56 protein-coding genes (1 of these 56 running past the window's edge) are annotated in these 57,671 nt (G+C 35.1%); 21 read left to right on the top strand and 35 right to left on the bottom strand.

What is annotated here, in order from left to right; genetic code table 11:
• Positions 1–122 precede the first annotated feature (122 nt).
• Positions 123–1,025 (top strand): IS3 family transposase, encoded by a 903-nt coding sequence (locus AC23MC_RS00005; protein ID WP_487566601.1) that lies wholly within the window; start codon positions 123–125, stop codon positions 1,023–1,025.
• Positions 1,026–1,402: 377 nt separating this feature from the next.
• Here the strand turns inward: AC23MC_RS00005 and AC23MC_RS00010 are convergent, their stop codons facing one another.
• From AC23MC_RS00010 to AC23MC_RS00090, 17 genes are all read right to left on the bottom strand, one after another.
• Positions 1,403–3,448 (bottom strand): alpha-ketoacid dehydrogenase subunit alpha/beta, encoded by a 2,046-nt coding sequence (locus tag AC23MC_RS00010; protein WP_487566600.1) that lies wholly within the window; start codon positions 3,446–3,448, stop codon positions 1,403–1,405.
• Between the two features lie 35 nt (positions 3,449–3,483).
• Positions 3,484–4,548 carry a branched-chain amino acid aminotransferase gene (locus tag AC23MC_RS00015; protein WP_487566599.1) on the bottom strand — a complete coding sequence of 355 codons (1,065 nt, stop codon included), beginning with the start codon at positions 4,546–4,548 and terminating at the stop codon, positions 3,484–3,486.
• Between the two features lie 18 nt (positions 4,549–4,566).
• The gene (locus AC23MC_RS00020; RefSeq protein ID WP_487566598.1) at positions 4,567–5,229 is read right to left on the bottom strand and encodes an endonuclease/exonuclease/phosphatase family protein; all 663 of its coding nucleotides are present in this window, start codon (positions 5,227–5,229) and stop codon (positions 4,567–4,569) included.
• Positions 5,230–6,507: a dihydrolipoamide acetyltransferase family protein gene (locus AC23MC_RS00025; protein WP_487566597.1), complete on the bottom strand. Its 1,278-nt coding sequence runs from the start codon at positions 6,505–6,507 to the stop codon at positions 5,230–5,232.
• A gap of 72 nt (positions 6,508–6,579) precedes the next feature.
• Entirely contained in the window at positions 6,580–7,176 is a 597-nt protein-coding gene (locus tag AC23MC_RS00030) for an acyltransferase (RefSeq protein ID WP_487566596.1), read from the bottom strand.
• 33 nt (positions 7,177–7,209) lie between these two features.
• Entirely contained in the window at positions 7,210–7,962 is a 753-nt protein-coding gene (locus tag AC23MC_RS00035) for an enoyl-CoA hydratase/isomerase family protein (protein ID WP_487566595.1), read from the bottom strand.
• A 66-nt stretch (positions 7,963–8,028) separates the two neighbouring features.
• Positions 8,029–10,524: a phenylacetic acid degradation bifunctional protein PaaZ gene (gene paaZ / locus AC23MC_RS00040; RefSeq protein ID WP_487566594.1), complete on the bottom strand. Its 2,496-nt coding sequence runs from the start codon at positions 10,522–10,524 to the stop codon at positions 8,029–8,031.
• A gap of 62 nt (positions 10,525–10,586) precedes the next feature.
• Positions 10,587–11,789 (bottom strand): 3-oxoadipyl-CoA thiolase, encoded by a 1,203-nt coding sequence (gene pcaF, locus AC23MC_RS00045; RefSeq protein WP_487566593.1) that lies wholly within the window; start codon positions 11,787–11,789, stop codon positions 10,587–10,589.
• Positions 11,790–11,991: 202 nt separating this feature from the next.
• A complete protein-coding gene (locus AC23MC_RS00050; RefSeq protein ID WP_487566592.1) occupies positions 11,992–12,396 on the bottom strand; it encodes a PaaI family thioesterase in 405 nt (134 codons plus the stop codon).
• A gap of 57 nt (positions 12,397–12,453) precedes the next feature.
• Positions 12,454–13,614 (bottom strand): 3-hydroxyacyl-CoA dehydrogenase NAD-binding domain-containing protein, encoded by a 1,161-nt coding sequence (locus AC23MC_RS00055; protein WP_487566591.1) that lies wholly within the window; start codon positions 13,612–13,614, stop codon positions 12,454–12,456.
• Positions 13,604–14,386, bottom strand: a complete 783-nt coding sequence (locus AC23MC_RS00060) for an enoyl-CoA hydratase-related protein (protein ID WP_487566590.1) — start codon at positions 14,384–14,386, stop codon at positions 13,604–13,606. Before AC23MC_RS00060 ends, AC23MC_RS00055 begins: the two co-directional genes overlap by 11 nt.
• A gap of 69 nt (positions 14,387–14,455) precedes the next feature.
• A complete protein-coding gene (gene paaD / locus AC23MC_RS00065; RefSeq protein ID WP_487566589.1) occupies positions 14,456–14,956 on the bottom strand; it encodes a 1,2-phenylacetyl-CoA epoxidase subunit PaaD in 501 nt (166 codons plus the stop codon).
• 51 nt (positions 14,957–15,007) lie between these two features.
• Positions 15,008–15,760, bottom strand: a complete 753-nt coding sequence (paaC, locus tag AC23MC_RS00070) for a 1,2-phenylacetyl-CoA epoxidase subunit PaaC (RefSeq protein WP_487566588.1) — start codon at positions 15,758–15,760, stop codon at positions 15,008–15,010.
• An 83-nt stretch (positions 15,761–15,843) separates the two neighbouring features.
• The gene (gene paaB, locus AC23MC_RS00075) at positions 15,844–16,125 is read right to left on the bottom strand and encodes a 1,2-phenylacetyl-CoA epoxidase subunit PaaB (RefSeq protein WP_112086245.1); all 282 of its coding nucleotides are present in this window, start codon (positions 16,123–16,125) and stop codon (positions 15,844–15,846) included.
• A 72-nt stretch (positions 16,126–16,197) separates the two neighbouring features.
• The gene (gene paaA, locus AC23MC_RS00080) at positions 16,198–17,154 is read right to left on the bottom strand and encodes a 1,2-phenylacetyl-CoA epoxidase subunit PaaA (protein ID WP_487566587.1); all 957 of its coding nucleotides are present in this window, start codon (positions 17,152–17,154) and stop codon (positions 16,198–16,200) included.
• 737 nt (positions 17,155–17,891) lie between these two features.
• The gene (paaE, locus tag AC23MC_RS00085) at positions 17,892–18,965 is read right to left on the bottom strand and encodes a 1,2-phenylacetyl-CoA epoxidase subunit PaaE (protein WP_487566586.1); all 1,074 of its coding nucleotides are present in this window, start codon (positions 18,963–18,965) and stop codon (positions 17,892–17,894) included.
• A 131-nt stretch (positions 18,966–19,096) separates the two neighbouring features.
• Positions 19,097–19,666, bottom strand: coding sequence for a TetR/AcrR family transcriptional regulator (locus AC23MC_RS00090; protein ID WP_487566585.1), 570 nt, complete (start codon positions 19,664–19,666; stop codon positions 19,097–19,099).
• A gap of 227 nt (positions 19,667–19,893) precedes the next feature.
• On the opposite strand from AC23MC_RS00090, the gene AC23MC_RS00095 reads away from it, so the two are divergent.
• A complete protein-coding gene (locus AC23MC_RS00095) occupies positions 19,894–20,202 on the top strand; it encodes a rhodanese-like domain-containing protein (RefSeq protein WP_487566584.1) in 309 nt (102 codons plus the stop codon).
• Positions 20,203–20,205: 3 nt separating this feature from the next.
• Here AC23MC_RS00095 and AC23MC_RS00100 read toward each other — a convergent pair whose 3' ends face one another.
• From AC23MC_RS00100 to alaS, 10 genes are all read right to left on the bottom strand, one after another.
• Positions 20,206–20,898 (bottom strand): DUF4230 domain-containing protein, encoded by a 693-nt coding sequence (locus AC23MC_RS00100; RefSeq protein WP_487566583.1) that lies wholly within the window; start codon positions 20,896–20,898, stop codon positions 20,206–20,208.
• Positions 20,899–20,927: 29 nt separating this feature from the next.
• On the bottom strand, positions 20,928–21,578 hold the full coding sequence (locus AC23MC_RS00105) for a response regulator transcription factor (protein WP_487566582.1): 651 nt from the start codon (positions 21,576–21,578) through the stop codon (positions 20,928–20,930).
• A 5-nt stretch (positions 21,579–21,583) separates the two neighbouring features.
• Positions 21,584–21,850 (bottom strand): hypothetical protein, encoded by a 267-nt coding sequence (locus AC23MC_RS00110; protein ID WP_487566581.1) that lies wholly within the window; start codon positions 21,848–21,850, stop codon positions 21,584–21,586.
• Between the two features lie 73 nt (positions 21,851–21,923).
• Positions 21,924–23,822, bottom strand: a complete 1,899-nt coding sequence (locus tag AC23MC_RS00115) for a tetratricopeptide repeat-containing sensor histidine kinase (RefSeq protein WP_487566580.1) — start codon at positions 23,820–23,822, stop codon at positions 21,924–21,926.
• Between the two features lie 312 nt (positions 23,823–24,134).
• On the bottom strand, positions 24,135–25,106 hold the full coding sequence (locus tag AC23MC_RS00120) for a hypothetical protein (protein WP_487566579.1): 972 nt from the start codon (positions 25,104–25,106) through the stop codon (positions 24,135–24,137).
• A 94-nt stretch (positions 25,107–25,200) separates the two neighbouring features.
• Positions 25,201–25,731 carry a DUF6252 domain-containing protein gene (locus AC23MC_RS00125; RefSeq protein ID WP_487566578.1) on the bottom strand — a complete coding sequence of 177 codons (531 nt, stop codon included), beginning with the start codon at positions 25,729–25,731 and terminating at the stop codon, positions 25,201–25,203.
• 95 nt (positions 25,732–25,826) lie between these two features.
• The gene (locus AC23MC_RS00130) at positions 25,827–26,876 is read right to left on the bottom strand and encodes a hypothetical protein (RefSeq protein WP_487566577.1); all 1,050 of its coding nucleotides are present in this window, start codon (positions 26,874–26,876) and stop codon (positions 25,827–25,829) included.
• 149 nt (positions 26,877–27,025) lie between these two features.
• On the bottom strand, positions 27,026–27,985 hold the full coding sequence (locus AC23MC_RS00135; protein ID WP_487566576.1) for a GSCFA domain-containing protein: 960 nt from the start codon (positions 27,983–27,985) through the stop codon (positions 27,026–27,028).
• A gap of 22 nt (positions 27,986–28,007) precedes the next feature.
• Complete coding sequence (locus AC23MC_RS00140) at positions 28,008–28,769, bottom strand: hypothetical protein (protein ID WP_487566575.1); 762 nt, start codon at positions 28,767–28,769, stop codon at positions 28,008–28,010.
• Between the two features lie 5 nt (positions 28,770–28,774).
• Complete coding sequence (gene alaS / locus AC23MC_RS00145) at positions 28,775–31,447, bottom strand: alanine--tRNA ligase (RefSeq protein ID WP_487566574.1); 2,673 nt, start codon at positions 31,445–31,447, stop codon at positions 28,775–28,777.
• A gap of 180 nt (positions 31,448–31,627) precedes the next feature.
• On the opposite strand from alaS, the gene AC23MC_RS00150 reads away from it, so the two are divergent.
• From AC23MC_RS00150 to AC23MC_RS00170, 5 genes are all read left to right on the top strand, one after another.
• Entirely contained in the window at positions 31,628–32,608 is a 981-nt protein-coding gene (locus AC23MC_RS00150) for a M23 family metallopeptidase (protein ID WP_487566573.1), read from the top strand.
• Positions 32,608–32,937, top strand: coding sequence for a MerR family transcriptional regulator (locus AC23MC_RS00155; RefSeq protein ID WP_487566572.1), 330 nt, complete (start codon positions 32,608–32,610; stop codon positions 32,935–32,937). The genes AC23MC_RS00150 and AC23MC_RS00155 overlap by 1 nt, the downstream gene beginning before the upstream one ends.
• A gap of 86 nt (positions 32,938–33,023) precedes the next feature.
• Positions 33,024–33,608 (top strand): LemA family protein, encoded by a 585-nt coding sequence (locus tag AC23MC_RS00160; protein ID WP_487566571.1) that lies wholly within the window; start codon positions 33,024–33,026, stop codon positions 33,606–33,608.
• 3 nt (positions 33,609–33,611) lie between these two features.
• Positions 33,612–34,049, top strand: coding sequence for a TPM domain-containing protein (locus tag AC23MC_RS00165; protein ID WP_487566570.1), 438 nt, complete (start codon positions 33,612–33,614; stop codon positions 34,047–34,049).
• Positions 34,050–34,841, top strand: a complete 792-nt coding sequence (locus AC23MC_RS00170) for a TPM domain-containing protein (RefSeq protein ID WP_487566569.1) — start codon at positions 34,050–34,052, stop codon at positions 34,839–34,841.
• A 73-nt stretch (positions 34,842–34,914) separates the two neighbouring features.
• On the opposite strand, the gene AC23MC_RS00175 is transcribed toward AC23MC_RS00170, so the two are convergent.
• Both AC23MC_RS00175 and der read right to left on the bottom strand, forming a co-directional pair.
• Positions 34,915–37,698, bottom strand: coding sequence for an outer membrane beta-barrel protein (locus tag AC23MC_RS00175; protein WP_487566568.1), 2,784 nt, complete (start codon positions 37,696–37,698; stop codon positions 34,915–34,917).
• Between the two features lie 208 nt (positions 37,699–37,906).
• Entirely contained in the window at positions 37,907–39,217 is a 1,311-nt protein-coding gene (der, locus tag AC23MC_RS00180; RefSeq protein WP_248435168.1) for a ribosome biogenesis GTPase Der, read from the bottom strand.
• Between the two features lie 448 nt (positions 39,218–39,665).
• On the opposite strand from der, the gene AC23MC_RS00185 reads away from it, so the two are divergent.
• Complete coding sequence (locus tag AC23MC_RS00185; RefSeq protein WP_487566567.1) at positions 39,666–40,160, top strand: hypothetical protein; 495 nt, start codon at positions 39,666–39,668, stop codon at positions 40,158–40,160.
• A 232-nt stretch (positions 40,161–40,392) separates the two neighbouring features.
• Here the strand turns inward: AC23MC_RS00185 and era are convergent, their stop codons facing one another.
• Together era and AC23MC_RS00195 are read right to left on the bottom strand one after the other, a co-directional pair.
• A complete protein-coding gene (gene era, locus AC23MC_RS00190; protein ID WP_487566566.1) occupies positions 40,393–41,277 on the bottom strand; it encodes a GTPase Era in 885 nt (294 codons plus the stop codon).
• 147 nt (positions 41,278–41,424) lie between these two features.
• On the bottom strand, positions 41,425–44,298 hold the full coding sequence (locus AC23MC_RS00195) for a CHAT domain-containing protein (protein ID WP_487566565.1): 2,874 nt from the start codon (positions 44,296–44,298) through the stop codon (positions 41,425–41,427).
• Positions 44,299–44,448: 150 nt separating this feature from the next.
• On the opposite strand from AC23MC_RS00195, the gene AC23MC_RS00200 reads away from it, so the two are divergent.
• Positions 44,449–45,012, top strand: a complete 564-nt coding sequence (locus AC23MC_RS00200; protein ID WP_487566564.1) for a DUF4256 domain-containing protein — start codon at positions 44,449–44,451, stop codon at positions 45,010–45,012.
• 131 nt (positions 45,013–45,143) lie between these two features.
• A complete protein-coding gene (locus tag AC23MC_RS00205; protein WP_487566563.1) occupies positions 45,144–45,521 on the top strand; it encodes a hypothetical protein in 378 nt (125 codons plus the stop codon).
• 150 nt (positions 45,522–45,671) lie between these two features.
• Here the strand turns inward: AC23MC_RS00205 and AC23MC_RS00210 are convergent, their stop codons facing one another.
• The 4 genes from AC23MC_RS00210 to AC23MC_RS00225 all read right to left on the bottom strand — a co-directional run bounded on the left by AC23MC_RS00210 (position 45,672) and on the right by AC23MC_RS00225 (position 48,407).
• A complete protein-coding gene (locus tag AC23MC_RS00210; protein WP_487566562.1) occupies positions 45,672–46,139 on the bottom strand; it encodes a PA2169 family four-helix-bundle protein in 468 nt (155 codons plus the stop codon).
• A 169-nt stretch (positions 46,140–46,308) separates the two neighbouring features.
• Entirely contained in the window at positions 46,309–46,470 is a 162-nt protein-coding gene (locus AC23MC_RS00215; protein ID WP_487566561.1) for a hypothetical protein, read from the bottom strand.
• Positions 46,471–46,657: 187 nt separating this feature from the next.
• Complete coding sequence (locus AC23MC_RS00220; protein WP_487566560.1) at positions 46,658–47,110, bottom strand: KTSC domain-containing protein; 453 nt, start codon at positions 47,108–47,110, stop codon at positions 46,658–46,660.
• A 433-nt stretch (positions 47,111–47,543) separates the two neighbouring features.
• Positions 47,544–48,407: a hypothetical protein gene (locus tag AC23MC_RS00225; RefSeq protein WP_487566559.1), complete on the bottom strand. Its 864-nt coding sequence runs from the start codon at positions 48,405–48,407 to the stop codon at positions 47,544–47,546.
• Positions 48,408–48,756: 349 nt separating this feature from the next.
• Between AC23MC_RS00225 and AC23MC_RS00230 the strand changes: the two genes are divergently transcribed.
• From AC23MC_RS00230 to AC23MC_RS00280, 11 genes are all read left to right on the top strand, one after another.
• Positions 48,757–48,924 carry a hypothetical protein gene (locus AC23MC_RS00230; protein WP_487570616.1) on the top strand — a complete coding sequence of 56 codons (168 nt, stop codon included), beginning with the start codon at positions 48,757–48,759 and terminating at the stop codon, positions 48,922–48,924.
• Between the two features lie 35 nt (positions 48,925–48,959).
• A complete protein-coding gene (locus AC23MC_RS00235) occupies positions 48,960–50,603 on the top strand; it encodes a sensor histidine kinase (protein WP_487566558.1) in 1,644 nt (547 codons plus the stop codon).
• A gap of 6 nt (positions 50,604–50,609) precedes the next feature.
• Positions 50,610–51,275: a response regulator gene (locus tag AC23MC_RS00240; protein WP_487566557.1), complete on the top strand. Its 666-nt coding sequence runs from the start codon at positions 50,610–50,612 to the stop codon at positions 51,273–51,275.
• 343 nt (positions 51,276–51,618) lie between these two features.
• The gene (locus AC23MC_RS00245) at positions 51,619–51,942 is read left to right on the top strand and encodes a DUF1508 domain-containing protein (RefSeq protein ID WP_487566556.1); all 324 of its coding nucleotides are present in this window, start codon (positions 51,619–51,621) and stop codon (positions 51,940–51,942) included.
• Positions 51,943–52,024: 82 nt separating this feature from the next.
• Entirely contained in the window at positions 52,025–52,462 is a 438-nt protein-coding gene (locus tag AC23MC_RS00250) for a hypothetical protein (RefSeq protein ID WP_487566555.1), read from the top strand.
• A 1-nt stretch (position 52,463) separates the two neighbouring features.
• Positions 52,464–52,895: a hypothetical protein gene (locus tag AC23MC_RS00255; protein ID WP_487566554.1), complete on the top strand. Its 432-nt coding sequence runs from the start codon at positions 52,464–52,466 to the stop codon at positions 52,893–52,895.
• Positions 52,896–52,897: 2 nt separating this feature from the next.
• Positions 52,898–53,236, top strand: a complete 339-nt coding sequence (locus AC23MC_RS00260) for a hypothetical protein (RefSeq protein ID WP_487566553.1) — start codon at positions 52,898–52,900, stop codon at positions 53,234–53,236.
• Between the two features lie 2 nt (positions 53,237–53,238).
• Positions 53,239–53,790, top strand: coding sequence for a hypothetical protein (locus AC23MC_RS00265; RefSeq protein ID WP_487566552.1), 552 nt, complete (start codon positions 53,239–53,241; stop codon positions 53,788–53,790).
• 178 nt (positions 53,791–53,968) lie between these two features.
• Positions 53,969–54,211 (top strand): hypothetical protein, encoded by a 243-nt coding sequence (locus tag AC23MC_RS00270; protein ID WP_487566551.1) that lies wholly within the window; start codon positions 53,969–53,971, stop codon positions 54,209–54,211.
• 468 nt (positions 54,212–54,679) lie between these two features.
• Entirely contained in the window at positions 54,680–55,045 is a 366-nt protein-coding gene (locus AC23MC_RS00275; RefSeq protein WP_487566550.1) for a hypothetical protein, read from the top strand.
• Between the two features lie 144 nt (positions 55,046–55,189).
• Positions 55,190–57,671 carry the 5' portion of a PKD domain-containing protein gene (locus tag AC23MC_RS00280; protein ID WP_487566549.1) on the top strand. The gene runs 4,508 nt beyond the window's last position, so the window shows 2,482 of its 6,990 coding nt (coding positions 1–2,482); the start codon lies at positions 55,190–55,192; the stop codon falls past the right edge of the window.

Here is a 57,671-nt window from a genome sequence, read left to right on the forward strand (position 1 = left end):
TTGCAAAAAGCTTTACAAGAAGCAGAGCTTAAAATAAAAGCCCTGAACACGCTAATTGATGTAGCCGAAGACCAACTAAAAATTGATATTAGAAAAAAGTCTGGTGCCAAGCAGTCTTAAAAATGAAACAGGACTTTCCTAAGATAGGAATAGCTGTTTTATGTCGATTGTTTGGCAAAACAAGGCACGCTTATTACGATAGTTTATGGCGAAAAGAGAGTAGTTTAGTCAAAGAAGATGTTATTCTTCAAGAAGTAATTAACGTCAGAAAAGACTTGCCGCGACTGGGAACTAGAAAGTTACACTATGTAATACAAAATAAGTTGATCTCCCATCAAATATCTTTTGGCAGAGATTATTTATTTGATTTATTGTCAGAACATAAACTGTTGATTCGTCAAAGAAAAAGAAAAGCTATAACCACTGATTCTAGACATTGGATGAGAAAATACAGCAACCTAGTAAAAGGTCTTGAAATAACAAGACCAGAACAAGTATGGGTGAGTGATATAACCTACATCCGACTTACTAATCAATGGGGTTACTTAAGCTTGATAACCGATGCTTATTCGAGAAAAATAATGGGATATAGCTTTCGTCAAGACCTGGCAGCAGAAGGGTGTATTGATGCGTTAAAGATGGCTTTGAATAACAAGTTGTATAATCAATCCATTATCCATCATTCCGACAGAGGTTCTCAATATTGTTCTCACAACTACGTTGATTTATTACTGAAGAATAATATTGCTATAAGTATGACTGAGAACGGAGATCCTTATGAAAATGCATTGGCAGAGAGAGTTAATGGTATTATCAAAACGGAATTTAATCTTTACTCAAGTTCATTAGGTTTTGAACAAACAGGATATCAAATAAACAAAAGTATCAAATCGTATAATGAACTAAGACCTCATGCAAGTTGTGATTATTTAACCCCTAACCAAGCTCATTTGAAATCAGAGAAATTAAACAAACGATGGAAGAATTATAATAGAAGTTTTAATTATGAAAAAACAGTTGTATAGTAGTTGCAGGATTAAGAATTATATTTGTATAACTATAATAGGATTTATTTATTAATTTGTATAGTTATTTTAGGACGGGTCACATTGCCTTTTCCTCTATACCATCGCCCTATCCGAAGTATGGATAGTGTATGAGTAGTGTATGAAAAATAGTATGTCAAATAGGATTAAATTCCGCTTAACTAAACAATATCGTGTATCCTAGTCAAAGGGTGAATTACCTTTCCTTTCACACTAACAAGCATTATAATTAAATTAATAAAAGCCATACAGTATGAGATTCCTCCATCGTCGGAATGACAAGATTATGGGAATCACGCGTTTAATGACTGAGATTTGCAACAGACTGCTGAACACTAAAATCTGAACACTGAACACTAATAATTAAGCAACTCCTCCATTTTAACACGAACCTTATCCACATTTGGAATCATCGTAAATTCTAACGTGCTGTTCAATGGAATCGCAGGCATATTTTCGGACCCGATGACCATCACGGGAGCATCGAGGTGTTTGAAACATTTTTCCTGAATGAGTCCGGCTAGGCTGCGTGCAAACGAATTATTGGTGGGTTCTTCGGTGACAACCAAACACTTTTTGGCTTTTTTAACGGATTTGAAAATGGCTTCTTCATCCAACGGATACAACGTTCGCAAATCGATGATTTCTACTTGGTTTTTGATGTCTGATGAAGCATTTAACGCCCAATGAACGCCCATTCCGTACGTTATAATCGTGATGGTTTCTGCGGTTTCTTGTTCCCAGATTTCTTGAACGATATTGGCTTTTCCGAAGGGTAAAATATAATCCTCGCTTGGCTCGTTTACGCGGGCGAAATCGGTTCCTTTGACTTTGCTCCAATACAAACCTTTGTGCTCTAAAATCACCACCGGATTCGGGTCGTAATAAGCCGCCTTCATCAACCCTTTTAAATCGGCACCGTTGCTTGGATACGCAATTTTGATACCGCGAATATTGGTCAACACACTTTCTACGGATGATGAATGATAAGGGCCACCACTTCCGTAGGCACCAATTGGCACACGGAGAATCATACTCACCGGCCATTTTCCGTTGGATAAATAACAGGAACGGCTGACTTCGGTGAACAACTGATTTAATCCCGGCCAAATGTAATCGGCAAATTGCACCTCAACAATTGGTTTTAAACCAACGGCTGACATTCCAACCGTTGAACCAACGATAAACGCTTCTTGAATTGGGGTGTTAAAAACACGTTCATCGCCAAATTTCTGTGCTAAAGTGGCTGCTTCACGGAAAACGCCGCCTAAACGTCCGCCGACATCTTGTCCGTATAACAAACATTCGGGGTGTTTTTTCATTAATTCTTCTACTGCAAATAAGGCACAATCGACCATCACGACTTTTTCCTCGCGGGATGGATTTCGCTCGCCTACTTCTTCAATGATGGGCGTTGGTGCAAAATCGTGTGTGAATAAATCCTCCGGTTGTGGCTCTTCGGCTTGTTGGGCTTTTTCAAAATCTTGTTGAACAAGGGTTTTAACAGAGTGTTCAATTTCTTGAATTTCATCTTTTGAAAATCCGCCATCGAGTAGTTGTTGAATCAAAACCGGATAAGGATCACGGGATTTTGCTTCTTCCAAATCATCTCGGTACCACTCCATCCGAACGCCGGAAGTATGGTGATTTAACAACGGAACTTTGGCGTGAACCAAAAACGGACGACGTTCTTCACGAATGGTTTTGACCACTTTTTCAAGAGCCAAAAAACTTTCGGTGAAGTTTGCTCCGTCTATCGAAATGGCTTCGATTCCGTGAAAACCTTTGGCGTATTCAAAGGCATTTTGAGCTCGGGTTTCGGCAGCATTGGCAGAAATATCCCAGCCATTATCTTGTACTAAATATAAAATGGGTAATTGCTTTAACGCTGCCATTTGAAAGGCTTCGGCAATTTCGCCTTCAGTTACTGAAGCATCGCCGAGGGAACAAACCACAATTGGTTTAATCTCCTTGTCATCTTGAATTCCTGTATTTTCTTTATACCAAAAACCCATCGCAGCTCCGGTGGCAGGAATGGCTTGCATTCCGGTTGCAGAAGATTGATGTGGAATTTTCGGTTTGTCAACATCTTTTAAACTTGGGTGACAATAGTAGGTTCGACCTCCTGAAAACGGGTCGTCTTTTTTAGCCATTAATTGCAACATTAAATCATACGGTTTCATTCCGATTCCGAGTAACATTGCATCGTCACGGTAATAGGGAAAAGCATAATCTTGTGGCAATAAATGCATCGCCATCGCAATTTGAATGGCTTCGTGACCGCGTGAAGTGGCGTGAACGTATTTGGAAACAATTTTGAAATTATCTTCATACAATTCAGCCATCGTTTTGGCGGTTGCCATTGTTGAAAAGGCTTTTTTCAGGATATTTTTTTCTAACATTTTAATCTTTTTGAAACCTGTCAGGTTTAGGTTTATTACTTCGCTTCAACAATCCAACCAAATTGGTCTTCTTCTTTTTGAAGTTTTATAGCGTTTAGTGTATCATTTACCATTACAGAAACCGGATTGTTTTCAGGGAATTTGATTGTGAAATCGTTGTTGCCGATTTCTTCGATCATCGCAATTCCAACTGCTGTTCCGGTTCCAAAAGCTTCTTCTAATGTTCCATTTTTGGATGCTTCGATGATTTCGGAAATTTTGATTGGTTTTTCGATTACTTCAAAGCCTTTGGAACGCAACAAATCAATTACACTCATTCGAGTAATTCCTGATAAAATAGAACCACTCAAATCCGGGGTGATGAATTTACCATCAATTTTAAAGAAGATATTCATTGTTCCAACTTCTTGGATGTATTCAAAATCGTGAGCATCTAGCCACAATACTTGATCATATGATTTTGCTTTGGCATATTCGGTTGGACGAATGGCTGCTGCATAATTTCCGGCTGCTTTGGCTTCTCCTGTACCGCCATTGACTGCACGAACATATTTTTTCTCCGCATATAATTTAATTTTTCGACTGAAAAATGGTCCGGCCGGAGAGGCAATAACCATAAATTTGAAACTAGTTGCAGCACGCATTCCGATAAACGGTTCATCGGCATACATAAACGGACGAAGATATAATGCACTTCCTTCTTTAGTTGGAATCCATTGTTTTTCTAATGCGGTGAATTGCTTTAAAGCTTCCACAAATAGTTCCTCCGGAAGAGACGGCATTCCCATTCGGTTGGCACTAAAATTTAATCGTTTTGCATTTTCATAAGGACGGAATAATAACGGCGTTCCATCTTTTCCCAACGTGGCTTTCATTCCTTCAAAAATAGCCTGACCATAATGTAAAGCCATTGCTGCAGGGTGAGTTGGAATGAGCTGTAACGGTTCAATTCGCGGATTTTTCCACTCGCCGTCTTGATAATCGCAAACAAACATATGATCGGTGAATTTTTTTCCCATCACGATGTTGTTTAAATCAACTTCTCCGACTGTTGAATGTGCTGCTTTTGTTACTTTAATTTCTATCATTACTTCTTGCATTGTGTTTGTTTTTAATCTTTATTTTATAGTTACACATATACCAATGTGGTCACTTAATTTTTTATCTAAATTCCAAATTTCGATTTCAGTTTTTTTGTCTTTTATAAACTTTTCACTCAAAATTATATGGTCAACATTATTATCAATTTCAGCAGTTAAATTCTTCATTCTTAAATCATCAAAAACCTGATTTAAAACATTTTTTGCTTCATAACTAGGATAAACATACCCAGAAAAACTTGTATTTAAATCTCCAATAATGCAATTAAATTCATTTATATCAAACGCTCTAAAATCTTCTAAATGCTTTTTCAAATCGATTTTAAAACAATCTCCCTTTCCACCAAATACTCCTATAATTGTTGCATAAATGTTTAAAACGCCGAATTCTGTTTTAACTTCTGTACGCAAACTTGTATATGAATCAAACGTTGTATGCTTTTTTATAATTTCATACTTTGTCCAAATTGTTGCTCTATTCTCATTTTCTTCATATTTAATTCCATCATAATTTGGGATTAACTTTTCTGTGGAAATAAAATTATAATTTTTACTTAAATCCAATTTTGAACTTGTTTCAGTTAAAACGATAATATCTGCATCATAAGAATTAATTATTTCTCGGATTAACTGATTATTATTTTTATTAAGTCGTTCAACATTCCAAGTTAAAATTTTCATTTAGATATTTGTATTTAAATCAAACTGCTCTAAATAATCCCCCACTCTTTTTAAGAATGATCCTCCTAAAAATCCATCCACTACTCTATGGTCGAAGGATAAGGATAAAAACATCATACTTCTGATGGCGATTTCATCTCCTTTTTCTGTTGTAATTACTTCCGGTCTTTTTTTGATGATTCCCAACGCTAAAATGGCGACTTCCGGTTGATTGATAATCGGTGTTCCCATTAGGCTTCCAAACGTTCCTACGTTGGAAATAGTGAATGTACTTCCTTGAATGTCTTCGGGTTTCAATTTATTATTTCGGGCACTTTCTGCTAAATAATTGACTTCTTTAGCAATCGAAATCATGTCTTTTTCATTCGCTTTTTTGACAACTGAAACAATTAAATTTCCGGTTGGTAAAGCTGTTGCCATTCCGATATTGATGTCTTTATGTACAATGATTTTATTTTCATCAACGGATACATTGATTAATGGAAAATCCTGAATCGCTTTTGCCACCGCATCAATAAAAATGGGTGTAAATGTTAGTTTTTCGTCGTATTTCTCTTGAAATTTGTCTTTATTTTCATTTCGCCAATTCACCAAATTTGTCACATCAGCTTCCAAATAGGAGGTTACGTGTGGCGAAGTTTGCTTGGAATATACCATATGATCAGCAATCATTTTTCGCATACGATCCATTTCTACAATTCGGTCTTTTCCCTCTACAAAATTGATTTTAGGTTTTGGAAAGGTTGTCGGTTGTCGGTTGTCTAATATCGGTTTTGATTGTAACGGATATTTTCTGTTTTTTAAATAGTTGAACACATCACTTTTTTGAATTCTTCCATCCAAACCTGAGCCGGGAATACTTTGAACTTCTTCTACGGAAAGATTTTCTTTCTGAGCAATACTGATGATTAAAGGTGAAAGAAAAGCATCAGTGTTGCGGATTGCGGGTTGCGGGTTGCGGGTTGTCGTTTGCACCATTTTTTCTGCAACTTTCTTCTCTTCATTCTTAACCACCGAATTCTGAGTTTTGACTTCTGCATTCTGATTTGAATCAATTAATGCCAAAACAGTTCCTACATCTACTACATCATCTTTTTGAAAACGAATTTCTGTAATCACACCAGAAACAGGAGAAGGCACTTCGCTATCTACTTTGTCGGTGGCGACTTCCAACAGGGTTTCTTCGGCTTCAATATAATCACCAACATTTTTTGTCCAATTGATGATGGTGGCTTCTGATATGCTTTCGCCCATTTTGGGCATTTTGAATTCAAACATATTTATTTGTTTCAGGTTTCAAGTTTTAAGTTTCAGGTTGCGGTAACTTGAAACTTTAAACTTGAAACAAAATTATTTCTTCTTAAATTCTTCTAATGTCTTATAAAATGCTTCCTGCGTCGGACGATTTTCCGGTATTTCTCGTAATGGCTCAACTTCTTTCAATGATTCGTAACATTCTGATGGCAATTGCTGATACAAGGCGGTTCCTTTGGTTTTCCATTCAATCATTTCATCGGAAACATCTTTGATAATGACTGCCGGATTTCCAACAACCATTTTGCGATTTGGAATTTGCATTCCTGCTTTTACAAATGCTAATGCTCCAATGATACATTCGTCTCCCACATTCACATCATCCATAATGACCGCATTCATTCCTACCAAACAATTTCTACCAATATTGGCTCCGTGAATGATAGCTCCGTGACCAATGTGTGCTCCTTCTTTCAAAATCATTGACTTCCCGGGAAACATGTGAATAGTACAATTTTCCTGGACATTGCAACCGTCTTCTATGATGATTTCACCCCAATCGCCACGAATGGCTGCTCCGGGACCGACATACACGTTTTTACCGATAATTACATTGCCGGTAACCGCTGCTTGTGGATGAATGAAACTGCTTTCGTGTATGACGGGGATGAACCCTTTGAATTCGTAGATCATAATTGTTGTCGGTTGTCAGTTGTCGGTTGTCAGTTATTTAAATTTTTTCAACGTTTCTTTCGTGAAATCTGATAAAACCAAACGTCCGCTAGTGGCGGCTCTTTCGGCTAATAGATTATCCCAATTGTCGGTGCCTCGCCAGAAAATCTTTTTCATTTCTTGCATGGCTTCCGGATTATAGGTGCAAAGGTGTTCTGCAAATTTTTGAACGGCTTCGTCTAATTCTTCGATGGTTTCAAAAACGGAAGCATACAAACCTTTTTCTCTTGCCCAATTGGCTTCGTAAAAGGTGTTGGCATCAATGGCGATTTGTGACATCGCTGAAACACCCATTTTACGTTCAATGGCTGGTGAAACCACAAATGGTCCGATTCCAACATTGAGTTCGCTTAGTTTGATTGCAGCGAATTTTGTAGCCATACAATAATCGGTTGCGGAAGCGATTCCTACGCCACCACCAACTGTTTTCCCTTGAATTCTTCCGATGATGAATTTTGGACATTTACGCATGGCATTGATGACATTGGCAAATCCGGAGAAGAATTGTTTTCCGGTTTCGGCGTCGTTTATGGCGATTAGTTCTTTAAAACTGGCTCCGGCACAAAAAGTTCGGTCGCCACCACTTTTGAGGATAATGACTTTCACTTCTGCGTTGTTTCCGGCTTCGGTGATGGTGCTGGCTAATTTTTTTAATACATCACTTGGTAGCGAATTTTGTTCGGGATGAAAAAACTCGATGGTGGCGATGTTATTTTGTATACTATGTTTTACGTAGGGTTCTGTCATTACTTATATTTTTTAACCGCGAAGTCCGCAAAGATTTTACGCAAAGTCCGCAAAGTTCATTCTCAATTATAAAATATTAAATTGTTCGAAATGGTGGTTCAAATGTTTTCTTTCCAGTAAATAGGATTCGTATTTATTTAGATTTCCGAAAACCATATTTTTTTGAACGGCTTCGGGATTTTCTTTAAAAAATGTTTTAAAGGCTTCTCTGGCTTCGATGAGTTTTTGTTTGGCGGTGGCAAAATCGGGGTGAATTAGGTCTTCCAATTCTCCTTTTTTCATTGTTGGAAAAGCAGTTCCTTTTGGGAATTTATCGTAATTGTACAATGAATTGTGCACTTTATCCAAAATCTTTTCTGGCGTTGCAATTTCGAAATCTTGAATTTCACCCGACATAATTCTGTAACCGTGTTCCAAATGTTCCAAAAGGTGTTGCGGCGTTAAAATTCCCCATTGTGGTTTGGTGTTTTCGGTTAATTTATTCAGGCATTCAGCAATTCTATCATCGGTCATTTCGACAAAAACTTCTTGCTTTTTCTGAACCATTGTTAAAATAGTGGCGATGGCGACCAATTCGTTTTCAGCATCAAAAACCTCAACAAACCATTTTACAATTCCGCTTGGATGTTCGGCTGAAGCGACATCACGTTCAATTTTTTGTTTGCACGTTAAGCGAACATAAATCGTATCGTTGTGATAAATTGGTCGTAAAAATCGGCATTCTTCGAGCCCGTAATTGGCAGCAACCGGTCCTTTGTTTGGATAAACGAATAATCCTGCGGCGGCGGCTAAAATGAAATAACCGTGAGCGGTTCGTTTTTCAAAAATGCTTCCGTCTAAGGAAGTGATGTCGGTGTGAGCATAAAAATGATCCCACGTTAAATTGGCAAAATTGATGATGTCGGTATCGGTAACCGTTCGTTTGTGCGTTTTGAGCGACATTCCGGGTTGGATATCTTCCCAATGGTATTGAAACGGGTGTTGCGTAATTTCTTTGTAAGCCGAATTGGGTTGATAAATTCCGGTAATTTCCGTTAATGTAGTTGGCGAACCTTGAATGGCACAGCGTTGCATATAATGTTTGATTCCGCGAACACCACCCATTTCTTCTCCGCCTCCGGCACGACCGGGACCGCCGTGAACTAACAAGGGTAATGGCGAACCGTGACCGGTGCTTTGTTTGGCATTTTCTCGGTTTAGGACTAAAATTCTTCCGTGGTGAGAAGCGGCATTTACGACATATTCTTTGGCAATTTCGTCTGAATTTGTCACGATGGATGAAACCAATGAACCTTTACCCATTTGGGCTAATTCGATTGCTTCTTCCAATGTTTTGTATGGCATTATGGTGGAAACGGGTCCGAATGCTTCTGTTTCGTGAACCGATAAATTTTGAAAAGGTTTGTCTTCTCTCAATACAATCGGACTAACGAAAGCTCCTTTTTCATTGGCACCGATGATGTTTATTTTATCGAAATCTCCATACACTATTGAAGCGGTTTGTGCTAATTCGTTTACTCTGTTTTTCAATACATCGGCTTGGGCTTTGCTTACTAAAGCTCCCATTCGAACTTCTTTCAATCTCGGGTCGCCGATGGTTACTTTATCTAATGATTTAGCAAGAGCGATTTGAACGTCATCGATTAATTTTTCAGGGACTATCATACGTCGGATTGCGGTACATTTTTGTCCGCATTTCACGGTAATTTCGCTTCTGGCTTGGTTGATAAATAAGTCAAATTCGGGTGTTCCGGGAACAGCATCTTCGCCTAAAATAGAGGCATTTAAAGAATCTGCTTCCATTGTAAACGGAACGGATTCTTGAATAATTCTCGGATGAGCTTTTAATAATCTTCCTGTTGCGGCTGAACCAGTGAAGGTGATTACATCTTGACTTTCAACGGTGTCGAATATATTTTTGGTTGTTCCGCTGATGAGTTGCAGTGCTCCTTCGGGAAGTATGTTTGAAGCGATGATTTCTTGCACGACTGCTTCAGTTAAATAGGCGGTTACCGGTGCTGGCAAAACTACGGCGGGCATTCCGGCCATCCAGTTGACGGCACATTTTTCTAACATTCCCCAAATTGGGAAATTGAAAGCATTGATGTGAATAGCAACACCTTTTTTAGGTACTAATATGTGATGAGCCATAAATCGACCGCCTTTAGACAAATCGATGGGATCGCCTTCTACGTGATAGGGTTGGTTGGGAAATAATTTTCGTAAGGATGCGTTGGCAAATAAATTTCCGAAACCACCTTCGATATCAATCCACGAATCTACTCGGGTTGCTCCGGTGCGGTAACTGATTTCGTAGAACTGTTCTTTGCGTTTGGTTAAATACATCGCCAAACTTTTTATCATATTTCCACGCTCTTGAAAGGTCATTTTGCGGAGTTTTTCTCCACCTTTTGTTCTTCCATAATGCAAAATGGCAGGAATATCTAGGCCTTCTACTGTTGTGGAAGCAATAAATTCTCCTGTAACAGCATCGAATGAAGGAATTCCTTCGCCTGTTCCGGTGGTCCATTTTCCGAGGACGTAATGTTGTGTTTTGTTCATAATTTATCTTTTTAACCGCAAAGCACGCAAAGGATTTTCGCTAAGTTCGCTAAGTTTATTTTTTAAGCTCGTTCTATAATAGCTGCATAGCCTTGTCCGACACCAATGCACATCGTGATTAAGGCATATCGTTTTGCGGTTAGTTGCAATTCTAGGGCAGCGGAATAGGCAATTCTCGCTCCTGTTACGCCGAGCGGATGTCCGATGGCAATAGAACCTCCGTTGGGATTTAATCGAGGGTCGTTGTCGGCAATTCCCCAAGCTCTGGTGCAGGCTAAAACTTGTGCAGCAAAGGCTTCATTTAGTTCGATAATATCCATATCGGCTAAGGTTAATCCGGCTTTTGCTAATGCTTTATTGGTGGCTTCAACCGGACCGATTCCCATAATTCTAGGTTCTACTCCTACCACTGCTGAGCTGACAATTCGAGCTAATGGTTTGAGGTTATATTTTTTCACTGCTTCTTCAGATGCAATGATGGTTGCGGCTGCTCCGTCGTTTAATCCTGATGCGTTTCCAGCTGTTACGCTTCCTTCTTTTCTGAATGCCGGACGAAGTTTTGACAATCCTTCTAGGGTTGAATTTGGTTTTACAAACTCATCTTTTGAAAATAGGATGGGATCGCCTTTACGTTGTGGTATTTCAACTGCTACAATTTCTTTAGCCAAACGACCTGATTGTTGAGCGGCAGCGGCTTTCATTTGACTATTGTAGGCAAATGCATCTTGATCTTCTCTTGAAATGTTATATTTTTCAACTAGGTTTTCTGCGGTTTCTCCCATAGCATCCGTTCCATATTGTTGATGCATTTTAGAATTGATGAAACGCCATCCAAAACTGGAATCGTACATTTTACTATCGGTTCCAAAAGCGGCTGATGGTTTGGAGACAACTAATGGTCCGCGAGTCATATTTTCGATTCCGCCTGCAATGAAAATGTGTCCGTCTCCGGCTTTTATTGCTCTGTTGGCGTGAATGATAGCTGATAATCCGGAACTGCACAAACGGTTTACGGTTTCACCCGGAACTGAATGCGGTAATCCGGCTAATAATAGCGACATTCTGGCTACATTTCGGTTGTCTTCTCCGGCTTGGTTTGCACAACCCATAATGACATCGTCATAAGCTTCTTTTGGAATGTTTGGATTTTTTTCTACTACGGTTTTGATGACCAAAGCTCCTAGATCATCCGGGCGAACGGCTGATAAGGTTCCTTGATAACTTCCGATTGGAGTGCGAACTCCGTCTATGATGTATGCTTCCATATTGTTTTCTGTTGTCGGTTCTCCGTTGTCTGATGACTGTTGTCGGGTGGAACTGAACTTTGTCTTATATTTTACTCTTTTATGGTTGGCTCTTTAGCCCCGATTGAGCCGGTAGCTCCCGTTTTTTAAACGGGACTAAAGGCGAAAGCGGGAATATGGTTTACTGAAAAAGCCCGAGCCATTCGCTTCTAATTATTTTATATTATTCCCACTCTTTTTCACTTCGGAACACGGTTCCTTTGAAAAGTGCGACTGTTTTTTCTTCTTTTTTTATTTCGATGGTATAAAACCCAAATTTATTTTTTAGAGCATTTTCGGTGGCGATGGCAATGATTTTATCGCCTTCTTTCAATGCTTCAATGTGATTTATCGAGGTGTCGATGCTCACTGATTGACGACCGTGTGAATTGGCGGCAAAAGCCAAAGCACTGTCGGCCAATGAATACGTGATTCCGCCGTGAGCGATGCCGAAACCGTTGGTCATTTCTTTGCGGATTGTCATAGATAAAATACATTTTCCTTCGGAAACTTCTTCTACGGCGATGCCAAGCCATTGACTGAAGGCATCGTTTTGAAACATTTTATTTATGATTTCGGTTGGTTTCATTTTTCCTCTCCCCGACCCTCTCCAAAGGAGAGGGAGACTGGGTGTGACTATATTGGGTTAATAAAATCTTGTATTTTCTTTGTTCATTTTTCTTAAAATCGGACTGCAACGGTAGCGGTCTTCATGGTATTCTTCATAGAGTTCGTCCATTTTTTTAACACACCAATTGATTCCTTTTTCGTCTGCCCAAGCGAGTAATCCTTTTGGGTAATTGACTCCTTTGGTCATTGCATTGTCGATGTCTTTGGCGGAAGCAATGTTTAAAAAATAAGCTTCGGCTGCTTCGTTGATCAGCATCACTAAAATTCTGTCAACGATGTATTGTCCTAATTGATTATCTTCGGTTGGCTGTGGTAATTCTGAATTGTAATTATAGAAACCTCTTCCTGATTTTCTTCCGAAGAAACCAGCTTCAGAAAGTCGCTTTTGTGTGAAAGAAGGTTTGTATCGTGGGTCGAAATAAAAAGCGGTGAAAACAGTTTCTGTTACGGTGTAATTGACATCGTTTCCGATGAAATCCATTAATTCAAATGGTCCCATTCGGAAGCCGCCGATGGTTTTAATTGCCCAGTCGATGGTGGCGAAATCAGCTTTTCCTTCTTCATAAATTCGGAGTGCTTCGCTGTAAAAAGGTCGAGCCACACGATTGACAATAAATCCGGGTGTATCTTTTGCAATGGCAACGACTTTTTTCCAATCGGTGATGGTTTGAACAGTTTGTTTTACTACTTCTTGACTAGTTTGAATTGCGGGAATTACTTCAACCAATTGCATTAACGGAGCAGGATTGAAAAAATGAATTCCGATTACACGTTCCGGTTTTTGACAAGATGCGGCGATGGAAGCGATTGATAATGAGGATGTATTGGATGCCAAAATTGTTTCTGGTGAAACGTAATTTTCTAATTCGGAGAATAGTTTTCTTTTGATGTCTAAATTTTCAACTATGGCTTCGATGACTAAATCGGAATGAGATAATTCAGCAAATGTGGTTGCGTAAGAAATATTGTTGATGATTCTGTTTTTTTCAGTTTCATCAATTTTTGACTTTTCAACTAATTTTGTCAAGGTGTTTTCAAGGTTGATTTTACTCTTTTCCAACACGGTGTGATTGGTGTCGTAAAGGTGGACTTCGCAACCGGCTGTAGCAGCTACTTGTGCGATGCCGCTTCCCATGGTGCCTGAACCGATAACTGCTATTTTCAAATTAGTTTCCATTAAATTCGGGTTTTCTTTTTTCTACAAAAGCGGTAACACCTTCTTTGTAATCGTTGGATGAACTGGCTTCAATTTGCAAATCTGATTCTGATGCTAATTGCTGTTCTAAATTATTTGTCATTGATTGATTTAATAATCTTTTAGTTAAACCGATGGCTTTGGTTGGCATTTCTGCTAGAGTTTCGGCTATTTTTGTTACTTCTTCTAAAAATGATTCAGGAGAAATTACTTTGTAAACCATTCCTAATTTCTCTGCTTCAACGGCGGAAACTTTGTCGGCTAACATCATTAAAGCGGAAGCTTTTTGAAATCCGATTAATCGTGGTAAAAAAAATGTTCCGGCACTATCCGGAATTAATCCTATTTTGCTGAACGCTTGAATGAAGGAAGCATTTTCAGAAGCCAAAACAATATCACAAGCTAAAGCAATGTTTGCTCCGGCTCCGGCAGCAACGCCATTAACCGCAGCAATAATTGGTTTTTCAATCGTTCTGATTTTTTGAATGATTGGGTTATAATGTTCTTCCAGAATTTTTCTGAAACCGGGATTTAAATCCGGATCAGTGACTTCTTTTAAATCTTGTCCGGCACAAAAGGCTTTTCCGTTTCCGGTAATGACGATGGCTCGAACAGAATTATCAGTTGAACAATCCGTTACTATTTTTTGCAATGACAAAGCCATTTCACGGTTGAAACTATTGAACACGTCCGGTCTGTTCAGTGAGATGAAGGCTACTTTGTTGTTTATTTTAAATTCGATTGAATTGGTCATATTTTAATTTTCTTTTTTCGCAATCCCGATAGCTATCGGGAGCAGAGTCGCAAAAACTTTGATGGGTTTCTATTTTAAACATTTGAAATAGTCAAAAGGTTCTAAACAATCTTCGCATTGAAAAAATGCTTTGCAGGCAGTTGAACCGAATTGACTGACTAATTTGGTATTGAATGAACCACATTGTGGACATTTTACTAACTTTTTATTTCCTAATAATGCTTCTTTGTCTGCTGTTTCGTTTAATGGCGAAGCGATTCCGTATTTTTCTAAAGCTAATCTTCCTTTTGGGGTAATCCAATCGGTTGTCCAAGCCGGAGAAAGTACTAGTTCTACTTTGGCTTCTAATCCTTTTTCTTGGAATGCTTTGATAATATCATCTCCAATTACATCCATTGCTGGACAACCGCTGTAGGTTGGTGTAATTTGAACGTTGACGATTCCGTTTTGTAATTTGGCAGAACGAACGACACCCATTTCCATTATCGATAGAACCGGAATTTCCGGATCGGAAACAGTTTCGAGGATTTCGAATAGTTTTTGGTCGATATGCTGGATTTGTTCTGTCATTTTATTTAACCGCAAAGAACACAAAGGTTTTACTAAAAGGTCACTAAGTTTTTACCAAGTCATATTTGGATACGTACGTTGCATATATTGTAATTCGGTTAGAATATAACCCATATGTTCGCTATGAATGCCTTGTTTTCCTCCTTTTTGGAAATATTCAATGGTTGGTGTTTGCAATGTTGATTCTTCTAAAATGGTATTTACTTTTTTATAAAAAGCCTCTTTCAACTGACTCACATCAACTCCAATACCTTCTGAAACCATTGCTTTTTCAGCATCGGTTTGAAGAAATAGTTCATCTGTAAAAACCCATAAATCATTAAGGGCAGTTTGGATTCGGTTGTGACTTTCTTCAGTTCCGTCGCCTAATCTTCTGATCCAGTCGGATGAAAATCTTGTGTGATAGGAAACTTCTTTGATGCTTTTTTTTGCTATTGCCGATAATGTTGCATCAGAACTATTCTGCAATTCTTGCAGCAACAATAAATGATACACATCAAATAAAAATTGTCGGCCGATGGAATAGGCAAAATCACGATTGGGTTGTTCTACCAAAAGGACGTTTTTGTAATCTCGTTCTTTTCGAAGAAAAGCGATTGTGTCTTCCGTTTCATCGTTACCAATTAGTTTAGCGGCATATTGATAGTAACTTCGTACTTGACCGAATAAATCAAGGGAAATGTTGGTCATTGCAATGTCGGTTTCCAGACTTGGTCCGTGACCGCAAAGTTCACCAAGACGTTGACCTAAAATCAATGAATTGTCGGCTATGCTGAAAATATATTGAACTAAATTGTTATTCATATTTTTTTATTTTACAATCTAAAACATTAAAAATTTAAACCATATAAGTCAATTAAGTTCATATAAGTTTAAAAGCTTTGATTTTACATATGTTTTAATTCGTCGGGAAGTTCGTAAAAAGTTGGATGACGATAGGCTTTGTCTTTTGCGGGTTCAAAAAGCTCTGCACTGTCTTCCGGATTGGAAGCGGTGATTTGTGCTGATGGAACGACCCAAATGCTCACGCCTTCCATTCTTCGTGTGTACACATCGCGAGCATTTTCAAGTGCCATTGTTGCATCACTTGCGTGAAGGCTTCCGCAGTGGCGGTGCTCTAATCCGTTTTTACTTCGTATAAATACTTCCCAAAGAGGCCAGTTTTTCATAGTGTTTCAGTTGTCGGTTGTCGGTTGTTGGTTGTCGGTTTAAAACAGATAACGGGTAACAGACAACGGAGTTTATATTGCTTCTTTTACTACTTTATTTTCTTGTTTTTCGGCGTAAGCCATAGCGGCATCACGTACCCATTTTCCGTTTTCCCAAGCGTTTTTTCGGGCGGCGATTCGTTCTTTGTTGCAGGGTCCGTGACCTTTAACTACTTGCCAGAATTCATCCCAATCGAGTTCGCCAAATTCGTAATGTTTGGTTTCTTCGTTGAATTTTAAAGTTGGATCCGGAATGGTTAAACCAATCATATCGGCTTGCGGAACGGTTTGATCTACAAATTGCTGGCGTAGTTCGTCATTCGTTTTGCGTTTTAACTTCCATTTCATGGATTGTTCGGTGTGAACGGAAGCATCGTCGGTTGGCCCTAACATCATTAATGCAGGAAACCACCAGCGATTGAGTGCGTCTTGTGCCATTTCTTTTTGTTCCGGCGTTCCGTTTGCCAACGTCATCATAATTTGAAAACCTTGTCGTTGATGGAAACTTTCTTCTTTACACACTCGCACCATCGCACGGGCATAAGGTCCGAATGATGTTGTGGTTAATGGCACTTGATTGATGATTGCTGCACCATCTACCAACCATCCAATGGCTCCCATATCTGCCCACGTTAGTGTTGGATAGTTGAAGATACTTGAATATTTTGCTTTTCCGGAATGGAGTTGTTCGTATAATTCTTCGCGGGAAATTCCGAGTGTTTCGCAAGCGGAATATAGGTATAAACCGTGTCCGGCTTCGTCTTGAATTTTGGCTAACAAGGCTACTTTTCTTTTTAAAGATGGTGCTCGGGTTATCCAATTTCCTTCGGGTAGCATACCGACAATTTCGGAATGTGCGTGTTGCGAAATTTGACGAATGTGTGTTTGACGGTATTTTTCAGGCATCCAATCTTTGGGCTCGATTTTTTCGTCGCGGGCAATTTTTGCGTCAAATATTGCTTCTAGGTTTTTTACTTCGTGTTCTGACATAGCTTTTAATTTTTTAGTGGTTAGTTTTTGGCTAACAATTAAAATTTATTTTTTTGCTTTTTGAACCATATAAGTCATATAAGTTCAAGTAAGTTTTTTAGTTCATTTAAGTTTTTGTCTTATGTGACTTGACTTTTTATTTTTTAATCTTTACTTTTTTTTGAACCATATAAGTCATATAAGTTCAAGTAAGTTTTTTTAGTTCATTTAAGTTTTTGTCTTATATGACTTGACTTTTTATTTTTTAATCTTTACTTTTTTTAAACCATATAAGTCGTATAAGTTCTAGTAAGTTTTTTAGTTCATTTAAGTTTTTGTCTTATGTGACTTGACTTTTTATTTTTTAATCTTTACTTTTTTTAAACCATATAAGTCGTATAAGTTCTAGTAAGTTTTTTTTAGTTCATTTAAGCTTTTGTCTTATGTGACTTGACTTTAAATTTTTTAATCTTTACTTTTTTTGAACCATATAAGTCATATAAGTTCAAGTAATTTTTTTTAGTTCATTTAAGTTTTTGTCTTATGTGACTTGACTTTTTATTTTTTAATCTTTACTTTTTTTGAACCATATAAGTCATATAAGTTCAAATAAGTTTTTTGTTTTTGGCACTTTCGTTTTTATGGTTTCCTTTTTAGCCCCGATTGGAGTGGAAATCCTCGCCTTTTTTGGCGAGATTGCAACGGAAAGCGGGAATATGGTTTACTGAAAAAGCCCGAACCATTCGCTTCTAAAAATTTTAAACGCCAAAATCGATTACGACTTTTTTGGAAGTTGGAACGGCTTGACAACTGAGTACCAATCCTTTATCAACTTCGTTTTGATCGAGTGCGTAATTGACCTTCATTTCGACGGTTCCTTCAATGACTTTGCACTTACAGGTGCTGCAAACGCCGCCTTTGCAGGCAAACGGAAGATCGGCACCGGCTGCTAAAGCTCCGTCGAGAATGTTGTCGAAATCATCATCCATATCAAAGTGAAATTCTTTTCCGCCATCGATGATGGTGACTTCGGTTCCTTCGACTTTTTTCTCTATAATTTTATTGATTCGCTGTTTATCTTCTTCAGTAATTCCGCTGGTAAACAGTTCGAAATGTATTTTTTCTTTGGGCAAACCGGCTTCGACCAACTCGTCTTTTAACAAATGAATCATATCTTCGGGTCCGCAAATGAAGCATTCGTCGATTGACGGAATATGAATGATTTTGTTAGTAATGATTTTCATTTTTTCTGAAGAAAATCGGCCGTTGAAAAGTTCTGCCGGACGATGTTCTTTGGTTAAAAAATGGAAAATTTCAAATCGGTTGAAATAGGTGTTTTTTAATTGTTCGATTTCTTCTTTAAACACGATGGATTTTACGGTTCGGTTTAAATAAAAAAGTTTGAAAGTAGCGTTGGGTTCGAGTGCCAAATGTGTTTTGATGATGGACAAAATTGGTGTGATACCACTTCCTGCCGCAAAAGCAATGTAATTTTTGGTTTGGGTTGGATTAATTTGGGTAAAAAATGTTCCGCTAGGCGACATAACATCCAAACTATCTCCTTTTTTTAATTTTTCGTTGACATAACTGGAAAACAAACCTTGGCTGATTTTTTTGACAGCAACTCTCCATTTTTTCTCCGTTGGACTGGAACATAATGAATAGGAACGACGCACATCTTGACCGTCAATCAAGGCCCGCAACGTTAAATGTTGGCCTTGTGTGAATTGAAAATCGGTTTGTAATTCTTGTGGAATATCTAACGTAATGACGGAACAATCTTTTGTTTCCTTGTAGATATCGGCCACTTTTATGCTGTGAAATTTTGCCATAAATCGTAAAAATTAAAACTAACAATTGTTAGTTTACTATGCAAATTTAATGATTATTTTTTAAAGTTACGAAAACGTTTGAAAAAAAGATAAAGATTTGAAAATGATTAACAAAGTTAACGATAAATGACTTACACGATACCTTTTAGAAGTACTTGAGTCATATTTTTTCTAAGCGTAGTTTCGTTTAGGTTTTTAGAATTATTGTACCAAAGGTAAAGTGTGCGAAGCGTTGAAAGTGTTGAAAAAACAATAACTTCGGGATTGATGTTTTGTAGTTCTTTGGTTTGAATTCCTTTTTTGACAATTTCGCGGAAATTTTGTTCGTATTCTTCCCTCATTTTGATGAAATAATGCAATTCGTTGTCGGTTAAATGCATCCAATCGTTGTTTAGGCAAGCTAGTGCATCGGAATTTCGCAATGTAATGTCAATGTGTAATTGAATTACTTTTTCGATTTTTTGGATGGAAGAAATGTCGGCCGACACAATTTCGTTCATCACATTCGTGAATTCTTCTGCTATTTCGATAATGATTAAAACCAGGATTTCTTGTTTGGATTTGATGTGATTATACAAGCTTGCTGCCTTGATATTCATCGCCTGAGCAATATCTCGCATCGTCACGGCACTGTATCCTTTTTCTTTGAAAAGTTGTGCAGAAACGGAAATGATTTCGGTTTTTCGATCGGTAATCTTCATAGAATTTCAAATATAAAGATTTTTTTGGATTGGGTAACTTTTGTTACGGAATGGTTTTGGGATTGTTGTTATTTTTGTGGCGTAAATTCGAAAGAACACGGATTTAGGAAATTTGAAAAATTAAAAACATTTTGATTTTTTGAACCATTAAGAAATTAAGGTGCATTAAGTTTTTAGAACAGGGATTTAAGAAATTTGAAAAATTTGAAAATTAAAAAATAGAAAATATGGGATTATTGAGTATGTTGGGTTTGGGTGGAAAACAGGAAAGTGTGGACGATTTTATGGAAAAAGGTGCTGTGATTATTGATGTGCGAACGGTTGGTGAATTTCAGCAAGGAAATATTAAGGGTTCGAAAAATATTCCGTTAAATACAATTTCTACAAAGATTGAAGAAATTAAAAAAATGAATAAACCGGTAATTGTTTGTTGCCAAAGTGGAATGCGAAGCAGTCAAGCCAATTCGATTTTAAAAAACCACGGCATTGAATCGATGAATGGTGGCGGATGGCAAAGTTTGGAACGAAAAATATAACAATTAGGTTTTAATTTTTTTGGATAAACCGGTTTGTGTCAAAACGGTTTCGCCATTGTATTCCAACTTCCAACCCATTGTGTTGGTTAGAATTAATATTTTGGAAAGTTCGCTGATTAATCGATTTTCGGCATTGGTTTTAAGTTTTGATTTCTCCATTTTTTTGGCTATTTCGGCTTTTACTTTTTTGTTGATTTTATTGTAATCGGCTGTTCCAAAAGGGTTAAATGTACTTTCGTCAATACTATAAAAATGAATATCGGGATTGATTTTCATTTCGGCTTCGGGAATATTTGTGATGGAAATGGTTTTGGTCGTTTCGTTGATATCATATTTAATTTTGCTCAAATCGTAAGAAACCGTCACTTCGGCATTGACAACCATTAAGGCTTTCTTTTCAAAAGAAACCATATCCATGAAATATTTCTTTTGATCTTTGTATGTCATTACTTGCGAATACGTTCCTTCGGTAACAACTAATTTGGAGACATTTCGCAGTTGTTTTTCGATTAAAGCGGAATTGTATTCGATGGTAGAAGAATCTTTTTCTTTGGTAAAATATTGATAACCGAGATACAACAAAACACCAATAATGATGATATAAATCAATTTTCCCGATCGTCCAATCGCTTGAATAATGGGAACTAATATGTTTTTAAGTTGGGTTTCTGTGGATTGATTTCTTCGTGTAGCCATCGCATATAAATTTATACGAAGATAAAAATTTAAATCAACTTATTCGATTTGGCTTTTTGAATGGCTTCCAATTTATTGTGAACTTGCAGTTTTGTATAAATATTTTCGATGTGTTTTCGGACGGTTGATGGCGAAAGTATCAAATTATCTGCAATTTGGTTGTAATTTAATCCTTTTGAAAGTTGTTCCAATACTTCGATTTCACGGATAGAAAGTTTGATTTCTTCTTCTTCCGTTTTAGCATCAAAATCGATTGGATTTCGCAGTAATTTTAAGGTTTTTAAAGCAATTGACGGATTCATAGCTGCTCCGCCATTTAACGTTTCAATAATTCCTTGGTGCAAATCGGTTGGATTGACTTCTTTGAGCAAATAACCATCGGCTCCAGCCTTAATAGCGTTGAAAATATTTTCATCATTATCAAAAGCGGTCAGCATAATGACTTTAATTTGAGGATATTTTTGTTTGATGATGGCTGTTGCTTCGATTCCGTTGAGAACCGGCATTTCGATATCCATCAATAAAACATCAAGGTTGTGATTCTCGCCTAATTTGGTTAATAATTCAGCTCCGTTTAGTGCAGAAAATTTGATTTGAATATCTTCGAAAAAAGATAATTTTTCCCGAATGGCTTTGATTAAAAAACTATTGTCATCAATTATGGCGAGTTTGATATTCATTTTTCTTATAAATTAGTTTTACTAAACAGATGTAAAAATTCCAGTTTCAATTGAATGGCGTTTAGTTTTCGTTGCGTAGTTTCTTCTAATTCGGCTAAATTATTGATGGAATCATTCATTTTATCTTTTTTATTTTTTTCTGAATGCAATTGATCCTGAATGCAAAAAACACGGTAAAGATGTTCTTTTTCTTTTTCATTATTCTTCCGTTTGAAAAATAAAATCAAAAACAGATTTATCAAAATAAATAGGATGATAAGTGATTGATTCATAAAATTTCATTTTTTGATTGAACTCAAATTTAGCAAAAAACAAAACTGAATTCCATACGGCAATTGCCTTATTCTACGCAATTTCTTTTTCAATTAAAATAATGGTTCCTTTTTCTTTTTCGGAGATGATTTTTAAATCAGCATTCAATTCTAATGCTCTCTTTTTCATATTATTCAAACCATTTCCGAGTTCAATTTCTGATTCTGAAAAACCAATTCCGTTGTCAGTAATCGAAAAAATCATTTTGTTGTTTTCTTGTTTCAGTAGAATTTTAATTTGTGATGCGTTAGCATATTTTACAGCGTTATTCACTGCTTCTTGAATGATTCTATAAATATTCATTCCTTCGATGGATGAAAATTCGTGTGACGCATTAACGCTTTCTTCGATTGAAAAATCAAATGAAATTCCGTGCGTAGCCAATTGAGCATTATCTATAAAATTGGTGATTCTGATTTGTAAATCTTCCACAGAAATAGCATTTTTGTTCATTGCCCAAATGGTATCACGCAGTTCGGTAATCGTGTTTTTGGTGAAGCCACTGATATTGTCAAATTTGGAAACTAATTTTTCTTTGGCCACATCAAAATACTTCAAATTATCAATCGAAGAAATAATGAATGTGAGTTGCGAACCAATGTTGTCGTGCAAATCTCTGGAAATTTGCAATCGTTGTTCTTGTAGTTTGTTTTGGGTTTCAATTTTAACGAGAGCTTCTTTGAGCTCGGATTCTTTGACAAGTTGATTATTCTTAATTTTTTGTTGATTGTATAAAAGATAACCCAGCAATCCCAGTACGAAAGCAAATCCTAATGAACCAAAAATGATGGTGTTTTTTTGTTTTATTTTTAATTCATTTTCGGCTAATTCTGCTCTGTTTTGAGCTATTTCTGTATCTTTTTTGGCGGTTTGGTATTTAACTTCTAATTCATGCAACGTTTTTAGATTTGAACTTTTCATAATACTATCACTCATGGTAAAGTACTTCTTATTATAAAGATTTGCATTTTTAAAATCATTAATTGTTTCAAAATAATAGGCATAATTCTGAATCGATTCCAATAAACTTTCGGCTACTTTTGACTTTTTGGAATAGGCATAAGAACTATCTATATAACTTTTGGCTAAAAGTGGTTTTCCTTCTTCGAGCATCAATTGGGCAATGTTGTTATAACTGGATGCAACACCAGAAAAATTTTGAATTGATCGTTCTATTTCTGCCGATTTTTTGTAATAATATAAAGCAGAATCAGTTTTGCCTAAATAATGGTATACACCTCCTACATTATTAATTGATTCGGCAATTCCTTTTTTGTCTTTTAATTCTTCTTCTATTTTTAATGAAAATTTGAAATAAAGTAATGATTTTTGTAGGCTATCTTGATTTGCTAAAGCGATAGCAATATTATTATAAACTTCAGATAATCCTTTTTTATAGTTTAGCTTTTTATAAACTGACAATGCTTTGTTTTGGTAAGTTTTTGCTTTCTCATACATTGCTAAAGCACTGTAAATCATTCCAATATTATTGTTTACAATACCTTGTTCTTTTAAATCATTTGTAGCTTCATAAATCTTTAATGCTTCCAAATAGTTTTTTAGACTCTCCTCATACAAACCTAAAGAACGATTACATGCTCCAATATTATTTAAAGTAGAAGCTTTTACCGAATTGCCTTTAACCAAAGAAAGTGCTTCCAGAGAGAGTTGTTTTGATTTAACATATTCACCTTTGGCTCGGTAAACAATTGCTAAATTATTAAAAGTATAGCCTAGCGACTCATCTAGTTTTTCTGCTTTGGCAATTTTTTCAGCTTTGCCTAGTAGCTCCATTGCCTTGTTTGTACTGGAAACATATAGTTCCATTGCTTTTGCATTCAAACTGTCAATTGTTTTATGCTCCTTTACCTGACCAAAAATTTGCATAAAAAATAAGCTGCAAAAAATAACTGCTATTCGTTTTATTGTCATCCTGTTTGAATTTTGGAACTATTCAAATTTAATCTTTTGTTTTTAAGCTAACAAAAAAATGTCTGCTTATTATTGATTTTAAGTAATTAAACTACTTTAAAACAACGATTAAATTGAGCAATAAAACTACAAATATCATAAAATAAAGCAGTAGCACGATTCGTAATGTTTTGATTGTTTTCATCTTTTTACTTTGTTGGGATAGAACAAAATTCGGTTAATTAACATTGTGAAACAATACGACAAATGCCGTATAAAAAAAATTCCCAATCGAGCAGATTACGATTGGGAAATTATAACTTGACATTACTCTTATTTTTTGCTCTTTGCATATTCTGCTAACTGAAAAGCATAAGCATCAAGTGTTTTTTTCATGGCATCTAGAAATAAATCTCTGTCAACTGTAACGGTATAAAGCATGAGTCCTTGTTGCTCTTTATAAGTTATTTCTCCACTCGGAGAACCTTTTTTTATTTCCTTTACATAATCATTTGCCGATTGATACTTTATTTTGCTTTTAGCAATGTAAGCCATCGGATCAAAAGACAAAGCTCCCCAATTTGGCGATACTATATTCATAGGTAAATCATAAGTAAATAGGTTTGAAAAATGACTTACTTGGGCAATAGGATCAAATGAAAAAGTGTGCTTATATTCTTCTGAATCATAGAATTTAGAAACAAATTTCTTATCCCAATTCACTAAAAAAGGTTCTAAAAGCACAGATAGATTAACCATAATAGCATCGTTTTTAGATGCTAATTTTGTATGAGCCCCCATAGCCATTTTAGGATATTTAAAAATAGGTTTTTTTCCCGCTGCAAATGTTACAGCAGCACCCCATTCCTGACCGGCTTCCATTTGACTAAAAAATTCACCTGCATTTACACTTGTTTCTTTTGCAAGTAATTTTTTATACTCATCTTGATTTTCAACTGTTGATGGATCAATAATTGTATAGCCTATCTTTGAAAAATGGTTTTCTAAAGTCGATTTAAAATAATCAGCTAACTCTTGAACGTCATCAGACGTAATTCCGTCAATAATGGATGCAAAACGGTCAATATGGTCTCTACTGTTTTTATTAAGTGAACCCTTACGTTGGTATTCCATTGTTTTTAACGTCACATTTGCACCAATAAAACAAATTTTGTTAGACTTTCCAAAAGGATTTTTACTATCCATTTGAATATAATTTTTAGAAAAGTCTTTGGTTGCGAATTCTTGTCCTTTTACTATTAAAGAGAACACCAAACAGATTATGATACTTACTACTACTTTCATATACATCTAAAATTAATTATAATTTAAAAGAGAATTAAAACTTCCCAAACAAAGCAGATTTCGATTGGGAAGTATAAAAAACCACTAAAAAAATTTATTCAAATTCTACATTAAAAGAACCTTCTGTTACTTCTTTCATACTTCCATCATCCGTGTTTTTTGCCGAATAACTAAAAGTACCTTTGATGTGCGTATCGGTAATTTCAGAAATTTTTATTTCACCCACTTTGTCGCCACCTTCATAAGGAGCAGACCAAATTTTTGATTCAAAAGCAGCTGGGTTAGAGATATCAACTGTAATTTCAGTGTAACTTGCATTTGCTTGTCCTAAACCTAAAGTTCCTCCAATATCATAGGTTCCTACACCGTCAAAAGTTGTAATATTAAAAACAAACGCTTTGCTAGAAGTACCTCCTGTATTTCCTTGAATTGAAAGCATAGATCCTACTTGATAAGCAAACGTTGTCATTTCCATACTTGTTACCCAAGACCCATCAACTTTTGCAGTAATTGTTCCTGCCGCTGCACTACCTCCACCTCCGCCATCATCATCACTACTACATGACGTTAAAAAAATAGATGTTGTTACTAAAAAGCACGCACAGATAAATTTAATTGTTTTCATAATTGTTTGTATTTAATTGGTTAAATAATTTGAGTCAAAATTGGTACTAATTTAAGTTGCTTTCAATAAGGCAAATGTCGTATTTTTTAGTTTTATTAGTAGTTACTTAGAAATTCGGATGTGTGGTGTTTCAACATTTTGCTGCCTGCATTATACAATCCTAAGGCGTATTTTTGAGAATCAACATCCAACCATTTGGTATTTTCGCTATAACTTGGACCTACAATAACAATGGGAGTGATAGAAGTTACCGTTGCCGATCCTTGTTTTGAATAAACCACCATTTTCTCTTTTTTAATTACACCGTCAATTTCAAGAGGGGTTTTTAAAGATCCTGTATATTGTGTTTCGGCTCCCATTCCAATTTTGCCTTGCGTAAACATAACTTTCGACTGAATATGATCAAAAGTTTGAGCCCCTTTTAAACCAATCACTTTATTTTCTTTTGGTGCAGAAACATAGTGCGTATTAATCAATCTGAAGTTGGTAAACATTTTAACCTGAGCACCGTTTCCACGCAACCAATCGTCTCCGTCTTCAGAATACATAAAGAACAAATCCACATCGGCTATAACAGCATCATCCAATTCGTTGGATAATTTCTGAGGCACAAAAGCTCCTCCAAAAGTTCCTTTTTTCTTTTTGCCTTTACTATCTTCTTTTTTATAAAAGAAAGTATATCCTTCCGGCACAGCTGTCATGACACCTGGCATTCCTGATTCTACAACATATGGTCCTGTTTCTTGTTCCCAACCTTCATAAGTAGTTGTTTTTGAAGCTACTTCCGGAGATATAATTTCAAAACCTTTTGACTTTAAATCGGCAACAAACTCGTTATAAAGCTGGTTTGTTTTTGCTTGAATATCTTCTTGAAGCAAACCATTTAATCCAATTGCTCCTCTTGCCATTGCTTCACCTTTAACGTTGCCCCCAAATCCCCCGGATGCTTTGTAATTAATTGCTTCTTTGTATACCTCAAAATTCACATTAAAACTGGCAATGTAAATTCGTTTAGCGTTCTTTTTTAATTTTCCTGTACCATAATCTTGGGTGCTTGGTTTAAACTCACCTAATCCCTGAGCATGAATAAGTGAAAAATTATAGAAAAACACAAAAAGTAAAACTATTCTAACAGTTGTTTTCATTAGTAGATGATTTAAAATTGAATGATACAAACATCTTGTAAAATGAAAAACAAAAAAATAAGGCAAATGCCGTATTTTGAAAATAACTCGCTAAATTGTGAATGAGATTGATCGCTAAAAGCAATAAAAAACCAAGGGAATTCGAAAAATTAACTCAAGTTCAAAAAAGGATATTTTTCTTGAAGTTGCTCGATTCGTTCATGTAATTTTTGAACAAAAAGCTGGTGTTGTTCTGTGTTTGGATTAAAAGGTCGATGCAGTAATCCTTTTTGAATGCTTTCAATTTCGGTCATGATTGGAAAAACATGGTACGAAATATGCGATTCTACAAAATGCTTCCAAATGTAATCAACTGCCGTTTGATTTGGATGCAACATATCTTCGGAATAGAAACGATAATCTCGTAAATCATCCATCATCATTTCATAGCTTGGGAAATAAGCCCCCTCCGCCCCCGAAGGGGGAACTTGCAGCACTTGATGTATAGCCGCAATTAAATGTGCTTTACTGAGTTGATTTTCTACAAAACCATCCTTTAAATGACGAACGGGTGAAACAGTGAAAATAAACTTTATTTCCGGATTGAATTCGGTTAATTTAGATTGAATGTTATTGAGAGAAGATACAATTTCATCAACTGATAATAATTCTTTTGTAAAGTTACTTTGTGGTATTTTATGACAATTGGCGACTCTTTTTTGCGTATGCGAAAAACGATAGGTCCAAGCAGTTCCCAACGTAATGATCAAATGTGTACAGGCTTGAAGTTGTCCGTTTAAATACGTTAGAATGCCATTCAAATTGATGAGCATATCGTCTTTGTCGGGATTGTTCAACTCGGAATGTACTTCAAAACAATGCCACAATTCATTTTCAAAAAATAAATCGGCTTCGGTAAACAATTGCATTTCTACAGCACGTAACAATACATTTTCAATGGCATCCGGCTGAAAAAGTATCCCAAATGGATTGTTATAATATTGAAATTTATACTGATCTAATTTAGTACTGATATTTTCTGAAAAACACGAACCAACTGTCACCACTTTCGAATAATAATCGATAGGATGATTGCTTTTAGGAATGTTGATTGGTGTTCGGAAGTTCATTTTTATATTAGAAATACTTTGATTAATTATAAAAATATTCAATTGTACTAATAGTAGAAAAGTAATGAGTTTTTACTGCCGAAACAGGAAAATTGAATTCATTATATTCATAGTCAAACGTATAAACTTCTAAAAAATCATCTTGCATAGATTCATCATATCTTCCTAGCACATTATTGTATTTTCCAATTTCAATAGTAGTTAACAATTTATTGAAGCCTGTGACATTTTTAAAAGTGCTATTCTTTGTATCGTGGGAAAAATAAAAAATATAAAATAAATTACCTTCAAAATAACGCTCATGTTGTATAATCTCTCCCTGTGCATTTTTATATAAAAACCCTGAGTAAACGCTAGTTGATTGATTTGTGTTATTAGTTTGGTTGGATGTATAACTAATAACTAAATCTTGATCGTAACTATATTCTGTTTCAGAAGAAACATTATTAAGGAAATCAGTGTAATAAGTTCGTACAATTCTCTCATTTGAATCATATTCATTTACTAATTCACTACTTGGATTTGAATTTGTTGAATTATATTCAACCACTTTTATAATTAAATTTCCTTGATAATAATATCTTGTACTTGAACCATCCGAAAGAGAAATCTTCACTATTTTTCTGCCATTGTATTCATAATTATAAGTCAAAACTGAATTATCACTTGATGTAACAATCATTTTTTTCAACAGAAGATTATCTTCATTCATTGCTTCTTGTTCATCATCTGAAGAACAAGAAACAAATATGAAAACTAAAAAAAACAAAATTTTAAATTTCATAGAAATTACTTAATAAATTCAACCGCTTTCTCCAACGCCTCTTTAATTCCATCTACATTTTTACCACCGGCTGTTGCAAAGAAAGGTTGTCCGCCGCCGCCGCCTTGGATATATTTTCCTAATTCACGAACAACTTGTCCGGCATTTAAATTGTGGGAAGCAACTAATTCTTTGGAGATATAACAGGTCAACATCGGTTTATTATCCTCGGCTGTAGCCAACACTAAAAATAAATTATCACCTAAATTACCTAATTCATATGCCAAATCTTTTGCCCCTTCCGGATTCAAATCGACTTGTTTGGCTAGGAATTTAATGCCGTTAATTTCTTGTAGTTCAGATGCTAATTCGCCTTTTAAGTTTTTTGCCTTTTCACGTAACAATTGCTCAATTTGCTTTTTCAATTTGGCATTATCATCTTGTAATGAAGCAACTGATTTTAAAATATCTTGCGGATTTTTCAACGTTTCTTTTAGCTCTGCTAACGTGTTCTCTTGATTTTTATAGAAATCTTTCACTGCATCACCTGTAATCGCTTCAATTCGACGAATTCCGGCAGCCACAGTACCTTCAGAAATAATCTTGAAATGCCAAATGTCTGCTGTGTTTTTCACATGGATTCCACCACATAATTCTTTGCTGTCGCCAAATTCAATCATACGAACTGAATCGCCGTATTTTTCGCCAAACAAAGCCATTGCACCTTGTTCCATTGCTTGCTGAATCGGAATATTTCGGTGTTCAACTAGTTGTAATTGCTCTTCGATTCGTTGGTTTACGAAATCTTCTACTTGCTTGATTTCTTCATCCGAAACTTTCGAAAAATGCGAAAAGTCAAAACGCAAATAATTCGGATTCACCAGCGAACCTTTTTGCTCCACGTGAGTTCCTAAAATAGTTCGCAAAGCCAAATGCATCAAATGTGTTGCTGAATGATTTTTGGAAGTTGATGTACGTAAATCGGTATTCACTTTCGCTACAAAACTAGCTTCCACATTTTCCGGAAGTTGTTTCGTAAAATGCAAAATCAAGTTATTTTCTTTTTTGGTGTCAATAATTTCAATGGTTTCATTTGCTGAAATTAAAGTTCCTTTATCGCCCACTTGTCCACCACCTTCGGGATAAAATGGTGTGTTATCTAAAACGATTTGGTATAAAATGCCGTCTTTTTTTGAATCTACTTTACGAATTCGCGTGATTTTCACTTCATTTTCCGTTTGATCATAACCTACGAATGTTTCTACATTTCCATCGATTAAAACTTTCCAATCATCTGTAGTTACTTCCGATGCAGCACGTGAACGGGCTTTTTGTGCTTGCAATTCTAAATTAAAGGCTTCAATATCTACTAACCAGCCATATTCTTTAGCAATCAATTGTGTTAAATCTAATGGGAATCCAAATGTATCATATAATTCAAATGCAATACTACCAATTACAATTCTCGGAGGTTGGTTAATCATTTGTCCATTATTGAACATTAACTCAAATGTTTCAATATGTGATTCTAATTTATTAATTCCAATATGTAAAGTTCTCAAAAATGAATCTTCTTCTTCCCGAATCACATTCGTAACCAAAGTTTGTTGTTTTTTAATCTCTGGAAAAAACTCACCCATTTGATTTGCTAAAACAGCAACCAATTCATAAATAAACGGATCTTTCGTATTCAAAAAAGTAAATCCGTAACGAATCGCACGACGCAAAATTCTACGAATCACATAACCTGCTCCTGTGTTCGAAGGCAATTGTCCATCCGCAATCGCGAAAGCAACCGCTCTGATATGATCAACCACAACTCGAATAGCAATGTTGATTTTGTTTTGTTCTTCGCTTATGTTTTTAACTTCGTTCGAAGTATATTTTAATCCTGTAATTTGTTCCACTTTCTCAATTAGTGGTGTAAAAACATCGGTGTCATAATTGGATGTTTTCCCTTGCAACGCCATACACAAACGTTCAAATCCCATTCCTGTATCCACATGTTGAGCGGGTAATTTTTCTAATGAACCATCGGCTTTACGGTTGAATTCCATAAAAACATTATTCCAAATTTCCACTACTTGGGGATGGTCGTTATTCACCAAACTTTTTCCTGAAACTTTCGCTTTTTCTTCTTCCGAACGTAAATCGACATGAATTTCAGAACAAGGTCCGCACGGCCCCTGATCGCCCATCTCCCAGAAATTATCTTTTTTGTTTCCTAAAATGATTCGGTCTTCATCAATCAATTCCTTCCAAATATCCCAAGCTTCTTGGTCAAAGAGAACATTTTCTTCCGGATTTCCCTCAAATACAGAAACATATAAATTTTCTTTGGGAATTTTATAAACTTCCGTCAACAATTCCCAAGCCCAATTGATGGCATCTTTCTTAAAATAATCACCAAAGGACCAGTTTCCAAGCATTTCAAACATGGTGTGATGATACGTATCAAAACCAACATCTTCCAAATCATTGTGCTTTCCGGAAACACGCAAACATTTTTGAGTGTCGGCAATTCGCTTGCTTTTGGGTTCGGCATTTCCTAGAAAATATTCTTTAAACTGAGCCATTCCTGAGTTGTTAAACATCAACGTTGGGTCATCTTTCAGAACAATAGGTGCCGAAGGAACGATTAAATGTCCTTTACTTTCAAAAAATTGTAGAAACTGCTTACGGATATCTTGTGATTTCATTTTAAAAAATTGTTCGGTGTTTATTTTCAAATGGTTAGACAATATTTACTATAAAAAACGGTTTTTATTGTTTAAAAACGAATGCTTTCTGCAAAAAATTAAATTAGCATTAGAATGAAACATTTCTTAAATTTGTTCGTCTAATCCTTTTGAAAGCACAAAAATAGTATAATTTAAGAAATGTCGAAGAAAGTAAAGTATTATTACGACACAGAAAGTTTAGCTTATAAAAAAATCAGTCCAAAAAAAGGACGGAAATTTGGTTATGTGGCTTTATTTCTGGTTTCTTCTGCTTTATTTGGTTTTTTATGTTTTGTAATTTTATTGAACACACCTTATTTTGAAACGCCAAAAGACCGTTTGCAAGCTCGTGAAATTGACAATATGAAACTTCGCTACCAAATTTTGAACAAAAAAATGGATCAATTGGATGAAGTTATCGCAAGTATTGAAGAACGCGACAACAATTTATACCGTATTTATTTTAACTCCTCTCCCATTCCAACTGAACAGCGAAAAGCAGGATTTGGCGGAGTTAATCGATATAAAGAATTAGAAGGATATGACAATTCGGAATTGGTTATCAACACAACAAAAAGAGTAGATATGATTTCGAAAGAATTAGCCATTCAATCAAAATCGTTGGATGAGATTTTAGTTCTTGCCAAAGGAAAAGAGAAGTTATTAGCTGCCATTCCAGCTATTCAACCCGTTAAAAATGAAGATTTGACTAGAGTTGCCTCAGGTTTTGGATATCGAAATGACCCATTTACCAAAATTAGAAAAATGCATAACGGCATGGATTTTACCGCCAAAACAGGAACTCCGGTTTATGCATCAGGTGATGGTGTTGTGGAAAGAGCTGATAATTCGATGTCTGGTTTTGGAAATCTAATCATTATCAAACATGGTTTTGGGTATACTACCTATTATGCTCATTTAAGTAAATATAAAATCAGAGCCGGACAAAAAGTAAAAAGGGGTGATATCATTGGCTATGTTGGAAGTACCGGAAGAAGTGAGGCACCGCATTTGCATTATGAAGTTCACAAAGACGGTGAACCGATTAACCCAATTAATTTTTACTACGGAAGCATTTCTGCCGAAGAATATATTGCCATTTCAAAAATTGCTAACCAAGAAAATCAAGCACTCGACTAATGCATTTGAACTTACCAGAAAAAAGATATTACAGCATTGGCGAATTGTCCAAAGCATTTGACGTGAACGCCTCGTTAATTCGGTTCTGGGATAAAGAATTCGATATTCTGAAACCAAAAAAGAACGCCAAAGGCAACCGAATGTTTACTCCCGAAGATGTGAAAAATCTTCAGCTAATCTATCATTTGGTTAAAGAACGTGGATTTACACTGGAAGGAGCCAAAACCCATTTGAAAGAAGGGCAGAAAAAAACGTTAGATAAATTTGAAATCATCAGTAAATTGGAAGGAATAAAAGCTCAATTGATGCAAATTAAAGAAGGATTGTAAAAAAAAGAAATCAGAATTTAGAAAAACAAAAACTCAGTTATTCAGCAACTCAGTAACTCATCATCAAACCTTAAAAACAAACAAAAATGAAAAAATGGTTATTACCTGTCGGAATTATTATCGGACTTATTTTTATCATCGGATTCTACGTAGTTGGAATTCAGAATACGGCAATTACTAAAAGTCAAGCTGTAAACAAGTCATGGGGAGATGTTCAAACGTCGTACCAAAGAAGAAGTGATTTAATTGGAAACTTGGTAAACACTGTAAAAGGTGCAGCCGATTTCGAAAAAAGTACTTTAGAAGCTGTTATTGCGGCTCGTGCGAGAGCTACTCAAACAACGATTGATCCAACGAATGTTACACCGGAACAATTGGCTCAGTTTAACCAAGCTCAAAGCGGTGTTTCTTCTGCTTTATCGAGACTTTTGGTAACTGTGGAAGCCTATCCTGAATTGAAAGCTAATCAGAATTTCTTAAAATTACAAGACGAATTGGCAAGTACAGAAAACACTATTCAAACTGCGAGAGTTCGATTTAACGAATCGGTTGAAGGATATAACAACCACGTTTTGAAATTTCCAAACAATTTATTTTTAGGAAAATACAAAGAAAAACCATATTTTGATGCTGAACCGGGTTCTGATAAAGCTCCTGAAGTAAAATTCTAAATCATGTCTATAACAGAAGATTTTCTTACCGCTGCAGAAGAACAAGAAATTGTTCAGGCTATTGCTTTGGCAGAAAAAAATACATCCGGAGAAATTCGTGTGCACATTGAAAATCATTCAGATACGCCTCCTATTGCCAGAGCACGGGAGGTGTTTGATTCCTTAAAAATGTATAAAACCCAAGCCAGAAATGGCGTTTTGTTTTATGTTGGCGTAGCCGATCATTCTTTTGCCATCATTGGTGATAGTGGAATTGATGATGTAGTGGAAAGTGATTTTTGGGAATGCACCAAAGACATTGTTATTGAAAACTTCAAAAACAAAAAATTCAAAGAAGGTTTGGTGGAAGGAATCATCAGAGCCGGCGAACGTTTGAAGGCGTTTTTTCCTTATGATTCAGATGACAGAAACGAACTTTCTAACGAAATATCCAAAGGATAAATGAAATTTACCACAAAAATATACTGGATTTTAGCGTTGATTATTTTACCGTTTCAGGTAAGCATTGCTCAATTTAAAATTCCTGACGTTCCCAGTTTTCAAACCAGTGTGTATGATTATGCAGATGTTTTAAATTCGAGTGAAGAAAAGCAATTAGAGGAAAAATTAATCCGTTATTCTGATAGCACATCAACGCAAATTGTAGTGATTACAATTGAAGATTTAAAAGGTGAAAATATCGGACTTTTAGCACCAAAATGGGGACAAGAATGGGGAATTGGAGGAAGTCAAGAAAAAGACAACGGCGTTGTTATTTTGCTATCTAAAAATGACCGACGAATTCATATATCAGCTGGCTATGGTGTAGAAGACAGACTTACAGCCGGAATTACAGGAGAATTAGTCAGAAATGTAATTCTACCCGAATTTAAAGCCGGAAGTTATTACCGTGGCTTAGACAAAGGTGCCGATGCTATTTTTGATGTTCTTAAAGGAAAATACAAAGGCAGTCGGAAAAATGACAAAGGCGGAATTCCGGTGATATTTATTCTGCTATTCATTGTGATACTTTTTATTATCATTTCAAAAGGTTCAAAAAATAATCGCAACGGTGGTTCCGGTCGTTTTTCCGGACCTGATTTAGCTGACATTATTATCCTCAGCAGTTTAGGTCGTGGCGGAGGCGGAAGCTTTGGTGGCGGTTCATCCGGCGGTGGATTTGGCGGTGGCGGATTCGGTGGCGGATTCGGTGGTGGCGGATTTAGTGGCGGTGGAGCCGGTGGAAGTTGGTAGAATAAAAAATTTAATTATAAAAAATGCCCCAAAAAGTTAGACAATTTGGGGCATTCTTATTTAATGGTTTCTTTTAATCTAAGAAGAACATTCCGCCTTCACTTTCCTTCTTACCTCCAAATTTATCTAATTTGTAGGTTAATGAAAACATCACATATTGTTGCAAAACAATATTTTCAGAATCGGTAATTGCGGTTGGCGTAATAGTTCTTCGCACACCCACATTTTGGTTTAGAACATCATATACTTTTACTTTGGCAAGCAATCTGTCTTTGTAGAAATTATATCCTAAACTGGTATTCCACAAATAAAAATCTTTCTGAAAACCATCGGCAATATTTGAATTGTATGTGTAGCCAAAATCATTTCCAAAAACAACTTTTTTAGGCCAATAGCTGGTGAATTCCATTTTGAATTTATGTACAAACGTATTCGCATTATCAATTACATAATTTGTAAAATCAGTTGAATTAAGCGTATAGCTGTAAGATGGTGCAATGGTGATTAAATCTTCTATACTCCAATTCAAATTTAATCTAGGCTCAAATCGCCAACCTTTGGCTTCATACAACTCCGCATTCGTCAATCCTTGATTGATGTTGTAACCTGAATCAAATCCGGTGCTAATACGAAGCGTTCGTTTTTCTTTTTTAAACGACTTACTCCATGAAACGCCCATGTAACTATTCAAGCCTTTGTCTACATTTTCATACGTAGTTTGGGCTCTAAAACTTTCGTCGTAAACAGTTGAAGAAACAATTTGATCTTTAGACATTGTCATCCCTGCATAAAGAAAGAAACCGCTTCGTGATTGCCAGTCATAATTATTAAAATTTGTATAAACGGAATGTTGTTGCGTTGGATTTAATTCGCCGTTTCCAACAATCGTGTTTAATGGATTGGAAAGATTTTCAACCGGTAGAAATTGATTTGCCAAAGGCAATTCCATCCTAAAATTATAATTAGCATAAATCGATTTTGTTTTGCTGATGGTATAATTTAGGTTGGCCGAACCTCTGGGAAAAACATAATTTTTATTCAACCGTGTATTGACTGCCAAATAATCCGATTCGTTTTTAAAAGTAACAAATTCGGGCCCACCACCAAAACCGGCTCTAATTTTCTTTTTATTCCAACTCAACCTAACTGAAGGATGAATTTTTAACACATTCGAATTAATTTCGTTAGACAAAGGAGCATTAAATTCGTTATAGCCGCCTGAAACTTCATCAAAATCAAAAGTTGCATCTGAATCTTTGGAAGCATAATAAGTAAATTGAGAACCCAAACTCACTTTTAATGAATCGGTTATTGGTTCTGTATATTTAATTTCCGTTTCCACTTTATTAAAATTTCTTTTTCGAAATAAATTCTGATTTCGAATATCATCTGCCTCACCCGTTAAATAATAAAACGTAGAAGAATTCAAATTGGAAAACGTTGTTGATTTTTGATGTTCATTATTTAATGATAAAGAAAGTCCTCTTTCTTTCTTTTTGAAAGACTTAAAATAGTAAATGCTATTTTCAAAAGAAGTATCATCTACATCTGAAAACGAATTTGAATTGCTTTCGTTTGAAAGCAAATTTTCCTGATTGCGAGTTTCTTGATTACTATTGAATCGATCTTTATTTAATCCTTTCACGAACTTAGGTTCTAGATAAATTGTAGCCGTAGAATCCATTTTTATCTCAAAATTAAAACTCAAATTATGCGTATTTCCAATTCGGTTAGAAGTAGAATTCGATTCGGTAAACGTTGTTTCGGTTGGCAATAAATTAGTCCGGGAAGAGCGACTTACATTTTCGGTTTCAGCATTCGTGAAGAAATAATTATTATTTACATCTACTTTTTTAAACCACTTGTCAGCAAAGTTAATACCAATTAAATTAGAAGTTGTTAAGCCGTTACTTCCGCCAAAACTCATTCCGTTAATTCCAAAAGAACCATCATCGCTGGAATAAACTGATACGTTTCTACCGCCACCCATGTTATCAAAAATCTCATTCATCGAAAAACCAACGGAGTTGATGTTGTTTGCTGAAGCTAAGACACTAATTTTTTGTTCGCCTTTAAACCAGTTTAGCAACAAACTGGATTCGTATCGTTCATCGGAACCGTAGCCTCCCATAATTTTACCAAAAAAGCCTTTATTTTTATCTTCTTGAATGGTTAAATTGATAGTTTTTTCTTCGGAAGAGGCTGCTTCACCGGAAAGTTCTTCTGCTTTAGTTTTAGTATCAACCACCTGAATTTTTTCGATGATATCTGCAGGAAGATTTTGTGTGGCGATTTTTCCGTCTTTGCCAAAAAATGGTTTTCCGTTCACAAGAATTTGATTTACTTCTTTTCCGTTGACGGTAATTTTTCCTTCGGGAGAAATTTCTACTCCGGGCAATTGTTTAATTAATTTTTCAACATTGGCATCTGCACCTACTTTAAAAGACGCCGCATCAAATTCTAACGTATCGTTTTTAATTCGGATGGGAGGAGCTTCGCCTTTCACAACAACCTCATTCAAAGTAGTGCCACTTTCGGCAAGAGAAAGCAATCCCAATTCAAGATTAGCATCTAATTCGTTGATTTCCTTTTTAAAATTCTCATATCCCAAAAAAGATACTTTTAAAATAACCGACTCATTACTTTTTCGAGTTCTGATTTCAAAATTTCCGCTTTTTTCTGAAATTGTATAATCAATTACAGTTGAATCTTTTTTAGAAGTTAGATAAACAGTAGCCGATTCAAGCGGCAATTTGGTGTTTTCATCAATAATTTTTCCTTTAATGGTTACGAAATTTTGACCAAAAGAGCTGATAGCAAATAAGAATAATGCTACGTAGAGAAAATGTTTAAACATAGAGAAGTTAAAATTAGCTGTGAGAAAATTCTATAACTGCGAATTAACACTTTTAGTATGGAAAGTTAAAATTTCTTACAGAAAATTTAACATTTAGTATAAGAAATCAAACTAAAATAACTAAAAACCATATACCAATTAAGGTTCATTAAGCCAAAAAACTTAATGAACCTTAATTTATTAATGGTCTAAAATATAAATCTAATTTTTATTTTTCTCGAATATAAATATCTATCGGAACTCCTGAAAAATCCCAATTTTCACGGATTTTATTTTCTAAGAAACGTTTGTAAGCTTCTTTGACATATTGTGGCAAATTGGCAAAAAACACAAACTGTGGGGTTGGCGTTGGCAATTGCATACAGTATTTAATTTTTACATATTTTCCTTTTAAGGCCGGTGGCGGATAGGTTTCGATTAATTTCAACATATAATCGTTGAATTTGGAAGTCGAAATACGTTGTTTTCTGTTTTCGTATACTTTTACGGTTTCTTCTAATGCTTTTAATAAACGTTGTTTGGTTAAGGCAGAAACGAAAAGAATCGTAACATCGGTAAAAGGTTCTAATTCTTTTTTGATTTTATTTTCATAGTCTCGGGTGGACATCGTGTCTTTTTCGACTAAATCCCACTTGTTGACTAAGATGATAATTCCTTTTCTGTTTTTGGCGGCTAACCAGAAGATACTTTGATCTTGACCTTCAAAACCACGGGTGGCATCAATCATTAAAATACAAACATCGGAATGCTCGATGGCACGAACAGAACGCATCACAGAATAGAATTCTAAATCTTCTTTTACTTTTGCTTTTCTACGAATTCCGGCGGTATCGACTAAGTTGAATTCGAAACCAAAACGGTCGTATTTTGTATCGATGGAATCGCGGGTTGTTCCGGCGACATCGGTAACAATGTATCGGTCAACACCAATTAAGGCATTTATAAAACTTGATTTTCCGGCATTAGGACGACCCACTACTGCAAAACGAGGTAATTCGATTTCTTCTTGTGTTGGCTCAGGTTTGTTTGGGAAAACATTGATTAACTCATCCAACAACTCTCCTGTTCCACTTCCGGATGTGCTTGAAATAGTGATAAATTCACCTAAACCAAGGTTGTAAAATTCATATGCATCTTTTTCACGCATCGCATTATCGACTTTGTTGACAACAACAATAACGGGTTTGGTAATTTTGCGAAGTAATTTTGCCACTTCATCATCCATTGGTGTGATGCCTTCTTCTACATCTACCACAAACATAATTACATCGGCTTCGTCGATGGCTAATTCTACTTGCTTGCGGATTTCTGCTTCAAAAATATCATCGGATCCTTTGATGTATCCACCGGTATCGATAACCGAAAATTCTTTTCCGTTCCATTCACTCTTTCCATAATTTCGGTCGCGGGTGACACCACTCACGGAATCAACAATGGCTTCTCTTCGTTTGATTAAACGATTAAAAAGTGTTGATTTCCCTACGTTTGGTCTTCCTACAATGGCAACAATAGTACTCATAGTTCTAAATTCTAAATATTTTGCAAAGGTAGTCTTTTTTGTTTGAAGTTTAAACGTTGATTTGAAGAGCTTTAATTTGTTTGGAGCAGGGTTTGCGTTAAGGATTGAAGTGGAACTCTTTTTTTGCCCTGAGCGGTTTGATTGTTGGGCAAAAAAAAGTGGGAACGGAAAGCCTGACCTGGAGCTTGCGGAAGGGAACGCCCAAAGGAAGGTTGAATTTAGAAGGTAGAATTTAGAAGGTAGAATTTAGAAGGTAGAATTTAGAAGGTAGAATTTAGAAGGTAGAATTTAGAAGGTTGAATTTAGAAGGTTGAATTTAGAAGGTAGAATTCTCATTTCTGATTTCTAAATTCTAAATTAAAAAATCGGGTGTGAAAATAAACGGGTTTGTTTTACGTTTGAAAATTATTATTTCGTAAATTAGTATTCAATTTTTATCTGCGTTTTTATGAATTTAGATGACCAATTGCCGTTGCGGTATCGATTTGATAAAGTGGTAACTAAATCCTATGATGCGATTTTAGCTAGTTGTGAAACGTTGAAAGAAACGGTTGAGCCAGATTATAAAATCAAGATTTCGGGTCATCATATTTGGTTGCACATTGGGTTGTTGCACCGTGAAAAACATTCGCCTCATTTGCATTTGGAGATTGAAAAAATGGAGGATGGCAATACGTTTGTTCGCGGATTATTTGGTCCGGATCCGGTTTTGTGGACGATGTTTATGTTTCTTCACTTTGTGGTGGGCGGTATTTTTGTGATTTTTACGGTGATTGCGTTTTCAAAATGGTCGTTGAATCAATCATTTAAATTTGATTTGTTGGTTATGTTTGCGATGGTAAATGCGTGGTTTTTGCTTTATTTTATTGCTCGGTTAAATCGGAAAAAAGGGTTGAAACAAGCGAGAGAATTGGAGGTGTTGATGGATAAAATCTTGGAGTGATTTTTTGGGTTTAACCACGAAGAACACGAGGAAGGCTCAAGGAACACAAGGTCGCTTCGCTCTATTTTTAATTGCACACGGATTTGGCGGATTTAACGGATTTTTGCTGATTTAATATGAGATTCCTCCTTCGTCGGAATGACAAGACTGCTGTTAAGCTGCTAACTTACTACTCTCAACTTGAAACCTGAAACTTTTAATCCAAAACCCGCAACTTTCAAACCCGCAACTTTTACTTCTGATTATACCCTAATCTTCTTAACTGAAACGCATTGCTACGCCAGTCTTTGCTGACTTTAACGAAGAGTTCAATATGGATTTGTTTTCCGAAGAATTTTTCTAAATCTTCTCGGGCTTGCATACCTACTCTCTTTAAGGCAGCTCCTTTGTGACCAATGATGATTCCTTTTTGGGTGTCGCGTTCAACCATAATTAAGGAACGAATGCGGATAATATTATCGTCTTCAATAAATTCTTCTGTTTCAACCTCAACGGCATACGGAATTTCTTTATCGTAATTGATTAGGATTTTTTCGCGGATGGTTTCGTTAACAAAAAAACGTTCCGGTTTGTCTGTCAATGTGTCTTTTGGATAATACGGTGGTGATTCCGGTAACAAAGATATGATGCGGTCGAATACTTCTTTGACATTGAAATTTTCTAAAGCAGAAATGGCAAAAATTTCGGCATTCGGCACTTTTTCTTTCCATAAATCAACTTGTTCTTCCAATTGTTGTTGGTTGGATTTGTCGATTTTGTTTAATAACAATAAAACAGGGATTTCGCTATGGATAATTCGATTAAAAAAAGCTTCGTCTTTTAATTCTTTTTCGCCGATTTCAACCATATAAATTAATACATCGGCATCTTCAAATGCGGATTTTACGAACTGCATCATCGATTCTTGCATTTCATACGCCGGTTTGATGATTCCGGGTGTGTCGGATAAAACCATTTGAAAATCTTCTCCATTCACAATTCCCAAAATACGATGTCTTGTTGTTTGGGCTTTGGAGGTGATGATGGAAAGCTTTTCGCCCACGAAGGCATTCATTAAAGTTGATTTTCCTACGTTGGGATTTCCGATGATGTTAACGAACCCTGCTTTGTGTGCCATGTGCATAATTTTTGCAAAGGTAGCTATTTTTAAATGAGGGTTTAAATTTAGTTTTTATTGAAGAAAATAATTTTGAAAATTCATAGAATTTAGAAACAAAAAAAATGATTACAGCAGAAAATGATACTGTAATCATTTTTTACTTTTTTATTTTCCGTTGTAAATAAATGGAGCCCAATAAAGCACTTCTTTCCCGTTGAAATTTTCAGTATTGTATGTTCCTTTAATAAATGATCTTTTAACTTCGGTAACTGCTTTACTGTAATCCATCCCTTTGATAAAAATATTGTGATATAAATTAGCGGTAAAAACATATGACCCATAATCGTTCACTGACCATAATGTTGTTAATGTGCTATTGGCTCCGGCCTTCAGCATAGCTTGATTAAGTCCGGAAACACCTTCACCTGGCACCACTTTACCTAATCCAGTTTGACAAGCACTGAGCATCATAAATTCGGTTTTCAGGTTTAATTTTTCCATTTCGGACACAGTAAGCATTCCGTCTTCTCCATCAACCGGTATTGGAAAAACAGAGAAGGCAATGCTACTTAATTCAAAGATATAGGGATGTACCATGGCATGACTTGACAAATGAATAACTTTATATTTATTTAAATCTCCGGAAGTGGCCATCTTTTTGAATTCATTTTCTGTCATCAAGTTGTCAAGTTTAATATCCGACTTTGGAATGCTTTTACCAATAAATTCTACTTCTGCTTTTGCTCCTTTTAAATAGCTCATCGGTTCTTTTGAAAACGTAGCAAAAGCTTTGTCTAACGGTTTGTTTTGAGCTTGCAAGTCTACCACTTCAAAACGCAATCGATCGATATCTGCAATAGAATTCAAAGTAATACCGGGGTTTTGAAAAGCAGCATATTTTGCATCACCAAAAGCAACTACATTTTTTTCATGAATATATGGCTTTCTATCTCTCAATTCCTTTAGGAGTGTTCCGCTGGTAATATAACTGATTTCATACTTTTCAATCATATAAACAGAATTCAAATCAACTAAGGTTTCAAATGGAATCAAATTTTGCATTCCATCTAGTGCAAAAATCACTTTCTTTTTATCTTTAAAATAAGGCTCTAATTTACTGAGATAATCAATGAAAAAAGAATTTGAAATTATGCCAAAATCTATTTCATTCTTAAATCGCTGATCAACTTTTCCGCCTTCATTGGGATTCAAAAACTTTCTATACAATTCGATTAACAAACTAACTTCTCCCTTTTTTAAATTATTATAGCCCGCTTCTTGAATGGAATTATAACGCGTATAGGATGGCTTTCTGAATTCCTTTTTTGCCATTTCGTTTTCAATTTCACCTATAATCGAATTATATTGCACATAAACATTCATCAATGCACCATTGGAAACAACATAACGGGTTTCGAACGAGTTTTTCGTGAGCACACCAGCCAAATAAGTGCCTTCGTATGTGAATCCTCTACTCACTTCTACATAATACACCAACGCTTCATCTTCTTTCAACGTATTTTGAACTTCTACAACAGATGCCGGTTTTACTTTCTGATTAGCTTTAGAAACCAAATTATTTATTTTTAATCCTTCCATAATTGGAAAAATTTTGTCTTTCTGTTTGGTTTCATGATAACAAGCTGCCAAACAACCGCCTACTTTTGAATAGAACAAAAGCATGCTACTTCTATCTTTGTCATTTGCCTTGTTTAAAAGATCCTGATAAATACTATTGCTTTTTTCAAGAAAAGGAATCGCTTCAGTATACTTTTTTTGACCAATTAAATCTAATCCAGCATTATAAAGCTCTGTATAATCATTGGAAGATATTGAATAATTTACGGCAGAAACCGCTTGTCCTTGATTTTTTAGAGCAACTAAATTGGCGGAAATAGCTTTGCCAATATCGGTGTTTTCCATTCCAAATTGTTTGGAAAACTGCACACCTTTCTCTGCAAACTCTACTCCTTTTGGTTTATTTCCGGTGTAAGCATAACTTTTGGAAATGTTTAAAGTAGATAATAGTTTTTGCTTTTTATTTGTTATACTTGGGAGTGCAACTTCTATGATTTTGGAAAAATCGACTGCTTCTTTGTATTTCCCCATTTGGATTAACGCAAACACTTTGTGATTTAAGACTTCTGCTTTCATAGAAACACTCAATGAAATTTTGGAAATATCATCATACATGATGGTAGAAATAGAAGCTTCATCTTCATATTGACGTTTGAGTTGATAAACTTCTGCCAATGTTTGATAGATTTTAAAACGCATCGGAACGGTTGTTTCAGTATCTTTAAATTGCGTAAAGAGTTCTTTGAGAATAAGTTCGCTATCTGGATTATTCGGAACAAAATAGGAGATGTATAACAAAAGCTGATTATAGTAACTTTTAGGAAATGTTTTGTTGGCAACTCTAGCTTTTAAAGCAAGAATCTTGGCAGTCATCTCTTTGGCTTTGATATCTGCCGGCTTCATGGTACTGAGGTTATATATTGGAATTCCTTCTTTGAAAAAAAGAGCTGAATTTACAGTATAATTTGATTTGTACTCACTTTTTAACTGTTCTACTTTGGGAATTATGTCAAGAAAGTTTGTGCCTTTTTTTAAGTGGTTAAGCAACCCGTTGACCGTATTTTCATAATAGTCTAAATAGTCAGGTGTACTGCCATAAAAACTAAAATCAGTATACACCTTTTTAATGTTTTCTATATCCTTATTATACGTTGAAATTAAGATATAATGCAAAGCAAAGTCGTCATAAATTGGTTCAAGATCATACGCAAATTTAATTGCTTTCATTGCTTGATCGTGTTTTCCTGTGTAGTAATAAGATTTCGCTAACAGAGCATATACATCTGGGCTATAATAATAGCTATCCACTAAATCGTTACAACTAGTAATAACTTGCTGATAATTTTTTGACTTAAAAGCAGCTTGTGCATTTATATACGTTTGATTTTGATTTAACGGAATTTCTTGTGCACCAACTGCAAAACAAAAAATTAACGCAATAACAAATATGAATTTTTTCATGTTTTATTTTTTTTTCAAACTAACTTAAAAAATAAAGCGAAAGAAATAAGGCATTTGCCCTATTTTGAATTTACTTGCTTAAAAGACACCAATTATTTATTTCAATTTATTTTATTATTTTTTAAATTTGATTTATAAACTACTGAACAAATGAAAAACAGCAAAATAGTATCTTCTGAACAAAAAAATGAATTAATCGATTTGTTACGCATTCGTTTTGAGAAAAACACAAATCGTCATAAAAACGTAAAATGGAATGACGTTCTGTCTAAATTAGAAGCAAATCCTGAAAAATTATGGTCGTTGAATGAGATGGAAAAAACCGGAGGCGAACCTGATGTGGTTGGTTTGGATGAAAAAACAGGAGAATATATTTTCATGGATTGTTCTGCTGAAAGTCCGAAAGGACGAAGAAGTGTTTGTTATGATCGCGAAGGACTAGATTCGAGAAAAGAATACAAACCCGAAAATAATGCTATTGATATGGCTACAGAGATGGGAATTGAACTTTTATCGGAAGAACACTACCGCGAATTACAACAATTGGGAAAATTTGACACCAAAACATCAAGTTGGATTAAAACACCAGACGAACTTAGAAAATTAGGTGGTGCTTTGTTTGCTGATTTTCGGTATAATCAGGTTTTTGTGTATCATAACGGAGCTCAATCGTATTATGGAGTTAGAGGTTTCAGAGGTGTTTTGAAAGTTTAAAATAGTTGTTCCGCTCATATACTCAGCCACTCAGTATCTCAGTAACTCAGATACTTCTCCTCAATCACAATATTAACCCAAAAAACAGTTTATCCGTTTTAGATGACTTACCTTTAAGAAAAGTAAAATGTATGTCAGATAAAAACAAAAAACAGTTTGGTGTTTGGATGGACACCCACAATGCAACCATCGTTGGAAGAGAAGATGTTGATAATGGAGAATTTATCGTTTTGGGTACTGTTTCCAATGCCGGAGCCGACTATAATTCGAGTGAAAAAACAGCTAATAACCATGAAATTGGTTTAATGCAGAAGTATTTTAAAGAAATTGCTTTCGTTATGCCAAATGTGGATGAAATTCATCTTACGGGTACAGGACAAGTTCAAGAACAATTTATGAAATTTCTAGCGGATACTCCACAATACAAAAATGCGGAGGCTACAGAATGTACTTCTAACAAAATGAGTGATGAAAATTTTGTTGAGTTTATAGCGAAACGCTTTAACTAAATAAAGTTAAATTTCAGTATAAGAACCGTAGATATATTCTGCGGTTTTTTTATGCCTTTTCAGAAAACCGACAACAGAAAACAAAAAAATACCGCAGGGAAACCCGCGGCATTTTCACTCTCAAAAATCAATCGAATTCATAGCAAATAGTTAGGAGGAACAAATATGTTCTCGAAGTGCTTTTAATTTTTCTCTTTCACGATGAAGCTCAGTTCGTTGTGTTCTAATCATCATGTTGTGGCGTTCATCTACTTCATTTTCTACATCTTCAATTAACCAATCATCATAATTTCCTATAGCAATATCTTCTCTAAAAACACATGAATCTAACAAGGCTTGATTAAGATTTTCTGAAATAGTTTTTTCTAAATCCATCCATAATTTAAAAAATTTTCCGCTGGTTTTGTTTAAACCAATTGGACTTCCACCCAAGCGTTTAATTTCATCACAAAGTTCCTTTACACATCTTTTACTAGTTACAATAAATAATGAAAACTCAACTTTTAACTGTGAATCTTTTGCTTCTTGAATAGCGGTTTCATATCCTTGAATTCGATCGTTATTTACTTCCACTAACGAATTTAATATTTCAACTGTTTTTGTTTTAGAATTTTCCATATCTACCATTTTTAGTATTATCATGAGCTACATTGCCCCAGCACCATCCAAAGGATAACAAAAACTATAATTGTTCCAAAACAACCTCCGCCTAGCTTCTTGGCCCCGTAACCAGCAAGTAATGCTCTAAAAAAATTATTCATACTTTATACTCTTTTAAGTTATTATATTATTCTTTTGGTAAGCTCCAGATATCCGGTTCTTCCATGTCATTAGCTTTCAAAATCTCTTTGTGACTAAGGGTTGCTTTTTTCTTAGATTTATTTTTTAAATCTCGCATAACCGAACTTTTCGTCTCTCGACTGCCTTTATTTCTTGCTTTATCTTCCATAGTAAATTCATTTAAGGTTAAACATCCATCAATGCATTACAAAGGTGCGATAGGAGCTGCTGTTTCTTGTTATATAATTTTTTCAAAAAATTACATATTATCCACTCGACATGGTTTTTTTCTGGAGGTAGTAAACAAAAAAAGGTGCCTAAAAATAGGCACCTCATGTATTTATATTTCGTTTAGTTTATTCTGCTACAACCAGTTTGCTGGCACTGCGGTATAAAAACTCATTATAAACATGTCTTCTGGCAAACCGTGCAGGCGATTCTGCATTTACCATTTTGATATATGTTACTTTTGGAACACCAAAATATTCAAACTTGTTTCCATCTAAAAAGTGAATGTTTAAAACCCCATCTTCCATATAAAATTCTAAGATACCGGAGGTGGTTGTGGTTTTTATATATTCGTCTTTCACTTTTTCTTGCGTTTCGGGAGCAATGCTCACCAAAAAGTGATAGGCCTCAATAATGGCTTTACTTCTTTCTTCTGCAGCGGTACGTTCAATTGGATCGGCAATAGTGTCCGGATGATCTTCCTTCATACTGTTGCGGTAAACAGTTTTCAATTCTTTTAATGTTGCCGTTTTAGTTACTTCGAGTAATTTGCGGTACTCGGCAATTTTTTTTGAGTTCATAAATAACAGTTACAAACGTGTTGACACGTTTTAATTTTCGGCAAAAGTAGTTTATTTTTTTATACATTCAACTTGTGCGTTGTTTTAAAGCAGAATAACTTTATTGTATTGTGGTATGAATGACCTACTTATAGCTTCTAAAAGCTTTGAACCCTTACTAAATTAACAATACCGATTAATGAATAAATCCTATTATCGTTATATTAGTTAAACCCAAACTTACTATACAGGTTTGTTTTATTGTAATGTTACATACAACAATTCTGTCACCATTGATGCTTTATTCATACACTATCCATACACTATCCATGCTTTATCTATACAGTTGTCGGTTATCTTGACTCGTCCTGACCCGTCCTAAAATAACTATACAAATTAATAAATAAATCCTACTATAGTTATGACTCGTCCTGATTTAGCTATACAGATTAAATTACTTTTCCATCACATATTTATCAATAATATAATGTGAGATTTGATTAAGTCTTTTTCCTGTTTCAGGATGTATTCCGTCTCCCAGTTCATTAAAAAATTCCGGTTTTCCGTTTACTTTACAATACCAATAAAGTGGTTTGCCTTGTTTATTAAAAAAAGTGGTTGTATCAGACACCTCAACTTTTCTAAAATTCAACAACTTTTTATCTAACGGAACGATAGTATTTTCTAAAGGATTTTTTTCTGAATCAGTGCAATCCACCACTTCATAATGATCGTTTTGCCATTGCATGCATTGCTTTTCAGTGAACACAAATTTGGCTAATGAAAATCCGCCCAACAATGACGCAATGATAAGAAAAATGGTGATGAGCTTATTTTTTCCTAGCCAATACGCAAAACCTTTAGACTTACTTATTTCTTTTTCAGGTTGATGCCCCTCTGGCTGTGTAATAACAGGTAGGGCAACATGTATTGGATCTTTAACAACTTCATTTTGCTCCGTTTTTGAAAAAATTCTATACGGTCTTTCTTTAAAATCTACCATAATCGCAGCGAGTTCAACTCTAATTTTGATATCGGTATCTTTTTCAGTCTTTAAAAAAGAAATGATTGTTTTAAATTTATCTACGGCAACCCTATCAATCGCCTTTTTTACAATTTCACCTTCTTTTGCTTCAAAGAACAAACGGAAAACTTCTTCATCATTTCTACTTACTCCTTTCTCATAAATAAATCGACAAAATTCGCGTAGTTGAGCCGGTGTTGGATTTTCTAAAATGCCGCTTACATCCTTTTCTTTTGCAAACACATATTGCTCTTTAATTGCCAGCTTATAATCCTTAAAAGTAGTTTTATTCATATCAGTAAAAAATTGAATTTCGGAATTTATCGGAATAAGCGGAAATCATCGGAATTATCGGAATTCCTTATGAACACCCTCACAAAAACCCTATTCCTTTGCTTCAGAATTTGTTTTTGTTCTAACCTGCAATTGGAACAAATGTACAAAACAGATTCAAAAAAAGTGTCGCTATACAGGACTGAAATTTTATTCGGGAAGTATATCAGGACGGTTCTGTTTTAGCACACTTCACTTCCCACCATTTCATTGAGTCTCAATTTTTTTAAAGTCGGCAAAATCCGACACGCTCCTTTGGTTTTTACAAACCGAACAGCAAAAACTATGTTCAATTTTTATACTTATAATCATGAAAAAAATACTTTTCATTTCGCTATTTTGCACCGCAATTGGTTTTTTTACTTCTTGCTCGGCTGATGATGTAACTGATCAAGCACTGTCTGTTGCTGCGGATGACACGGGTGGACAACACGGTATTCCGCCGCCACCTCCTCCACCGCTTACAAACAATCCATAATTGGACTTTATCATTTAATTTAATACCTTCGGGAAATGAAACAAAAGCTGATTCATTTCCCGTTTTTTTTTCTTGTATTACTAATTTTCAATTGTTGTGAAAAAGAAAACATAACGCCAACGAAAGAAAAGTTTACCATTTTACGTGAAAAAGCGGATAATTTTGAGCAACACTACCAACTTGATAGTGCCTATTTTTATTATAATGAAGCCAAATTGCTTACCGCTAATTCAGACGAACGTTTTGCTTATATCCAACTTAAAACGGCAACCATTCAAAATTATATCGGTGATCATTACGGCTGTGAAGAAACCATTACGGAAGCACTTGCTCACTACGAAGGTTCTACTTACCTTCCCTATTTTTACAATCTTCTTGCTATTTCCTATCACAAACAAAACAGCTTGGAAGAATCGTTGAATTATTATAAAAAGGCATACGATTTAGCAACTAATCAGCTGGAAAAAGCCATCATTCAAAACAACATCGGACTGATTTATCTGGAAAAAAAACAATATCAAAAAGCGATTAAAACCCTTGCTCCTTTGGTGACAGATGATGCTCTTTCTAAAAATCCGTATGAGCTTGCTCGTGTGTTGGATAATTTAGGTTACACCCAATTTTTGCTGAAACTAGAAGATGCATCTGAAAATCTTCATTTAGCATGGGAGTTAAGAGACAGCCTGCAGGACAATATTGGACTCATTGCTTCCAACATGCATTTGTCTGAATATTATCAACATAAAAATGACCTTTTAGCCAAAGAATATGCTGAAAAAGCTTATCAATCTTCGCAAAAAGCCACTAGTCCTGACGATCAGTTAGAGGCGTTGAAATGGCTTACGGAGTTTGGGGATTTAAACGACTCCAAACACTTTTATCAACAGTACATTGCATTGAATGATAGTATTATTAAAGCCCGAAGTATCGCCAGAAATCAATTTGCAAAAATAAAATACGACTCTAAAAAAGCTACGCAGGAAGTCATTAAATACAAAAATCAAAAATCACTTCTTTTGGCTTTGATTGGTTTGATAGTTGTGATTGCTATTTTGCTCTATAAATTATACCAGATAAAAAACAAGCGAAAACTTCAACAATCGACCTATCTCACCGAAACCCGAATTTCCAAACGCATCCACGACGAATTAGCCAACGATGTTTTTAATGCAATGACCTTTACACAGACTCAAAATTTAGAAAATCCAATTTCAAAAGAGGCACTGCTTGACAATCTTGAGCAGATTTACCAACGCACGCGTGATATTTCAAAGGAAAACAGCGAAATCCGCACCGATGAAAATTATGAACCGGATTTATTTCGAATGATTGACGGATTTAGTGATCATCTTTTAAATGTAATCCGAAAAATAAATGAACCTATCAATTGGCAAAAAATAACTTCTGAAAAAAAAATTACCTTACAACGGGTGATACAGGAATTTTTAATCAACACCAAAAAACATAGTGAAGCAACACTAGTGATTATTGACTTTTCAGAGGATAAGAAAAATATCTCGGTAACTTATACAGACAATGGGATTGGAATAAAAAACACTCAACAACGCAAGTCAGGTCTTCAAAATGCGGAAAACCGTATTTTAGCTATTCAAGGAAGTTATACTTTTGACCAAACCATCCAAAAAGGATTTAAAGTGACGGTAGTCATCCCTAAATAATTGCCTATGTTCAAAAAGATTTTAATTGCCGAAGACCTGGATTCAATTAGCCTTGCAGTGCAACATGTGTTGAACGAACTTCAGCTCAACCTCTACTTGCACGACAAATATTGCGAAGGTGCCTACTTAAAAATTAAAAAAGGATTGGTTGACAACGAACCATTCGAACTATTGATTACCGATTTGTCTTTCAAAGAAGATGGCAGAGAGAGCAAATTGGCTACGGGAGAAGATTTGATTGCTGCCGTTAAAGCCATCCATCCTAACATCAAAGTAATCGTGTATTCGGTAGAAGAAAAAGAATACCGCATCAAATCCTTATTTGAAAAATTAGCCATTGATGGGTTTGTACTCAAAGGCAGAGAAAGCTTATATCAACTCAAAACAGCCATCAAAACGGTAGCTCAAAATAAAACCTATATTTCTCCGGAAGTGCATCACGTTTTACAAAACAAAACCGGTTCACAAATTGATGAATTTGATATCCATCTCCTAAAGCACCTTTCTTACGGAATCGCCCAAGAGGATATGGAAAACGTGTTTAAAGAAAAAGGCATCAAACCCAGTAGCAAAAGCACTATTGAAAAACGATTAGGAAAATTAAAAATCCTTTTCAAAGCGAATAATCCTGTTCATTTGGTGGCGATTGCGAAGGATTTGGGGATAATTTGAGGTCGGTTTTCAGTTGTTTGTTATCTGTTGTCTGAAAACTGTGACTGAGGCGGAGATTGAAAACTGAGACTGACAACTTACTCTCAATGGAACACGGATTTAGCAGATTAGCTGCAGCTAAACGCAGATTTTCACGGATTTTGATAGCTTCGCTATATTGGATTAAAAGGGATTGTTCGGAGGACATTTTCATTTGAATAACTTTTTTTTTTAAACTACAACTGAAATCTTCCATCTTCCAACTTCCAACTTCCAACAAAAAAAATCCCAAATTACGGATTCCCGTAAAATACATCTTTCCTATTGGCTTATTTTTGGATAAATTTAACCCAAACCCCAACAAATGCCACAATTTGTTATTCAACAAAACGAGTCCGGAATATGGTTTTATGAACTCGTAACAGATGAAGAAAGTGTATTACTCACCGGAACCAAACATGAATTCCGCCAAGGTTGCCTTGGTGAGGTTATTTCCGTTCGGATGAACGGAGTCTATCTCCAAAATTACGAATTACGCACATCACCTAGTAAAGACCATTTTTTTATCCTTCGCTCAATGGGCAGTGAAAATATAATTGGAGTAAGTGAAATGTACAGTCATCCGGTAGGTTGCGAAAAAGCAATCAACCTTATTAGAAAGCAGGTAGAAAATGCGAATATAAAATAAATTCTTGGGGATTACGGGAATCCGTAAAATAGTGGTTTTGAATGTGTTTAAGTTTGGTGGATTAATCTTCAAAACCTATCAAATGAAATCAAAATTATTTCTTATTGCATTAAGCTCATTGGCTATTGTTTCTTGTAAAACAATTAAATCAGGGACATCAAAATCGATTGACATTTCCGGTGTTGGTGTAATTCACAAACCCGTTATCGCTGATTTAGAAATCGCTCCGCAGAAATCAACCAAAACAATGGTGATTAAAAACATGGAGTTGTTGTCTAATGCTAAAAATGAAATTATTCGAATTTTATTAAATGAAAACAACGCCGATTTATTAGTTGAACCCAAATTTGACTCCACCACCAAAAACGGTAAAACCGAATTAACCGTAACAGGTTGGTTAGCTTATTACAAAAACTTCCGCACCATCGAAGAAAAAGATTTGAAATTAATTGAAATCAGACCCGCAGTGATTAGACAAGTGGAGACGAACCAATCGAGTATTTTAGATAATAAAAAATAATATGGCAGATAATATACTATCAAAAATAACAACATTTTTAAACAGAATTGTAGATGTTGTTTCGCAAGGAAATTTAGAAAGAGTTACCATTTTAAATCAATTTAATTTAGTATTCCGTGAAGCTTATTTTCAAGGTGATTTAGAAAGACTTTGTAGGGTGACAACATCACCTGGTAATCCAAATTTCAGACACGAATTAAGTACTTTTTATTTGAGAAGTGGTTTTAAAATTACAATTGAAAATGATGAAAGATTAACAGAATCAGATTTTATAGAAATATCAAGATATGTGATAGAAAGCAAAGCGTTCGTGAGACAATTGATGGCACTAGGATATGACACTTTGATTATCATTGGTAAAAATTATAGGCAAGGACTTCAAATTCCCTTAAAAGAAATTGCTAATCTTCAAGATTATATGTTAAACGGTTAGTTATGAAAACAATTTTTATTTATTTCGGAATTTTTCTATTCCTTTTTGGAGTTTACTATTTGTTAACTAATAAAAAAAGAAGGCTTAGAAGAAATATAAGAAAAAAATTATCTGAAAAAGAAGGAGATAATTTTAAATCTATTTTTAAAAACATGGTTTTTAGTATTTCAAAATCAAAAGAACTCTATAAATCACTAATTACAAAAGTTCACCCTGATAGATTTACAGACGATAGAAAGTTAAAAGCTGAAGAGCTTTCAGCTAGAATTACAAAGTCTAAAAAAAATTATGATGAATTAGTCAAATTAAAAATTGAAGTTGAAAATTTTTTAAACCAATAATTATGAAAAATAATTTAATCATTTTGCTCCTCATAGCAACTACAGTCACTTTCTCACAAGAAACAAAAAAAGAACTTGAAAAAGAGAAAACAAAAATTGATGCATTTGCCTCAAAAACCGGAAGCATTATCAAATTAACTGATTATAAACTAACCAGTATTAAAACTCTTTATGGTGGTTTATCAGAAACAAGAATTAGAAAAATAAACTCTGGTGCTTTAGTTAGTTATTTTTTCCAGATTGAAAAGCAAGGAAAATACAGTACTTCAACTGCTTCAATAGAATATTCTGATTTATTAGAAGTAATCAAAGCAATTAATTCTTTAAAAAGCGAAGTTGAAAAAGACATGTTATCTAACCCAGATTATTTAGAAAATAAATTCACTACCGTTGATGGTTTCAAAGTGGGTTATATGATTAATAAAGGGAAGGCAACTTGGTATCTTCAACTGGAAAAATATGGTTCAGACAATAGTATTTTTATTGAAAATATTGAGACTGTAGAAAAAGCTTTTGAAGAAGCAAAAAATAAAATTGATGAATTAAAAAAATAGAACAAATGGCAAGACAATCACTAGAACGTTATTAATGAACCAAGTTAATTCTCTACATTTATTTTATACTTTTTTCACAATAAAAAGCGTTTACTATACAACTGTAATTTTGATTTTAAATGTTTTATAAATTAATTATTTTTGTAAAACAAATGTAAGTACTACAATTGAATACACTATGTCAAAAATAATTTTTAGAAAAGATGTGCCACAAACTAAAGCGTTGGTGAAAGCAGCACGTATTTCCGCAAAGAGAGCGTTTAGTGGCTCTAAAGCATTAGGCTTAACTATTACCTACATTAAAGACGGTGTTGTTTATGAGGAAAATGCAAGTGGAACGGTAGTGGCAACAAAGCAAATTGAAAAGGCCGGCGAAGTGCCTTTTGAATTTAAAAAAGGGCAAATTCTACATGCCAAGTAATAAAAAAATCAGATGTTTTGTCATATTTAATGGCTTTAGTGTAGTGATTGACAAAAACATTTTTACATTCAATTTCTTTTTGCGAAGATCATTAACTTCTCTTCCGCAAATCTCTCTTATAATAATTAGCAGAGATACTTAATCACATTTCTATCATGTTCGCTCGTTAGTAATTAGAACCAAAACTATCCCCAATTAGGTGCATACTTTTTATTCATCCCTTATATTTGTTTTCGAACAAACTTTATTTAAAATCTCTTTAAATTTAGGTAATACTACATCCAACCTTTTAATCAAATAGCAAAATAAAATGTACTTCAAAAAATAGTGTTGCTAGTTAAATCAACAGCCATAAACTCAGGTTTAAATCATTTAAAAAAGAATGATAAAAATAAATTTTAGGCTTTTACGGGAATCCGTAATGAATATTTTTTTTATTGTATTACGTTTGTCACAAACCATTTGTACATGAAAAAAACTATACTAATTCTCCTCTATATTTTATGCATTTTTGAAATGAAATCGCAGGATTGTGATGAAATGATAGCGTTCGTTCAATCAAGAAGCTATGGTACCACCTACACCAGTTATAACAGTGATGCCATCTCAAAAGTTACATTTTATGACGTCGTAATTGACTATAAAACGTACTATTTTGCTGTGGTTTGTTTCAAACAAAAATACTCATACAGTTGTTCGGAATATATTTATCAAGTGGCATCAAATACAAAAATGAACTATTCTATCAACTATTATGATAGTGCAGGAAAAGCTTTTTGGAAGTACATTCAACCCTATAACGAAAATCTAAATTGTGCTCCTGATTTTGACTAAGACAACTCGGTATTCACAAGAAAATAATTTATATACATTTTTTAACATAAATAACCAAACAAAACATTCTATTTCAATTAAATACTATATTTTTAGCATCCAAATAAGTTAATTCAACAATAATACTTTAAAAAAGCACTCTTCATGAAGCAAATTTACTTAACTTTCTTCCTATCTCTTTTCTATAGTATAGTTTTTGCCAAAGAACATGAATTAATAGTTGCACCAACGGCTTCAATTTCAGGGGGTGCAACCGTATGCCAGAATGCTGCTAGTCCGTCAATCACATTTACAGGTAGTGGAGGAACTGCTCCTTATACTTTTACGTATACTTTAAACGGAATTACTCAAGCTCCTCTAGTAACAACAGGAAGCAACAACTCAATTTCTTTAAATGCTCCAACAAATTTAGCTGGAGCTTTTACATACAATTTAATAAACGTACAGGATGTAACGAGTAGTTCTCAAAATCTTGATTTGAATGCTCTAATCACTGTAATATCAGGTTTTACAGTAAACGCTGGAAATAATATTAATGTATGCAAAGGCAATTCAATAAATTTAACATCCACAGCCTCTGGAAATGGAACTAATAATGTTTTATATTCTTGGACTGGTCCAAATGGATTTACAAGTAATCAACAATCTCCTACTCTAAATAATTCGACAGTTGCTATGTCAGGAAATTATACCGTTACTGCTAGTATTGGCAATTGTCAAGTTCAAGATATTGTAAATGTACAAGTTATAAATGTGTCAATAACAAACCCAGCTACTTTGAATGCTTGTTTGACTCAAGGACAAACAAATGAACAAGTAGTAACAATGTTAACACTTCCTAATAATCAAAGTTTAATACAATCAATAACAATTAATTGGGGAGATTTGTCGCCTCCACAAGTGATACCTCAATCTAATTGGTCTTCTCCAATAGCTCATACATACATTCCAGGTTCTTATACAGTTACAATAACAGCAACAACAACATTTGGTTGTACTGCTAATCAAACTTATATTGCCTTCATTGGTTCATCGCCACAGGCTGCAACATTGTCATTATTTGCAAATCAATCTAACGGTTGTTCTCCACATACAACAAATTTTACATTTGGGATACCTATTTCCAATAGCGAAGGTACAAATTATTTAATCTGCTTTGGAGATAATACTTCGAGCTGTATTAATTATATTGATGGTACTCCAATACCTTCAGATTGGGTATTTTCTGGTACCGCAGGAGGTTTTAATTTGTATACTTTAACTCATGTTTACAGTACAACATCTTGTGGTAATTCTGTAAACCTAAATGGAATAATTTATAATAATGTTTTTTTACCTTCCGTCATAACAACAAATCCATGTACAGCACCTCAACCTCAAGCCGGAAGCTTAATAAGTGTTGGACTCTCACCAACAGCTAGTTTTACTCCAAATCCATTGCCTAATACTTGTATTAATACACCAATTGTTTTAAATAACACATCGGATTTTGGTGGTTCAATTGATCCTGTAACATTTTCATGTAATTCAACTTCTCCCTTTTATTGGACAATTACTCCTTCCGCAACTGGACTATGGACAGCATCTGGTTTAGGTTCAAATAATGGATTTCCTAATAATGAATTGGTTTGGTCGGTTGGTTCATTAACCCCTTCATTAACATTTAATCAACCTGGCATTTACACAATTACATTAAATATCAAAAATTCATGTGGAACAAGTTCTGTTTCAAAAACAATTTGCATCGAACCCCCATTAACGCCCCTTTTTACTCTAAACACAGATACAGGATGCACACCCTTATCAATTACTGCAACGAATAATACCGTTTTAACCAACCAATGCTCAACCCCAACCTATCTTTGGACAGTTACGTATGCTGCTGCCAATTGTGGAACAAGCATTACGCCTATCCCCAATCAAACTACAGCGAATGCATCTTACAATTTTACAGAACCCGGGATTTATACGATTACATTAACTACTACCAATTCGTGTGGAAGCACCACCTTATCAAAAACTGTAACAGTAAAAAAACCACCTACTGTTTCAATTGGAGCGATTAGTAATTCGTGCGGCACAGCCAACATCAACCCCGTGGCAACCGTAAATAGTTGTGCACCAACATCAAGCACTTTGACATACGCTTGGAGTTTTCCGGGAGGTATACCTGCTACAGCAAATACAGCAAACCCAGGAACAATAAACTATCCTACAGAGGGAACTTATACAGTTTCATTGGTGGTAACCAACGAATGCGGTGCTTCTACATCCGCTACACAGAATTTTACAGTAAGTGTGGCACCAACGGTTACAAATACAGAACTAAGTCAGACCATTTGTTCAGGAAATTCAACAACTTTAGTTTCATTAACAGCCAATCCTGCAGGAACTACTTTTATGTGGAATGCTGCAGCAACAGCGGGCATTAGTGGATTTACAGCAGCTGGTACAAATACAATTCCAATTCAAACTATAACAACGACCAATTCAAATCCAGGCACTGTTACTTATACTATCGTTCCAACTTTTAATGGTTGTGTTGGTACATCAATCAATTATGTCGTTAATGTAAACCCTGCACCAACAATTACAACACAACCAAGTTCCAGTTCTGTCTGTTTAA

The sequence above is a fragment of the Flavobacterium sp. T50_26 genome (genome assembly GCF_057652995.1).

Bases quoted from the DNA above. Each gene is read 5' to 3' on its own strand.
- AC23MC_RS00005 (WP_487566601.1), top strand. From the start codon at position 123: ATGAAACAGGACTTTCCTAAGATAGGAATAGCTGTTTTATGTCGATTG.
- AC23MC_RS00010 (WP_487566600.1), bottom strand. From the start codon at position 3,448: ATGTTAGAAAAAAATATCCTGAAAAAAGCCTTTTCAACAATGGCAACC.
- AC23MC_RS00015 (WP_487566599.1), bottom strand. From the start codon at position 4,548: ATGCAAGAAGTAATGATAGAAATTAAAGTAACAAAAGCAGCACATTCA.
- AC23MC_RS00020 (WP_487566598.1), bottom strand. From the start codon at position 5,229: ATGAAAATTTTAACTTGGAATGTTGAACGACTTAATAAAAATAATAAT.
- AC23MC_RS00025 (WP_487566597.1), bottom strand. From the start codon at position 6,507: ATGTTTGAATTCAAAATGCCCAAAATGGGCGAAAGCATATCAGAAGCC.
- AC23MC_RS00030 (WP_487566596.1), bottom strand. From the start codon at position 7,176: ATGATCTACGAATTCAAAGGGTTCATCCCCGTCATACACGAAAGCAGT.
- AC23MC_RS00035 (WP_487566595.1), bottom strand. From the start codon at position 7,962: ATGACAGAACCCTACGTAAAACATAGTATACAAAATAACATCGCCACC.
- paaZ (WP_487566594.1), bottom strand. From the start codon at position 10,524: ATGAACAAAACACAACATTACGTCCTCGGAAAATGGACCACCGGAACA.
- pcaF (WP_487566593.1), bottom strand. From the start codon at position 11,789: ATGGAAGCATACATCATAGACGGAGTTCGCACTCCAATCGGAAGTTAT.
- AC23MC_RS00050 (WP_487566592.1), bottom strand. From the start codon at position 12,396: ATGAAACCAACCGAAATCATAAATAAAATGTTTCAAAACGATGCCTTC.
- AC23MC_RS00055 (WP_487566591.1), bottom strand. From the start codon at position 13,614: ATGGAAACTAATTTGAAAATAGCAGTTATCGGTTCAGGCACCATGGGA.
- AC23MC_RS00060 (WP_487566590.1), bottom strand. From the start codon at position 14,386: ATGACCAATTCAATCGAATTTAAAATAAACAACAAAGTAGCCTTCATC.
- paaD (WP_487566589.1), bottom strand. From the start codon at position 14,956: ATGACAGAACAAATCCAGCATATCGACCAAAAACTATTCGAAATCCTC.
- paaC (WP_487566588.1), bottom strand. From the start codon at position 15,760: ATGAATAACAATTTAGTTCAATATATTTTCAGCATAGCCGACAATTCA.
- paaB (WP_112086245.1), bottom strand. From the start codon at position 16,125: ATGAAAAACTGGCCTCTTTGGGAAGTATTTATACGAAGTAAAAACGGA.
- paaA (WP_487566587.1), bottom strand. From the start codon at position 17,154: ATGTCAGAACACGAAGTAAAAAACCTAGAAGCAATATTTGACGCAAAA.
- paaE (WP_487566586.1), bottom strand. From the start codon at position 18,965: ATGGCAAAATTTCACAGCATAAAAGTGGCCGATATCTACAAGGAAACA.
- AC23MC_RS00090 (WP_487566585.1), bottom strand. From the start codon at position 19,666: ATGAAGATTACCGATCGAAAAACCGAAATCATTTCCGTTTCTGCACAA.
- AC23MC_RS00095 (WP_487566584.1), top strand. From the start codon at position 19,894: ATGGGATTATTGAGTATGTTGGGTTTGGGTGGAAAACAGGAAAGTGTG.
- AC23MC_RS00100 (WP_487566583.1), bottom strand. From the start codon at position 20,898: ATGGCTACACGAAGAAATCAATCCACAGAAACCCAACTTAAAAACATA.
- AC23MC_RS00105 (WP_487566582.1), bottom strand. From the start codon at position 21,578: ATGAATATCAAACTCGCCATAATTGATGACAATAGTTTTTTAATCAAA.
- AC23MC_RS00110 (WP_487566581.1), bottom strand. From the start codon at position 21,850: ATGAATCAATCACTTATCATCCTATTTATTTTGATAAATCTGTTTTTG.
- AC23MC_RS00115 (WP_487566580.1), bottom strand. From the start codon at position 23,822: ATGACAATAAAACGAATAGCAGTTATTTTTTGCAGCTTATTTTTTATG.
- AC23MC_RS00120 (WP_487566579.1), bottom strand. From the start codon at position 25,106: ATGAAAGTAGTAGTAAGTATCATAATCTGTTTGGTGTTCTCTTTAATA.
- AC23MC_RS00125 (WP_487566578.1), bottom strand. From the start codon at position 25,731: ATGAAAACAATTAAATTTATCTGTGCGTGCTTTTTAGTAACAACATCT.
- AC23MC_RS00130 (WP_487566577.1), bottom strand. From the start codon at position 26,876: ATGAAAACAACTGTTAGAATAGTTTTACTTTTTGTGTTTTTCTATAAT.
- AC23MC_RS00135 (WP_487566576.1), bottom strand. From the start codon at position 27,985: ATGAACTTCCGAACACCAATCAACATTCCTAAAAGCAATCATCCTATC.
- AC23MC_RS00140 (WP_487566575.1), bottom strand. From the start codon at position 28,769: ATGAAATTTAAAATTTTGTTTTTTTTAGTTTTCATATTTGTTTCTTGT.
- alaS (WP_487566574.1), bottom strand. From the start codon at position 31,447: ATGAAATCACAAGATATCCGTAAGCAGTTTCTACAATTTTTTGAAAGT.
- AC23MC_RS00150 (WP_487566573.1), top strand. From the start codon at position 31,628: ATGTCGAAGAAAGTAAAGTATTATTACGACACAGAAAGTTTAGCTTAT.
- AC23MC_RS00155 (WP_487566572.1), top strand. From the start codon at position 32,608: ATGCATTTGAACTTACCAGAAAAAAGATATTACAGCATTGGCGAATTG.
- AC23MC_RS00160 (WP_487566571.1), top strand. From the start codon at position 33,024: ATGAAAAAATGGTTATTACCTGTCGGAATTATTATCGGACTTATTTTT.
- AC23MC_RS00165 (WP_487566570.1), top strand. From the start codon at position 33,612: ATGTCTATAACAGAAGATTTTCTTACCGCTGCAGAAGAACAAGAAATT.
- AC23MC_RS00170 (WP_487566569.1), top strand. From the start codon at position 34,050: ATGAAATTTACCACAAAAATATACTGGATTTTAGCGTTGATTATTTTA.
- AC23MC_RS00175 (WP_487566568.1), bottom strand. From the start codon at position 37,698: ATGTTTAAACATTTTCTCTACGTAGCATTATTCTTATTTGCTATCAGC.
- der (WP_248435168.1), bottom strand. From the start codon at position 39,217: ATGAGTACTATTGTTGCCATTGTAGGAAGACCAAACGTAGGGAAATCA.
- AC23MC_RS00185 (WP_487566567.1), top strand. From the start codon at position 39,666: ATGAATTTAGATGACCAATTGCCGTTGCGGTATCGATTTGATAAAGTG.
- era (WP_487566566.1), bottom strand. From the start codon at position 41,277: ATGGCACACAAAGCAGGGTTCGTTAACATCATCGGAAATCCCAACGTA.
- AC23MC_RS00195 (WP_487566565.1), bottom strand. From the start codon at position 44,298: ATGAAAAAATTCATATTTGTTATTGCGTTAATTTTTTGTTTTGCAGTT.
- AC23MC_RS00200 (WP_487566564.1), top strand. From the start codon at position 44,449: ATGAAAAACAGCAAAATAGTATCTTCTGAACAAAAAAATGAATTAATC.
- AC23MC_RS00205 (WP_487566563.1), top strand. From the start codon at position 45,144: ATGTCAGATAAAAACAAAAAACAGTTTGGTGTTTGGATGGACACCCAC.
- AC23MC_RS00210 (WP_487566562.1), bottom strand. From the start codon at position 46,139: ATGGAAAATTCTAAAACAAAAACAGTTGAAATATTAAATTCGTTAGTG.
- AC23MC_RS00215 (WP_487566561.1), bottom strand. From the start codon at position 46,470: ATGGAAGATAAAGCAAGAAATAAAGGCAGTCGAGAGACGAAAAGTTCG.
- AC23MC_RS00220 (WP_487566560.1), bottom strand. From the start codon at position 47,110: ATGAACTCAAAAAAAATTGCCGAGTACCGCAAATTACTCGAAGTAACT.
- AC23MC_RS00225 (WP_487566559.1), bottom strand. From the start codon at position 48,407: ATGAATAAAACTACTTTTAAGGATTATAAGCTGGCAATTAAAGAGCAA.
- AC23MC_RS00230 (WP_487570616.1), top strand. From the start codon at position 48,757: ATGAAAAAAATACTTTTCATTTCGCTATTTTGCACCGCAATTGGTTTT.
- AC23MC_RS00235 (WP_487566558.1), top strand. From the start codon at position 48,960: ATGAAACAAAAGCTGATTCATTTCCCGTTTTTTTTTCTTGTATTACTA.
- AC23MC_RS00240 (WP_487566557.1), top strand. From the start codon at position 50,610: ATGTTCAAAAAGATTTTAATTGCCGAAGACCTGGATTCAATTAGCCTT.
- AC23MC_RS00245 (WP_487566556.1), top strand. From the start codon at position 51,619: ATGCCACAATTTGTTATTCAACAAAACGAGTCCGGAATATGGTTTTAT.
- AC23MC_RS00250 (WP_487566555.1), top strand. From the start codon at position 52,025: ATGAAATCAAAATTATTTCTTATTGCATTAAGCTCATTGGCTATTGTT.
- AC23MC_RS00255 (WP_487566554.1), top strand. From the start codon at position 52,464: ATGGCAGATAATATACTATCAAAAATAACAACATTTTTAAACAGAATT.
- AC23MC_RS00260 (WP_487566553.1), top strand. From the start codon at position 52,898: ATGAAAACAATTTTTATTTATTTCGGAATTTTTCTATTCCTTTTTGGA.
- AC23MC_RS00265 (WP_487566552.1), top strand. From the start codon at position 53,239: ATGAAAAATAATTTAATCATTTTGCTCCTCATAGCAACTACAGTCACT.
- AC23MC_RS00270 (WP_487566551.1), top strand. From the start codon at position 53,969: ATGTCAAAAATAATTTTTAGAAAAGATGTGCCACAAACTAAAGCGTTG.
- AC23MC_RS00275 (WP_487566550.1), top strand. From the start codon at position 54,680: ATGAAAAAAACTATACTAATTCTCCTCTATATTTTATGCATTTTTGAA.